This is a genomic window from Marinicrinis sediminis, from assembly GCF_042685085.1.
GTDB lineage: Bacteria > Bacillota > Bacilli > Paenibacillales > KCTC-33676 > Marinicrinis > Marinicrinis sediminis.
Genome location: NZ_JBHUMM010000011.1, coordinates 1 through 53,445, shown reverse-complemented (window position 1 = coordinate 53,445; position 53,445 = coordinate 1). Strand labels below are relative to the sequence as shown.

Annotated in this window: 44 protein-coding genes and 3 pseudogenes; 36 read left to right on the top strand and 11 right to left on the bottom strand. The window is 46.3% G+C overall.

The genetic code is table 11. The features are described 5' to 3' along the window. Positions 1-154: 154 nt before the first annotated feature. On the bottom strand, positions 155-523 hold the full coding sequence (locus tag ACFSUC_RS07780; protein WP_379928977.1) for a VOC family protein: 369 nt from the start codon (positions 521-523) through the stop codon (positions 155-157). An 85-nt stretch (positions 524-608) separates the two neighbouring features. Further along, positions 609-1,424, bottom strand: coding sequence for an AraC family transcriptional regulator (locus tag ACFSUC_RS07775; RefSeq protein ID WP_379928976.1), 816 nt, complete (start codon positions 1,422-1,424; stop codon positions 609-611). Positions 1,425-1,691: 267 nt separating this feature from the next. Between ACFSUC_RS07775 and ACFSUC_RS07770 the strand changes: the two genes are divergently transcribed. The 16 genes and pseudogenes from ACFSUC_RS07770 to ACFSUC_RS07695 all read left to right on the top strand — a co-directional run bounded on the left by ACFSUC_RS07770 (position 1,692) and on the right by ACFSUC_RS07695 (position 21,919). Continuing rightward, positions 1,692-2,420, top strand: coding sequence for an NAD(P)-binding oxidoreductase (locus ACFSUC_RS07770; protein WP_379928975.1), 729 nt, complete (start codon positions 1,692-1,694; stop codon positions 2,418-2,420). 215 nt (positions 2,421-2,635) lie between these two features. After that, positions 2,636-3,315: pseudogene (locus ACFSUC_RS07765) on the top strand (HAD family hydrolase). 286 nt (positions 3,316-3,601) lie between these two features. Further along, positions 3,602-4,075, top strand: coding sequence for a hypothetical protein (locus ACFSUC_RS07760; RefSeq protein WP_379928974.1), 474 nt, complete (start codon positions 3,602-3,604; stop codon positions 4,073-4,075). 237 nt (positions 4,076-4,312) lie between these two features. After that, positions 4,313-4,870, top strand: coding sequence for a cupin domain-containing protein (locus tag ACFSUC_RS07755; RefSeq protein ID WP_379928973.1), 558 nt, complete (start codon positions 4,313-4,315; stop codon positions 4,868-4,870). A gap of 159 nt (positions 4,871-5,029) precedes the next feature. Next, positions 5,030-6,823: a sensor histidine kinase gene (locus tag ACFSUC_RS07750; protein ID WP_379928972.1), complete on the top strand. Its 1,794-nt coding sequence runs from the start codon at positions 5,030-5,032 to the stop codon at positions 6,821-6,823. Further along, positions 6,816-7,925, top strand: coding sequence for a response regulator (locus tag ACFSUC_RS07745; protein WP_379928971.1), 1,110 nt, complete (start codon positions 6,816-6,818; stop codon positions 7,923-7,925). Before ACFSUC_RS07750 ends, ACFSUC_RS07745 begins: the two co-directional genes overlap by 8 nt. A gap of 164 nt (positions 7,926-8,089) precedes the next feature. Next, positions 8,090-9,412 (top strand): ABC transporter substrate-binding protein, encoded by a 1,323-nt coding sequence (locus tag ACFSUC_RS07740; protein ID WP_379928970.1) that lies wholly within the window; start codon positions 8,090-8,092, stop codon positions 9,410-9,412. A gap of 33 nt (positions 9,413-9,445) precedes the next feature. Further along, complete coding sequence (locus ACFSUC_RS07735; RefSeq protein ID WP_379928969.1) at positions 9,446-10,333, top strand: carbohydrate ABC transporter permease; 888 nt, start codon at positions 9,446-9,448, stop codon at positions 10,331-10,333. An 11-nt stretch (positions 10,334-10,344) separates the two neighbouring features. Beyond that, positions 10,345-11,181, top strand: coding sequence for a carbohydrate ABC transporter permease (locus ACFSUC_RS07730; RefSeq protein ID WP_379928978.1), 837 nt, complete (start codon positions 10,345-10,347; stop codon positions 11,179-11,181). A 5-nt stretch (positions 11,182-11,186) separates the two neighbouring features. Next, the gene (locus ACFSUC_RS07725) at positions 11,187-12,878 is read left to right on the top strand and encodes a glycoside hydrolase family 5 protein (RefSeq protein ID WP_379928967.1); all 1,692 of its coding nucleotides are present in this window, start codon (positions 11,187-11,189) and stop codon (positions 12,876-12,878) included. A gap of 121 nt (positions 12,879-12,999) precedes the next feature. Continuing rightward, a complete protein-coding gene (locus ACFSUC_RS07720) occupies positions 13,000-17,748 on the top strand; it encodes a glycoside hydrolase family 3 N-terminal domain-containing protein (protein ID WP_379928966.1) in 4,749 nt (1,582 codons plus the stop codon). A 607-nt stretch (positions 17,749-18,355) separates the two neighbouring features. Then, positions 18,356-19,582: a hypothetical protein gene (locus ACFSUC_RS07715; RefSeq protein ID WP_379928965.1), complete on the top strand. Its 1,227-nt coding sequence runs from the start codon at positions 18,356-18,358 to the stop codon at positions 19,580-19,582. A 341-nt stretch (positions 19,583-19,923) separates the two neighbouring features. Beyond that, positions 19,924-20,256 (top strand): ArsR/SmtB family transcription factor, encoded by a 333-nt coding sequence (locus tag ACFSUC_RS07710; RefSeq protein ID WP_379928964.1) that lies wholly within the window; start codon positions 19,924-19,926, stop codon positions 20,254-20,256. Between the two features lie 112 nt (positions 20,257-20,368). Next, positions 20,369-21,253 carry a permease gene (locus tag ACFSUC_RS07705; RefSeq protein WP_379928962.1) on the top strand — a complete coding sequence of 295 codons (885 nt, stop codon included), beginning with the start codon at positions 20,369-20,371 and terminating at the stop codon, positions 21,251-21,253. A 14-nt stretch (positions 21,254-21,267) separates the two neighbouring features. Beyond that, a complete protein-coding gene (locus ACFSUC_RS07700; protein ID WP_379928961.1) occupies positions 21,268-21,444 on the top strand; it encodes a hypothetical protein in 177 nt (58 codons plus the stop codon). Between the two features lie 259 nt (positions 21,445-21,703). Next, positions 21,704-21,919 carry a YwbE family protein gene (locus ACFSUC_RS07695; RefSeq protein WP_379928960.1) on the top strand — a complete coding sequence of 72 codons (216 nt, stop codon included), beginning with the start codon at positions 21,704-21,706 and terminating at the stop codon, positions 21,917-21,919. Here the strand turns inward: ACFSUC_RS07695 and ACFSUC_RS07690 are convergent. Then, a complete protein-coding gene (locus ACFSUC_RS07690; RefSeq protein ID WP_379928959.1) occupies positions 21,906-23,312 on the bottom strand; it encodes a HAMP domain-containing sensor histidine kinase in 1,407 nt (468 codons plus the stop codon). The two genes, ACFSUC_RS07695 and ACFSUC_RS07690, sit on opposite strands and share 14 nt — an antisense overlap. A gap of 27 nt (positions 23,313-23,339) precedes the next feature. Beyond that, positions 23,340-24,032 (bottom strand): response regulator transcription factor, encoded by a 693-nt coding sequence (locus ACFSUC_RS07685; protein ID WP_379928958.1) that lies wholly within the window; start codon positions 24,030-24,032, stop codon positions 23,340-23,342. A gap of 174 nt (positions 24,033-24,206) precedes the next feature. On the opposite strand from ACFSUC_RS07685, the gene ACFSUC_RS07680 reads away from it, so the two are divergent. The 3 genes from ACFSUC_RS07680 (at position 24,207) to ACFSUC_RS07670 (ending at position 27,116) form a co-directional block, all read left to right on the top strand. Further along, positions 24,207-25,157, top strand: a complete 951-nt coding sequence (locus ACFSUC_RS07680; protein ID WP_379928957.1) for an AraC family transcriptional regulator — start codon at positions 24,207-24,209, stop codon at positions 25,155-25,157. Positions 25,158-25,174: 17 nt separating this feature from the next. Beyond that, entirely contained in the window at positions 25,175-25,621 is a 447-nt protein-coding gene (locus tag ACFSUC_RS07675; RefSeq protein WP_379928956.1) for a DUF1761 domain-containing protein, read from the top strand. Between the two features lie 67 nt (positions 25,622-25,688). Beyond that, entirely contained in the window at positions 25,689-27,116 is a 1,428-nt protein-coding gene (locus tag ACFSUC_RS07670) for an NAD-dependent succinate-semialdehyde dehydrogenase (RefSeq protein WP_379928955.1), read from the top strand. Positions 27,117-27,186: 70 nt separating this feature from the next. Here the strand turns inward: ACFSUC_RS07670 and ACFSUC_RS07665 are convergent, their stop codons facing one another. Continuing rightward, entirely contained in the window at positions 27,187-27,939 is a 753-nt protein-coding gene (locus ACFSUC_RS07665; RefSeq protein ID WP_379928954.1) for a C40 family peptidase, read from the bottom strand. A 130-nt stretch (positions 27,940-28,069) separates the two neighbouring features. Between ACFSUC_RS07665 and ACFSUC_RS07660 the strand changes: the two genes are divergently transcribed. Continuing rightward, positions 28,070-28,621, top strand: coding sequence for a GNAT family N-acetyltransferase (locus ACFSUC_RS07660; RefSeq protein ID WP_379928953.1), 552 nt, complete (start codon positions 28,070-28,072; stop codon positions 28,619-28,621). A gap of 411 nt (positions 28,622-29,032) precedes the next feature. After that, a complete protein-coding gene (gene htpG / locus ACFSUC_RS07655; protein ID WP_379928952.1) occupies positions 29,033-30,913 on the top strand; it encodes a molecular chaperone HtpG in 1,881 nt (626 codons plus the stop codon). Positions 30,914-31,034: 121 nt separating this feature from the next. On the opposite strand, the gene ACFSUC_RS07650 is transcribed toward htpG, so the two are convergent. After that, entirely contained in the window at positions 31,035-32,672 is a 1,638-nt protein-coding gene (locus ACFSUC_RS07650) for a DUF4179 domain-containing protein (protein ID WP_379928951.1), read from the bottom strand. Then, the gene (locus ACFSUC_RS07645; RefSeq protein ID WP_379928950.1) at positions 32,669-33,229 is read right to left on the bottom strand and encodes an RNA polymerase sigma factor; all 561 of its coding nucleotides are present in this window, start codon (positions 33,227-33,229) and stop codon (positions 32,669-32,671) included. The genes ACFSUC_RS07650 and ACFSUC_RS07645 overlap by 4 nt, the downstream gene beginning before the upstream one ends. A 231-nt stretch (positions 33,230-33,460) precedes the next feature. Between ACFSUC_RS07645 and ACFSUC_RS07640 the strand changes: the two genes are divergently transcribed. Both ACFSUC_RS07640 and ilvA read left to right on the top strand, forming a co-directional pair. Next, on the top strand, positions 33,461-34,243 hold the full coding sequence (locus tag ACFSUC_RS07640; protein WP_379928949.1) for a hypothetical protein: 783 nt from the start codon (positions 33,461-33,463) through the stop codon (positions 34,241-34,243). A gap of 142 nt (positions 34,244-34,385) precedes the next feature. Then, positions 34,386-35,594, top strand: coding sequence for a threonine ammonia-lyase (gene ilvA, locus ACFSUC_RS07635; RefSeq protein WP_379928948.1), 1,209 nt, complete (start codon positions 34,386-34,388; stop codon positions 35,592-35,594). Between the two features lie 122 nt (positions 35,595-35,716). On the opposite strand, the pseudogene ACFSUC_RS07630 reads toward ilvA, so the two are convergent. Continuing rightward, a pseudogene (locus ACFSUC_RS07630) lies at positions 35,717-37,282 on the bottom strand (multicopper oxidase family protein). Between the two features lie 272 nt (positions 37,283-37,554). Between ACFSUC_RS07630 and speD the strand changes: the two are divergent. Further along, positions 37,555-38,364, top strand: a complete 810-nt coding sequence (speD, locus tag ACFSUC_RS07625) for an adenosylmethionine decarboxylase (RefSeq protein ID WP_379928947.1) — start codon at positions 37,555-37,557, stop codon at positions 38,362-38,364. Positions 38,365-38,488: 124 nt separating this feature from the next. Further along, the gene (locus tag ACFSUC_RS07620; RefSeq protein WP_379928946.1) at positions 38,489-39,151 is read left to right on the top strand and encodes a hypothetical protein; all 663 of its coding nucleotides are present in this window, start codon (positions 38,489-38,491) and stop codon (positions 39,149-39,151) included. Positions 39,152-39,313: 162 nt separating this feature from the next. Here the strand turns inward: ACFSUC_RS07620 and ACFSUC_RS07615 are convergent, their stop codons facing one another. Beyond that, positions 39,314-39,931, bottom strand: a complete 618-nt coding sequence (locus ACFSUC_RS07615) for a DM13 domain-containing protein (RefSeq protein WP_379928945.1) — start codon at positions 39,929-39,931, stop codon at positions 39,314-39,316. Positions 39,932-40,160: 229 nt separating this feature from the next. Here ACFSUC_RS07615 and ACFSUC_RS07610 point away from each other — a divergent pair, with 229 nt between their 5' ends. From ACFSUC_RS07610 to ACFSUC_RS07590, 5 genes are all read left to right on the top strand, one after another. Beyond that, positions 40,161-40,631 (top strand): DinB family protein, encoded by a 471-nt coding sequence (locus ACFSUC_RS07610; protein ID WP_379928944.1) that lies wholly within the window; start codon positions 40,161-40,163, stop codon positions 40,629-40,631. 104 nt (positions 40,632-40,735) lie between these two features. Continuing rightward, a complete protein-coding gene (locus ACFSUC_RS07605; RefSeq protein WP_379928943.1) occupies positions 40,736-41,029 on the top strand; it encodes an antibiotic biosynthesis monooxygenase family protein in 294 nt (97 codons plus the stop codon). 90 nt (positions 41,030-41,119) lie between these two features. Further along, positions 41,120-41,302, top strand: a complete 183-nt coding sequence (locus ACFSUC_RS07600; RefSeq protein ID WP_379928942.1) for a hypothetical protein — start codon at positions 41,120-41,122, stop codon at positions 41,300-41,302. Between the two features lie 154 nt (positions 41,303-41,456). Continuing rightward, entirely contained in the window at positions 41,457-42,035 is a 579-nt protein-coding gene (locus tag ACFSUC_RS07595; RefSeq protein WP_379928941.1) for a GNAT family N-acetyltransferase, read from the top strand. Positions 42,036-42,210: 175 nt separating this feature from the next. Beyond that, positions 42,211-42,777: a hypothetical protein gene (locus tag ACFSUC_RS07590; protein WP_379928940.1), complete on the top strand. Its 567-nt coding sequence runs from the start codon at positions 42,211-42,213 to the stop codon at positions 42,775-42,777. A gap of 77 nt (positions 42,778-42,854) precedes the next feature. Here the strand turns inward: ACFSUC_RS07590 and ACFSUC_RS07585 are convergent, their stop codons facing one another. Together ACFSUC_RS07585 and ACFSUC_RS07580 are read right to left on the bottom strand one after the other, a co-directional pair. Beyond that, positions 42,855-43,655, bottom strand: a complete 801-nt coding sequence (locus ACFSUC_RS07585; protein ID WP_379928939.1) for a WYL domain-containing protein — start codon at positions 43,653-43,655, stop codon at positions 42,855-42,857. Then, on the bottom strand, positions 43,573-45,030 hold the full coding sequence (locus tag ACFSUC_RS07580; protein ID WP_379928938.1) for a helix-turn-helix transcriptional regulator: 1,458 nt from the start codon (positions 45,028-45,030) through the stop codon (positions 43,573-43,575). Before ACFSUC_RS07580 ends, ACFSUC_RS07585 begins: the two co-directional genes overlap by 83 nt. Positions 45,031-45,183: 153 nt before the next feature. On the opposite strand from ACFSUC_RS07580, the gene ACFSUC_RS07575 reads away from it, so the two are divergent. The 6 genes and pseudogenes from ACFSUC_RS07575 to ACFSUC_RS07550 all read left to right on the top strand — a co-directional run bounded on the left by ACFSUC_RS07575 (position 45,184) and on the right by ACFSUC_RS07550 (position 53,290). Further along, positions 45,184-46,017, top strand: coding sequence for a nucleotidyltransferase domain-containing protein (locus ACFSUC_RS07575; protein ID WP_379928936.1), 834 nt, complete (start codon positions 45,184-45,186; stop codon positions 46,015-46,017). A gap of 84 nt (positions 46,018-46,101) precedes the next feature. Then, positions 46,102-47,475 carry a stalk domain-containing protein gene (locus ACFSUC_RS07570; protein WP_379928935.1) on the top strand — a complete coding sequence of 458 codons (1,374 nt, stop codon included), beginning with the start codon at positions 46,102-46,104 and terminating at the stop codon, positions 47,473-47,475. Positions 47,476-47,617: 142 nt separating this feature from the next. Then, positions 47,618-49,035, top strand: a pseudogene (locus ACFSUC_RS07565) (RtcB family protein). 466 nt (positions 49,036-49,501) lie between these two features. Next, positions 49,502-50,275, top strand: coding sequence for a hypothetical protein (locus ACFSUC_RS07560; protein ID WP_379928934.1), 774 nt, complete (start codon positions 49,502-49,504; stop codon positions 50,273-50,275). 85 nt (positions 50,276-50,360) lie between these two features. Then, entirely contained in the window at positions 50,361-52,184 is a 1,824-nt protein-coding gene (locus ACFSUC_RS07555; RefSeq protein WP_379928933.1) for a hypothetical protein, read from the top strand. A 149-nt stretch (positions 52,185-52,333) separates the two neighbouring features. Next, the gene (locus tag ACFSUC_RS07550) at positions 52,334-53,290 is read left to right on the top strand and encodes a S8 family serine peptidase (protein ID WP_379928931.1); all 957 of its coding nucleotides are present in this window, start codon (positions 52,334-52,336) and stop codon (positions 53,288-53,290) included. The last annotated feature ends 155 nt before the right edge of the window (positions 53,291-53,445 follow it).

Sequence of the window (53,445 nt, the reverse complement as noted above, 5' to 3'; positions counted from 1 at the left end):
TCCTTCTCCAGCTATCCGTTTTCTATCCAGAGCGTATTGGTCAGCATTTACCCTGAATCATCAGGTCAATCTCCCTTATGGGAGATTCCTTATAAATGAGTTTACACAAAATTATTGACAGACCCTGTTTTTGCGTTGGCAATCCAACTTAGAACTAATTAGGGGAATGCAATCCAAGTCTATTTCCTTCTGTATCAATAAATAGTGCAAAATATCCACTTTCATCAGCATGAGGGGTCTTAGGCATAACAATTTTTCCACCTTGTTTCTCGACCTTATCTAGTATGACCTGAAGATCATCTCCGCCATCAAGATAGATGGTTACACCATTTGCGGAAGGTGTATACCCCTCACTTTGCATGATGACTCCAAAAGTCATTTGCCCTTCAGTTGGGAATAATCCCATTTGAATTTCTGGAAATTCCATTTTCTCGATTTTAATATCTAGAATGGATTGATAGAACTCGATGGCTCGTGAAATTTCTGTTGCAGGGATTTCAAAAATTGGAACAAAGCTTTTCATATTGATTATCCTCCTTTAAATTAGATGCAATCCTATTATAAATCGTCTATCCAACATATAATTGTAAAAATGCGACATCACGAAATCATTTGTATAAAAGGGAAGAAAGCGCCATATTTTTGTTCCCTAAAAACTCTTTCGGACTCATTCCTGTAAACTTCTTAAAGTCTTTAACAAAGTGTGATTGGTCATAGTATTTACTTTTATAAGCAATGTTTGTTAGACTATCTGTCTCCTCGTTAAGCAATATTTTTAAGGCAGCTTGTAGACGAATTACTTTAGCTAATTGCTTTGGGCTAATCCCAATTTGTTCTGAAAATTTTCTTTCTAGCTGTCTTCTACTGCATAAATTTTGTTTTAAGATGTTGTTGATTTTTGCATCACCTTGTGTCGATAAAAGCGTATCAATTGTATTATTTACAATTTTATTAACGGTTATTTTGTCACTTAACTTATCGAAAAGAAATTTTTCAATAAATGCTATTCTTTCTTTTGTGTCGTTTGCCTTAATCATTTTTTGCTCTAATTCATTTGCAATAGCTTCTCCAAATACAAGATGTAAAGGTATTTCTTTGTTCACAAAATTTTGTAGAGACTCTGAAATGAAGCTTGCAAAACCATAGGGGTAAAATCTTATTGCAAATGTATTCACATATCCTGTTGGTTGAATATAAAAAGGTTCAATTGTTTGTCCAATAATCATCGCTCGAGGTTGTAGAGTAAATTCCTCCTCCGATGTATATCGTTTAATATCGTCACCCAAAATGAACGCCATTTCGATACAGCCGTCGGGTATGATACGTTGTTTTTGAGCATCATCTTCGGCAGGTACTTCTAAAGTCCAATAACAATGAACGAATGATTCTAAATAGGGATGAGGTTTAAAAGTTTGATAATTCATTAATGGCTCCTTTCTGTGAGTAATAGCAAACGATCATGATTTCCTTCATTTGATGAATGGCTAGCGCCAATAGCACTGCCATCCGACTCCCTGCACAACAATTTGGGTGGAAAACCTCCATTTCACACACAGGATAATGTTCTATGATTCACGAATTACATATGTATATATCATAGCATATTTTTTCCTGTTTCCATTTGGCTTTATTTATGGAGAAAACAGACTTTAACCTCGATAGAGAGTGAATACAGAAAGGGTGAATAGCACATGAAAGTTGTCGTGTTAGGAGCAAGCGGGGCGACCGGACAGCACGTGGTGAGGGAATTGATAAACCGAAGCATTCCAACTCGAATCCTGATCCGAGAAACAGCGGTTTTAGATCCTAGCTTGGAGAAGCGTGAACACCTGGAGATCGTGAAGGGAAATATGAGCGAGCTGGACCCATCCGAACTGAAGAGCTTGCTGCAAGATTGCACGGTTGTCATCTCTTGTCTGGGTCACACCCCTACGTTCAAGGGGATGTTCGGAAAGCCTCGTAAGTTGGTTTCAGACGCCATTCAAAAAGTATGCGAAACGGCAATCCGATCCGAGCAGCACATAAAGCTGATCCTGATGAGTACGACGGGCTATACGAATCGCGCCATCGGAGAGTTGCCCTCTCTTGGTCAGAGAATGGTCTTGTCTGCATTGACGTATTTGCTGCCTCCGCACCGCGACAATGTCATGGCGGCGGACTATTTGGTTGAACATGTGGGAGAAGAAAATGAGTATGTCCAATGGGTTGTGGTTAGACCAGACACGTTAATCAATGAGGATCAAGTCAGTGCCTATGAGCTAACGAGTTCTCCCGTCAGAAATCCATTATTCAATCCTGGCAAGACAAGCAGAATTAACGTGGGACACTTCATGACAGAACTTGCTACCGATCCAGCGCTTTGGAAACGGTGGGACTGTAAAACGCCCGTTATTTATAATGAACTGGATGTAGATGGATAAATCGTTCTTGCTTGTTATGGATCAGACTTTTTGTTGTATTTGGTGCAGGGTATATCTGCATGATTTTTTAATCATTCTCTCTTCCATGATGGTGATTGAATTTTAAGAATATTCACTTTTCAGTTGAAGCAGGAGCGTATGACATATGTGGAAAGCAGACATCATGAATCTGCTGGAATAGCTGGAACGAATCTTGCATATTCGGAGGAAGAGCTTTGATAAAGGGAGTTTTATTTGATTTGGATGGTACATTATTAAATCGGGATGCTTCTGTTCGAAGGTTTATTGCCAACCAGTATGACAGATTTTACGATCGTGTTTGTCATATTCCTAGAGAAAGCTACATTTCAAAGTTTATAGAGTTGGACTGTCGCGGATACGTATGGAAGGATCGGGTATACAGGCAGATGGTAAACGAATTGAACATAACGGGGATGCAGTGGGAGGAATGGCTCGAAGATTATATACTTGCTTCAAATTCCATTGTGTCCCTTTTCCCAATCTGATAGACATGCTGAATGAATTAAAGAGACGTGGAGTGGTGCTCGGGATCATTTCAAACGGGAAAGGTCCATTTCAAATGGATAATATTACGGCCCTCGGGATCAAGGAGTATTTTGATACCATTTTAATATCTGAGCTGGAAGGTTTGAAGAAACCCGATCCTCTCATTTTCAAACGGGCCCTGGATAAACTGGACCTCTCCCCAAATGAAAGTATATTCGTCGGAGACCATCCCCATCATGATGTACAGGCCGCACAGCAGGCCGGGATGATCGGTGTATGGAAGAGAGATGATCAGTGGGAGAGTGCCAAAAGCAACTATGTGATCGAAAACTTGGAAGAATTGCCTTCCCTCGTTGATCAATTACAGACGCTTCCTTCATTTCAATAGCCAGATTGGACGTTCAGCTCTTGGATATCGCTTTTATTTCCTGTTAGAAGAATCATACATACATCCATATCCAGGTTCTTGATAGAATGGCAGATAGAGAACAGACGAGAATCCATTTTCGAAATAATACAAAATGAGTCTCTTATTAATCGATGTTAAATTCAATGAACGGGGCGTGTATCAATTGCTCAGAGTCATCCTTTTTTCTTTCTTACTGTTTATGTTAGCGGGATGCGGGAATGGAGCAGTTTCGATAGTATCTTCAAATCATTTATGTCCTGAAGATATGACTGAAACTGAGTTTGCGGTTGAACTGGAGGAGGAATTGGACAAGCTCAATCAATGGATAGAAACAAAAACATTCAGACTGAAGCTGCCTGATGATTGGACATACGAATACAAAGAAGAAGAGATGACAGTTGACTTTTATACCGGTTCAGGCGTTCATACAGGAGAGCTATATCAAGCGGATTTTCAAAAAGACGAACCTGCTCCGATGTATATTCCTAATCATGCAACGATGGAATCGTGTGCCGTCATTCAAGCGGAACATCCGCAAATCAGATACGGGTTTTTATTTCATGAATCACCTGCGGGCGCTGTAGAACAAGTCAATCTCTATAACCACCAATTTGTCATCTATGATTACAGTCAGCCTGATTATAATTTCGCTTACATACTGACATTAAGTGATTCGCAGGTATCCTCGAAGCAGGCAAGAGCGATCATCGAAACGTTTGAACGGAAGGATGAACCATAAAGGGCACAGCACCCGCTGATGACAAGTGCACCTGGATAGGGTTGATCGATTTTTCAAGTACCGCACGAAACGAACAAGTCAATCGTTTGAATTAATGATATTGCAACAATAAATATCAAACCCATTTTAGTACATTCTCATGTATATCATGAATGACATTGCCCATTTTTCTCCCCCGTCACTAGGCTGCTGCATAGAATGAAGGATCACAGGAAAACGAATGAAAGGAGCAAGATTATGGTTCCTCATTTATGCAGCCATCACCATGCGTATCCGCCGATGCATCCCGGACATAGCGGGGGGCAGGGTAGGATCAGTTGGCCTTATCATCCTCAGTCTGCCTATCCGGCTTGGAATCCCCAGCACGGACATACGCCTGGCACCATTCCCTTGCAAGACTATGGCACGAGACCCTATGTTGTAAATATCGATCAGGCCACCAGGCAAAACCATAACTACCGCACCGCGCTATGGACGGGCAAGCATTTTCAGGTGACCCTCATGTGTATTGGCCCGGGGGATGATATTGGGCTGGAAGTCCACCCGACCACGGATCAGTTCATCCGGCTTGAAGAAGGCCAGGGACTGGTTCAGATGGGGGACAGCAAGGAGAAACTGGATTTTCAGGTCATGGCCTATGACGACTTTGCGATTATGGTTCCTGCAGGGAAATGGCACAATGTCACGAATACAGGAAATCGTCCCTTGAAAGTATATGTGATTTATGCCCCGCCTGAGCATCCCTATGGCACCGTTCAACCGGTGAAGCCGCTTGCGCAAGAGGCGGTTAAATAGATGATCATTCCGCAACACCGGCATCCTTCCGCAGGGGAGGATGCTTTTTTTTGTGACGTTTTCGATGGGATTATGATAGATTAATAGAATATCGAACATTTTGTCTGAATATGTCTAATATTCTGTTTGATTATGTCGAATTGACGAAAGGATATGCCTATGAAGCGAACCAGCATCCGTTATCGACTGATGATCCTCATGATCTGCCTTACGACCTTACCCGTTGTCATGATCACCTGGATCGCCACTCACAATACGCGTGATTCAGTGGAGAAGGAAATGATCGAAGCGAACCGATCCCGCATGCTGTGGGCTGATCAATATGTACAGGAGCTGATGGAGCAGGTAGAGAGTCTCTTCTACACGCTGCAGATTAATAGCCAGTTCATGAACGATCTGCAATTAATGGACAGCCCGGAGCTGAGTGTACAATATCGCACACAGAAATACATACAGGGCATGCTGCATTCTGCCTTTCATGCCAATTCCCGCAAAATCTCGAACCTGACGCTCTACATTCATTCCAACCAAAAAGCGTACACGGTCAGTCATACGAGCAGAGGAGCCATCACCTCCGTAGATATCCAGCAAACGGACTGGAGCCGGATGCTGCACAGTCCGGTCAATCTCTACTTCAAACCTTCGCAAACCCATACATATGCCTATCACAGTATTAATCGGTTTATCGATCAGTCCTTAATTGGTGGTTTTTCCGTTCGCATTAACCGGGACGTGTGGGAGGAAGTAGGCACGATCCTGGACTCCGGGGAATCCAACGCCATTTACGTCGTGAACGACGAAGGCCAGCTATTGTCTGGTTCCAGCACAAAGAAGCTGCCAGCAGAAATCCGTCACTTCATCAGTGAACTGGACCACAAGCATTCGGAACTTACTTTCAAGCAGACGGAAGAGAACTTTTATTTTCTGAAAAAGGTTGGGGACGGTCAAATCACCATCGTCAAAGCCATTCCCATTGAAACGGTGAACAAAACGGTGCGGCCTACGATTAAAGCGGCCATGATCACGAGCGGTCTGTTCGCGGCGGTGTCTGTCGTGCTGTCCATTTTGTTCTCGCTGCGCATTACGACACCGATCGTGAAGCTGGTCAAGACGATGCGCAAGGCACAGGTGCAGAATTTCCAGAAGACCAAGGTGCAGAGCCGGGACGAGATTGGACAACTGGAGAATGGCTATAATCTGATGATGGAGCGAATCAGGCAACTGATCGAAAATGAATATGAGCGGGAGATTGAAGTGAAGAATGCACAGATTATGGCGATGCAAGCCCAGATCAACCCGCATTTTCTGAACAACACCTTAAACCTCATTGGCGGGATGGCTCTTGCCAAGGATTCGCATGAGATTTATCAGATTACGAAAGTCGTGGGCGATTTACTTCGGTATTCGATCAGCATGGATGATAACCTGGTTCTGCTTGAGAAAGAACTGACGCATATGCGCAACTATCTGTTTATTCATGAACAGCGTTTTGCGGGACGTTGCAGCATTCATATCGATGTCGATGAGGCAGCCCTTACCAGCAGACTTCCGAAGTTCACCCTGCAACCGATTGTGGAGAATGCCTTTGAGCATGGCCTTCAGCGCAAGGAAGGGCGCTGGCAGATCCGGGTGCAGGTGAAGCAAGTGTCTGACCGCATCGCGGTCATCATCCAGGATGATGGCATCGGCATGTCGAGAGCGCGCCTCCATGAACTGCGACAAGAATTGAAAAAGGGCGATCGCGCTCAGGAATACAGGAAGAAGAAGCAGCATGAAAGCGAAGAAAAGCGTGCATCCCGTCAAAAAGGAATCGGGCTTCATAACGTACACCATCGATTGAGACTGCAATTTGGAGAGCGATACGGGCTGCGTCTGTTCAGTCAGGAAGGAAAGGGCACAATCGTGATCATCGTATTGCCACACACCATAGATGGAGGGGAAGGACATGTATAGAGCGGTCATTATTGATGATGAGCCTTGGGCGAGACAAGTGGTGAAATCTCTCGCTCACTGGGATCAACTACAGATCACTGTGGTAGGAGAGGCGGAGGATGGCAGTGTCGGGTTCAGACTGATCGAGCAGCTCGTACCGGATATTGTCATCACCGATATGCGCATGCCGGGCCTGGACGGGGTCGAACTGTTGCAGACGATCTATGCACAGTATCCGTCGATCAAGATCATCGTCATGAGCGGATATGATGACTTCGTCTACTTAAAACAGGCTGTCCGCAGCAGGGCAGTAGAATATCTGCTCAAACCGATTGATCCCGCTGACTTGAACGAGGCGCTGGCGTCGTGCACGAAGGAACTGGCACGACGGGAAGCGCAGGCGGCTGCGGTTCCTTCTCTCTTCACGACGACCGGTCTGGACCAGGCAGCCATACGGGAACCCTACATGGAATGTCGGGAACGGATCTATGGGTACCTGCTGGAGCTGAACCACGGCGGAGTGACGGCTTCTCTATTGAAGCTGGAAGCACTGCTGGGGAGTACGCATCCGTTTGCCGAGGACGAAGGGGTTATTCACAAGATGGGTCAGGACTTCTTGTCCATGCTGCAAGAATTTATGACCGAACACAAGCTGGAAGCAGAGAAAGTCTGGGGAGTGGAACGGCTGGAGCAGGTTGCGCAGATGTATGAGTGGCGAACCGTTCAGACGGCAGTCGCGCGTATTGGACGACTTTATGAGCAGGCGATTGATGTGGTGACCGAGCAGCACAAAAATCGTCATCGTCTGAATCTCGCGGAGGTCCAAGCCTATATCGACCGTCATTATCTCGACGCCATTACGCTGGAGAGCATCGCCAATCATTTTTTCATCAGCAAAGAATATTTAAGCCGCGCGTTCAAGTCGTTCACGGCAGAACGGGTCTCCGACTACATTCAACGCAAGCGAATGGAGAAAGCCCGAGAACTGATTGTGGAGCAGAAGCTGGCGATCAAGCATGCCGCCCACATGACCGGCTATGAGGACATTGCGTACTTCTACAGGGTGTTCAAGAAACACTACGGCATGACCCCGGGAGACCTGCGCAAGGATGATGAAGACTGACCAGCGACATCCAAATAACAGGCGACATCCAAATGACAGGGGATATCTAATTTCGACAAAAAGCGCGTCAATATTGTCCAATACCGAAAGCTAAAATACTGAAATGATGGGACAACCGTTCTCCTCTATACTAAACCTATAACGAAGCCAAGGGGGTAAACGATATGAAGAAAGCGCTTTATTTGTTGATGATTGTGGTATTGATGGTGACAGCTGCGGCAGGTTGCGGTTCGAACAATCAGGCCAACAACGAAACAAACCAGTCATCGCAAAACAACAATCAAACGGCGAATGAAAATGAGAAGGATGCACCACCACAAAAAGTAGAACTGAAAGTATTTATGAGCTTCCCGCGTTTTCAGGAGCAGTTCGAATCGTATTTTGAGCAATTTAAAGCCAAGCAATTGGCCGAGAAAAATATCGACGTGTCCATCAAGCTGGAAATGCCAAATTCGGAGCAGGCTGAACAAATCCTGCAAACGAGACTGGCCTCCAATGATGCACCGGATATCTTCACCCTGCATGCTATTGCAGACATTCCAACCTTCTATAAAGCCGGCTATCTGGAGGACCTGAGTGGTCAGCCTTTCACAGACAACGTGTATGAGAGTGTGCTGGAAACAGTCACCTACGATGGTCAGGTTGTGGCATTACCACTGGAGAGTCTTTCCTGGGGATACTTGTACAACAAGAAAATCTTCAATGATCTAGGGATTACGCCACCGCAAACGCTGACAGAAATGAACGCAGCGATTGAGAAGCTGAATGAGGCGAATATCGATCCGTTCCTGCTGGCCTTCCAGGAATCCTGGATTCCGCAATTGATGATGGCGCTCTCGCTTGGCGGTGTGGTCAACTCCGAACAACCAGATTTCATTGAGAATATGAATAGCGGACAAGGCTCCTATGCCGATGTGAAAAACGTATTCAATATTATTGATCTGATTATGGCCAATGGTACAGACAAACCGTTCGAAGTCGGAAGTGCAGCGGGTGCGGCTGATTTCGCTAATGGAAAAGCAGCGATGTGGGTACAAGGTCCATGGATGGCTGAATCCATTCTGACGGCAAATCCGGACATGGAAATCGGGGTGGCTCCGTTGCCAGTAAGTGAAGATCCGGCTGGTGCGATGATCAATCTGGCGACTTCCACTTCCCTGGCTGTCTCTCCGACGAGCGAAAATAAAGAAGTTGCGATGGATCTGATCAATTACATCCTGGATGAGCAAGATTCTTCCAAACTGTTCGAACAGCTGAAATTCAATCCGGTTGCGACTATGCATAACTATGAGACATTCCCGTGGGTAACCGAAGCAAGCGATTATGTGTCTCAAGGCAAAGCGTATCTCGATCTTTCCTTGCCAGGCGGTATTACGGATGAAACCGCCAAACTGCTGCAGAGCTATTATGCAGAGGATGTATCCAAAGAAGACATCATCAAGACACTGGACAAGGCATGGGCCAATGCAGTGAAATCCAATCAATAAAAGGCCAAGCGCAAGAACGGGGAGTGATTGATCATGAGTTTGACGAAAAAACAAAGACAAACCGTTGCCCTGCTAGCCTTCGTACTTCCAGCCTTGTTGTTCTATACCGTCTTTATGCTGGTCCCCGCATTCGGGGGGATCTGGTACAGCTTAACGGATTGGAACGGACTGAATCCCACCTACCAAATGGTGGGATTCGCCAACTATATCGAAGCGTTGACAGATGACATCTACTTTATGGATTCTATATTTTTCACTTTGAAATTTGTGGCATACATGCTAGTGCTGCAAAATGTACTGGCGATCCTGCTCGCGGTTTTTATCGAATCAAGAATTCGCACCAAGACGTGGTTTCGGACGATCTTCTTCCTGCCCAACATGATCAGCATGATTATTGGCGGCTTTATGTGGATGTTCATCTTCACCAAAGTGCTGCCGCATTTGGCGACATACAGCGGGCTTGGATTTCTGGATCAGTCGTGGATCGGGGACCCGGATATCTCGTTCTTCTCCATCCTGATTCTCTCACTCTGGGGAGGCGTGGGTTACCTGATGGTCATCTACATCGCGGCGCTGCAAGGAGTGCCCAAGCAGATGAAGGAAGCAGCGGCGATTGACGGAGCGAATGCCTTTAAGGTGTTCCGGCATGTCACCCTGCCGATGATTTATCCGGCGATTACCATTGGTATCTTTCTGACGCTGAACACCTCCTTCAAAGTGTTTGAAGCGGTATATGCGACCACCGGGGGCGGCCCGGGAAGAGCGACACAGGTGATGGCGCTGAACATTTTTGAAGAGGCATTCAGTCTGAATCACCGTTACGGCTATGCGAGCGCCAAGGCCATGATCTTGTTCCTGATCGTCTTCGTCATTACGCTGGTGCAGCTCTGGATCATGAAACGAAGAGAGGTGGAAGCGTGAAAAATCCGATCATGTACCGGATAAGTCGACATGCAGGATCTCTCGCTGTCCTGATCTTCCTGCTCTGTGCTTCTGTGATTGCCTTGCTGCCTATCCTGATGGGACTGATCAATTCGTTCAAGACGAACGGGGAGATTCTGAACAATATTCTGGCCATTCCTACCTCCTTTCAATTCGATAATTATCGGGAGGCGTTTCATAAGACCCACTATCTGCAAAGCCTGTGGAATACGGTCATTGTCACAGCGGTTGGACTGGTCGGCATCATCGTGTGTGCCTCGATGGCAGGCTACAAGCTGTCTCGTACACCTGGCAAACTGAGCGCCTTTTTCTTCACCTTGTTTGTGTTCTCGATGCTCATCCCGTTCCACTCCATCATGATTACTTTGACCAAGGTCGCGAAGGACTTGTCTGTGCAAGGTTCGCCACACGGACTGGGGATGATCTACATCGGGCTCGGTGTTTCGATGGCTATCTTCCTCTATCACGGCTTTGTCAAGTCCATTCCACGTGAACTGGATGAAGCGGCGGTCATGGACGGCTGCGGGGAACTATCCTTGTTCTTCGTTGTAATCTTTCCTCTGCTGCTGCCGGTTACAGCTACGATTGCCATCCTGAACGCACTTTGGATGTGGAATGACTTTCTGCTTCCACTGCTGATGCTGACAGATTCGGATGATTATACCTTGCTTTTGTCAACGAACATGTTATTCGGACGTTATGGAAACAACGATTGGTCGGCCATTCTGGCAGCCTTGATATTGGCCATGCTTCCAGTCGTCGCATTCTATTTGCTCCTGCAGAAATGGATTTTGAACGGAATCGCCGATGGAGCAGTAAAGGGGTAATGACGATGCAAAATGAAGTAAACGGTTTTTTACGCGCAGATGGCCAGAAACTGGTCAACGGCGAGGGGCAGGAGGTGTTGCTTCGCGGTGTCGGCTTTGGAAGCTGGATGCTTCCGGAGGGATACATGTGGCGCTTCCCAGCGGGAGGCGACCGTCCCCGCCGCATTGAGCGCATGATTGTAGAGCTCGTGGGCGAAGCGAAAGCCGACGAATTCTGGGACCTCTATTATGACCGGTACGTGACCGAAGCGGATATTCAACAAATTGCCGCAGACGGGTACAACTCTGTACGGGTACCGATCCATTACAGATTCTTGCTGGAAGAAGGCAGTCCGGTGAGATGCAAGGAAAAGCGATTGAAGCTGATCGATGAGGTGATCGCATGGTGTCGCACCCATCGCCTGTATGTCGTGCTTGACCTGCACGGTGCACCTGGCGGACAGACCGGTGCCAACATCGATGACTCTGAGCATGATCAGCCAGAGCTCTTCATGAAAGAAGAGCATCAACAGGCCACCATTGAGCTGTGGCGTATTCTCGCTGACAGGTACAAGGATGAATGGATTGTAGCTGGCTATGATCTATTGAATGAACCGTTGCCGGAATGGTTCTCCCAGTACAATCCGCTCGTGATGCCGCTCTATCGAGATATCATCGCCGCCATTCGGGAAGTCGATGATCGTCACATGATTATTCTCGAGGGTGCGCACTGGGCGACAGACTGGTCCATCTTCGATGTCCCGCCTGACGATAATCTCATGCTGCAATTCCACAAATACTGGAACAATCCGGATACAGAAAGCATTCAGAAGTTTCTCGACAAGCAGCAAGAGTGGCAGGTACCGATCTACATGGGGGAAGGCGGAGAGAACAACATCAACTGGTATGCCGGAGCCTTTCAACTCTATGAAGATCACAATATCTCCTGGAACTTCTGGACGTGGAAGAAGATGGACACAGACAACTCACCTTTCTCCATTGACAAGCCGGAGGGCTGGCACTTGCTGGTCGCTTATCTCGAAGGTGGCGCGAAGCCTGATCCTGAAACCGCGGAGCGTATTCTCTGGACCTATCTGGACCATATGAAAATCGAGAACTGCAAGGCCTATCCAGAAGTGACACGCTCGTTGCTAAGACGGGCACCGGTACGCATTCCAGCGATCTTCTATGGCTACAAAGGCCCGGGGATCAGCTACAAAGTGAACCATCCGGTGAACCGCAGTCAGGCGAATGATCTGGATATGCAAGACAAGGAAATGAGGCGTTGTCTTGGTTTTCGAGAAAATGACGGCACAGATATTCGGTTCATCACCGGTCAGCGTACAACGGCCAACTTTCAACATGGTGGCGGTGAACCTTGGCAAGATGATGAAAAGATGTGTGTACAGCTCGAAGTGGACGACTGGCTGGCGTATGACTTCACGACCGGACCAGATTCGGAGGCATCTTCCTTTTTCTTCCTCATCCGGGCGTTTGGCGTAGGTTCACCGGACCCGGCTATCGGAAAGCTACAGGTAGACCTGGACGGGAAGCATCTGAATCCTATATCCATCATTACAGAGCAATGGGCCGTATATCGGGTGTCAGATGAAAGAAGTGCTGTTTCACTTTCACCTGGCTCGCATCGTCTCGTTGTGACTGCGAAAGGGTGTCCGATTCGCATCGAATGGCTGGAAATCAAGTGCTCGAAACCTTGAATGAAAGCAACGTGATCCTGGCCCTTCTGCACCGCCTATGGTGCACAAGGGAGCCGGGAAAACGGAGCGGGGTTTCTCACTATACAAAATGTAAGCGCAAACATATTGAAGGAGGAATTTGATGACGAATCTTTTCAAGTTTTCCGGGTTTTCCAAACTGCTAGCCAAGTGTGTGCCGTTAGGGTTGTGCTTGGCCATGGTTGTACAACTGACTGTCGTTTCACTGCCGCCGTCCAATGTGGCGGAAGCGGCAATGACCTCGGCAGATTTCCTGAAAACAGATGGTACGGTCATTCGCAATCAATCCGGTACAGGTGAGATTGTCACATTAAGAGGTACGAATTTTGGTGGATGGCTTGTACAGGAAGGCTGGATGTCTCCGAACGGTTACGGCGCGCTAGACCGCACCGGCTGGAGCATCTCAGCTTCTTCTACCGATGTGAACGAGAGCGTGGCCAATGCCATTGATGGAAATATCAATACGAGATGGAGCAATGGCGCCGCTCAAACGAATGGCCAGTGGTTCCAGGTAGATCTGGGGGCGCAGACGACCTTCGACCAGATTTCCATTGACGCAGGTCCCAATACGGGAGATTATCCGGCAGGCTACCTCGTGCAGGTATCTGCGGATGGCGTCAATTGGACAGATATCGCGAGCGGCACAGGAAGTGGACAAGAAACACTGCTGACCTTTGACGTGCAGGTAGCGCGATATATTCTGGTGTATCAAACCGGCAGCTCACCAAACTGGTGGTCGATTGCCGAGTTTAATGTCCATATGGGTGATGATTACAGTGTAAGGCAGGCGCTTTATGCGAGATTTGGTGAAGCAGCCGCTGATGCACTTATTGATGACTATCAGAATGCATGGATTCAAACCAGTGATATCGATCAGGTACAGGCGATGGGCATGAATGTCATTCGTGTGCCATTTGGCTGGCTGGAGCTTATCGATGAGAATGGCAACTGGAAAACAGGGGCCTGGGATCAACTGGACTGGGTAGTTCAACAAGCGGAACAGAGAGGACTGTATGTGATCCTGGATCTGCATGCTGCACCGGGCGGAGCAAGCCCATGGGCAAGCAGTGGACAGGCAGGTCCGAATCCGAATCGACTGTGGACCACACCGGCTTATCAGGATCTGGCTGTTGAAGTGTGGAAGGGAGTTGCGACCCACTTCAAAAACAATCCGACGATTGCCGCCTATGAGCTCATTAACGAGCCTGTGCTCGGTTTTCCTGAAACCCCGGCCCAACAGCAACAGAAAAATGCATTGCTCGATCGTTTGTATGATGAAGTCAGAGCGATCGACCCGGATCATATGATTATTCTCGGTTCCCTGGGGAATCTGGATGCAACCGCAGCACCGTGGGAGTATGGCTGGGAGAATGTCATGTATACCGCTCATCCGTATGCGATGAGTGAGCCGAAAAACTGGCATGCCCAGAATGATCTGATCGATACGAAAATACGCATGGTGGCGGACACGCAGCGAGAGTGGCAAGTACCGGTACTCATGGGTGAATATAGCTTGTACTTCTTCGAAGACTTGTGGGCGAAATGGATGTCCGCGATGAATGAAATGAACGTGTCCTGGACGAACTGGACGTATAAAGTACGGGGAACGATGCAAGATGGCGGTGGTGGAAACTGGGGCATTTACAATACCAACAACAATCCAATCCCGGACATTAACCGCGACAGTATGGCCACAATTTCATCCAAATGGCAAAAATATGCCACAAGCTTTTTCCAGGAAAACACGAATTTCAAAAACGTACTGACTCAATTTGCGACTGGTGATGTGCTGCCAGCGAAATTCCCGCTTCCAAAAGACGGCTGGGTGGCTACTGCTTCTGTCACGGAACAGGGAGGCTCTGCGGCCAACGCACTGGATGACAATGAAAATACGCGATGGAGCACAGGGGCCGATCAGGCAAATGGACAATGGTTCCAGGTAGATATGGGTGGAGTGAAGACCTTTAACCAGGTGTCCATTGAGACGCCTGCCTCTGCGGATACCGATTTTCCGGTAGGATTTGAGCTTCAGGTGTCCAATAATGGGTCCACCTGGACGACACTGCGAAGCGGGGATGGCTTCGGCAACAAGATGGTGCTCCCTGTTCCTCAGCAGAGCGCACGGTACATTCGTTTCGTTCAAACCGGCAGCAGTACAACCAAATGGTGGTCGATTGCTGAATTTAACGTATATTCGGATCAACCGACTCCGATCGTGGCTTCCGGTCTGCCTTATCTGAATCCATCGCTCAGTGTTGATGCACGGGTCAACGACCTCATGTCTCGCATGACACTGAAAGAGAAGATAGGTCAGATGCTTCAGGTAGAAAGAGTGAATACAAGCCCGACCGATGTCAAGTTGAACAGTATTGGCTCTGTACTGAGCGGAGGCGGATCTGCGCCTGTGCCAAACACCGCCAATGCCTGGGCAAACACAGTAGATCAATTTCAAAATGCGGCCTTGCAGACCAGACTGCAAATCCCGATCCTGTACGGGGTGGATGCTGTTCACGGACACAATAACGTCTATGGCGCTACGATCTTCCCTCATAATATCGGACTGGGTGCGACACGCGATACCAATCTGGTGAAACAGATTGCATCTGCTACAGCCAAAGAAGTAAGAACGACCGGAATTAACTGGGACTTCGCGCCATGTTTATGCGCCCCGCAGGATGATCGTTGGGGAAGAACCTATGAAGGGTTCTCTGAGAGTCCGCAGCTCGTCAGTGAAATGGGTGTGGCTTATACCGAAGGACTGCAAGGACTTCCTTCAGATCCTGACTTCATGAAGGGTGAGCACCTTGTTGCGACTGCCAAGCACTGGGTGGGTGACGGCAACACGAACAATGGAGACGATCAGGGAGAAACCCCGATGACGGATTCCGAGCTCCAACCGTTTATCCGTCCATATGAGAAGGCGATTGAAGCAGGCGTTCGATCTATCATGATTCATTTGGGAACCATTTTCGGACAGCCTACGCATGGCAATACGCATCTGATTACCGACGTGCTGAAGGGAGACTTGGGCTTTACCGGGATTGTGGTATCCGACTGGAATGGAGCCAATCGTGTGAACACGTCGGATTATACAACAGCCGTCAAAACAGCCGTCAATGCCGGTATCGATATGTTCATGGAGCCGGATTACTGGAAGAGCAAGGATTTCATTGGCACGCTTGAAAATTTGGTCAACTCAGGTCAAGTGAGTCAAGCTCGCATTGATGATGCGGTCAGCCGCATTCTGCGCGTTAAATTTGAAGCGGGGGTATTTGAAAACCCGTATACAGATCGCACCTTGCTGAGCGGCAACACATTTGGAGGCACGACGCACCGCGAGATTGCAAGAGAAGCGGTTCGAAAGTCGGCCACGTTGCTCAAAAATGAAGATCATCTGCTGCCACTATCCAAAGATGCAAAAGTTTTCGTTGCAGGTGTGAAAGCCGATGATATCGGATACCAAGCTGGTGGATGGACCATTGGCTGGCAAGGGGCAACCGGGTATGTGACCCCAGGTACAACCATTCTGGAGGGGATACAAAGCACAGTGACGAACCCGTCCAATGTGACATACTCCTTAACCGGTCAGGGAGCGACGGGTCATGATGTGGCGATCGTCGTGGTCGGGGAAAATCCGTATGCAGAGATGAATGGTGACGTTGGAACCGGACAGCCACTTGCTAATCTGGATCTAAGCAGCGGCTGGTCCATGGCGGATCAGAACATTCTGCAAGAAGTGAAAAACTCGGGTATTCCAACGGTAGTCGTCATGTTGTCCGGTCGTCCGATGAACATTGCCAGTCAATTGGCGGATTGGGATGCTTTCGTGGCAGCCTGGTTGCCTGGTACGCAAGGAGAAGGTTTGGCTGATGTGCTGTTCGGAGATTATGGCTTTACCGGAAAACTGCCGGTGACATGGCCATCAAGCTTTAACGGCAATGCGATCAAGTCCAACGCAGGCGATACAAATTATACACCGCTCTTCCCGTTTGGATACGGATTGAATACCGATCCTCTTCATACGAAAGAGCTTCCGGGTCACTTCGAAGCGGAAAACAACAACGCTTCTTCCGGCATGCTGGTTGAACCGACCTCCGATATCAATGGCGGCTTCAATCTGGGCTATATTGATGCCGGAGACTGGGCAGATTACCGAGTCAATGTTCCGTATGCTGGGACGTACAAGGTTCGCTTGCGTGTAGCGAGTGCAACGGGTGCGACAGGTGCGATTCAACTGAAAAATGGTACATCGACCCTTGCTACTTATGATGTGCCGAATACAGGAGGCTGGCAATCCTGGCAGACCATCTCCAAGGATGTGACCTTAAGTGCAGGCGTCACCACCCTGAGGGTACAGGCAGCTGCCAGCGGTTGGAACCTGAACAGGCTGGAGTTTATCCCTCAACCTGCTCCGAACAATGGCAATCTGTTGGCTAACGCCGGGTTTGAAACAGGAAACCTGACCAGCTGGACCACCTGGAACAATGGTATTTCTGCGGTAGCGGTCGATACGGATCAGCCGTATAATGGCACTCACAAGCTGACTTACTGGGCAGCATCGGATTACAAGCAACTGCTTAGCCAGAACGTGACGCTGGCAAATGGTACGTATCGCTTCAGTGCATGGGTGCGTTCCGGCGGCGGTCAACGCTCGATTCATCTGTATGCCAGCGGGTATGGAGGTTCTGAGAGAATTGCAGAGATCAAATCGGATGCCTCTGGCATATGGACGAAATATACGATTGATAATATCCAAGTTACAAATGGACAGATCGAAGTAGGCGTCTGGGCGGATGCGCTCGCAGGCAACTGGGCAGCCTTCGACAATTTCGAACTGATCCCGCAACCATAATCTACCTCACCACAAGCTGTCAGCAGGATCTTCATATGATCCTGTCTGGCAGCTTTTTTACGTTTGTAAATTAAATCACTAAAGGTAGGAATGATAATTTTATAGCATACTACAGGAACTAAATTGTGTATTTAATCCTATATAAGGATAATTAGCTAGTTAGATCTCTTATATTAGTTCTAAAATACTATTTTGGATAAAAAGGGAGGATCTTAGGTTTTTTTCTATAAGTTATAGATTGATGGGGGTGAAATAATAAACGCTGCCTAAATCCATGTTTGGTTATCCCGTTTATATTTTTCAGTATTGGAGGAGCGGATAAGATTAACTTACTATAGAAAACCATCATCATTATGTGTAATTAAAGTTTGACTTAAGTCAAGTATAGTTGGCCAAAGCATAAATAGGATTCAGTTGTAATCGTTTTGGGAAGCCAAAGTGACTTGCATTCATCATGGATACTCTTAACTGGTGGCTTGATTTTTGTAGTAATAAAAGGCGCTTACTTTGAATGAAATGAGCCATTTATATGCAATGTGAATTTGAGAAATCACTAATTATGAAGTATATGCGAGGAAATCATTAATCTAAGAGGGAGTGTTTTTAGTTGATAAAGAAAAAAATATCTAACTTTACTTTTGCAATGTTAATAATGACCATGTTAGCAATACCCATTAACATTAGTCCTTCATATGGATCTGATCCAATTGAAATTAGTGTGATTGATAGTAAAATGACACAAAATAATACCTTGGGAGTAAAAGAAAAAATTGAATCATTAAAAGGAAAATCAATGGATAAAAATATAATATTACATGAGATCACGAAAGTTGATGACATAAATAATATGGATGACGTGATTATAATCAATAAATATGATGCATTGAATCAGCGTAATATATTGTCTGAAAAGGCCAACTCCGGTAAAGCGGTATATGTGTATGGTGGAGTGTCTAGATCTGAAGCAAACGAGATTTTTGGAATTGAGATCTTTCCAACACCAGAAAAGGATAAGATAGTAAAAGCTTTAAGAACAAAAAAATTATCTGAGAGAGATTTGGAGCATGCAGTAAATGAAGAGTTAAGAAAAACAGTCCACAGAAAATTTGATGTGGTAGGTGTGTACACGGACTCTAATGGGAAAACAATTCCCTATTTGTCTGATCTGTTTGTTGAAGAAGGAAGTAAAACAACTGCTAAATTTGCTGCTTCAATAGTTAACCATATTAATAAAAAGATACAAAAAAAGAACTCGTTTATATCTAAAAATGTTGCGTCAGCAGATACAAGAGTAGATCATCAACTTGATATAGGTGGTTCTTATTTTATCGGAAGTAAAGAGATTGCTACCATGGAGATGGATTATTATTTAGTTCAAGATCAAGATGAAACTACATCCGATGATTACTTCGCTATAGAAGATCATATGGAAGTGGAAACTTTTCATGGTGCAGATCCGGTTATGATGAAAGCTAAACACTCATTGCCATACTCAGTAGATGATTTACAAGATTGGTCTCCTGGAGATACTTCTGACAAACAGAATTTTTCTGTTAATCTACCTTGGGGAATATCATGGAACTTTTCAACGAATGATGATGTGGATGTAGATGCATCAGGAAGTCAGAGTAGTGATACAGTTAGTTGGGAGTTTACAGAGGCTCGGTTTTGGAGTAGTTATCTCCACAATCCGGAAAGAGTAAAACCTGGAAGCGCATGGGTTTCGGCTGGTGAATCCCTCGCTGCTGTAGACATTGTAAATACATTGCATTTTGACTATCAAAGTCAAATTCGCACTTGGAATTATAGTTACGACTACCGATATTATTATTAATATCGTTTAAGCCTAAATTTCACATATTGAGTCATGCTGGGTACAGAAAAATAAGAGAGGAGTTACACATTCTCCTCTCTTAATCAATTATTAAAAAAGCAGATCGAGGAAGGTGATAAAAGTGTCAAATCGACAAATGATAGTTGTGGGTGTGATATGTATGGTTACAATCACAATATGTATGATAGTTATCGCGATGACGTTGAGCGAAATAAAAGATTCTCTTATTGAATTGAATCAACTAATCTCAAACAGATGATTAATTCAAAGGATTGCATTCCTGCCCGATAGGTGTATAATAATTATATATCAAAAAAAATTGATGTAAGGAGCGTGAGCGGATGACGAAGCTTCAAGCTGACCGTACAACCGTTATTCCACAACAAGAGATGTTCATCGCTTACGAGGCCAAGTTCAAAGCATTGGCTGACCAGCTTCGGCTGAAAATCATGTATGAACTCAACCAGAGAGGGCAGGTATGTGTCTGTGATTTAACCGAGATTACGGGCTTGCCACAATCCAAATTGTCCTATCATCTGAAAATATTATTAGATGTGAATATGATAGAGAGAGAAAAAATTGGCACGTGGCATTATTACCGTTTAAACAAGGACGAAGTCAGAGGTCTGATATCCGAGCAATTGTGCTGCATCTTTTATCCGCCAAAAGAATAATTTTTTTGTGTGTACCATCAATTTTTTTTGATATAAATATCAATTTTATTTGATGTTTAGATCCGCATCATACATATTTGAACGACCTAAACGGCAAAGGAGTAGAGTCTATATGCAACGGGTGTTGGATTTTCTGATGAGCTTTTTGATTTTGTTCATAGAGTTGTCGGCGCTGTTTATTTTGATCAGTTTTTTGGTGAGCTGGCTGCAGCAAAAGGTGCCAGAGGAACGGATTACCCGTATTTTGCATCGACCGAACAAGTGGCTCGGTTATCTGTATGGCACCGGATTGGGCGCTCTCACCCCGTTTTGCTCCTGTTCCACGATCCCGATATTGGCTGGCTTACTGTCGTCGAACGCACCATTTGGTCCGTCCATGTCCTTTCTGATTGCTTCTCCGCTTATGAATCCCGTCGTGGTCGCGTTATTAGGGTCGCTACTCGGCTGGAAGCTAACCTTGATGTATGTGCTGATGATTACCTTTTTTTCCATTCTGGTCGGTGTGGTGTGGGACCGGCTGGGCTTCCGGCATGCGGTTAAGTCGGTCAGAGTCAGACGAAGCGTACATTCAGAAGAGGGTGCTTCGCTATCTGGATGGAGAAGAGCGCTTCAAGATGCCTGGGCCTTTTTTTATCCCCTGCTACCGTTTTTGCTGGTCGGCGTCGTCATCGGGGCGCTCATTCATAATTTTATTCCGGCAGATTTTGTCATGACCTATGCGGGCAGCGACAAGCTGTGGACGATTCCAATCGCCTCCATCATCGGCATTCCGATGTATATTCGTGCGGAAGCCATACTGCCTATCGGGGATGCTTTGGTGGGCAAGGGGATGGGCGTCGGTGCGGTTATGGCCTTGTTGATCGGCGGTGCAGGAGCAAGTATTCCCGAAGTTGTGCTGCTCAGCAAGCTGTTTCACAAAAAATTAGTGATCGCCTTTGTGGTATCGATTTTGTTCGTAGCTACGAGTACAGGCCTGATCATGCAAATGATCCTGTGAAGGAGGTGAATGATATGTCTGAATCATCCTCTCGTCTGAAAAAGTGGTTCTCGAAACCTTCCAAGAATAAGAAGGCATGCTGTAGCGTCGAATTTGAAGAAGTAGACCCGAACGTGTCCCAAGATCGGAACCAGGACAAGGGAAAAGTCAACAAGGGGAAAAACATCGACAAAGAGATCAGCGAAAACTAAGCCTCAAACCAGAGAGAGTTAGCAGGAATCGCATCAAAGCAGAGTATAATCAGATAACAAAACAGAGCACCCAGTGTCGTACACAAAGAGTACCCAAGCGTACCGAACATTGTACACACAGAGAGCACAAAAGGGGAACATGCCAAGAAAGACCGCAGAGATGATCAAACAAAAGAAACACCTGCCTATTTGCAGATGTTTCTTTTTTCATGCTATAAATAGGGAAACTGATTAGGGAAACGGAACAGGAGGAAAATTGATGACGACAGAAGGAAAACAGTCCGGTACCATTCGGGAACAGATTCAGCCAAGATTGAAAGTGAGAGTGGTACAGAAACAAGATCAGCGATCAGGTGCTTTGACAGAAGGCACTGTGCAGAACATATTAACGAAATCTCCTCAGCACCCTCACGGCATTAAAGTCAGATTGACCAGCGGAGTGGTGGGCAGGGTAAAGGAGATCATTCCGACTTAGGCAAAATCAAGGTGAATCGGGTTTCCTGATGAGGGATGCTGGTGACGGTCACTTCTCCTTCGTGAGCGGATACGATTTCCTTGACGATGGAGAGCCCAAGGCCAAAGTTCTGACTTTTCCGATTTTGGCTGCCCTGATAAAATCGGTCAAACAAGTAGGGCAAGTGTTCCGCTGCAATACCTTTGCCACGATCTGCAATGGAGATTTCCACATGTGTCTGTGCTTCCTGGTAGGCCACTTCGAGATACTTTCCACTGGCTCCATAGGACAGAACATTGTCCAGCAGGTTGCGCAGCGCTCTTTCGATTAAGTGCGGGTCCACCACGAGCGGGGTGGAGATATCCGGTATGTATAGGTTCGTCTCGAACTGGTGCAACTCCAGTAAAGGCAAATACTCCGCTAACGTTTTACGGAGAATTTTGGGTAATGCAGTAGGCTGTTTTTTCAGCTCAATGCCATGCAAATCGAGCTTGGACACTTCAAACAGGGTGTGAATCAGCTTCTCCATGTACTGCGACCGAAGCACGATGACCTCCGCGTGAGCCTGCAACTCGCCCTCATTGCGATACAGCCCTTTGCTGATGGTGTCCGCATAGCCGAGAATATGGGTCAATGGTGTCCGCAAATCATGCGACAGATTCGAAATCAACGTCTTGCGCTTGTTCTCCTGCTGTTGAATAAGGGCTACCTGCTCCTGAATGCGCTTGGACATGGCATTGAAGTGCCGGGCAAGCTGTCCGATCTCATCTTTGGACGTATCTTCAATCTCGATTTGTTGAACCAGCGTCGTATTGGACAATCCTTCGTTTAACCGATGTAGTCGTTTCCTTAATGAACGGAAAAAGAAATAAGTGAAAAAATAGGGCGTGATGATAAAAACAAGAAACGGGACCATCAGGGTCAGAATCGTAAGGAGAGACCATTCTCGGATATAGATATGAACCTGCCTTTCCTGCATGGCTTCATTGGGGACGTGCATCAGCAGGTAATACACCTGTTCGCGGCTCTTGGCTGAATAGATCAGATGAATAGGCTGCTCCGGTGACCACAGGTTGAAAGGAGCCCCGACAAACAGCTCGCTGAATTCAGTAAACGGGTAGGGGTGGCTGCGACTATTGGATGAATACAGGATTTGTCTCGAGGTATTCAGCCACTCAAATTCCAGGGCAGGATGCTTGGCCTGATGCTTCTCCATCAAGGCTGCCAGACTGGATGGCTCGGCACCGGCAACCTCCAGTTCTTCGATGATGTCAGCAGCAAGAGAGGCGAGTGTCTCATCCGTGTATCCCGTTGAAGATAGCTTGCCGAGTGTAAGGACCAGACTGAAAAACAACAGAACCGCCACCAGGCTGCTCATAATAAAATAAAGCCATAATTTCAGAGAAAGCTTCATATCAGACCTCCAGAAGACGGCTTCATATCAGACCTCCAGAAGACGATAGCCAATCCCCCATATGGTTTGAATATATTGCGGAGATTTGGGATCGTCCTCTATTTTTTTGCGCAAGTAGTTAATATACACGCTTAAATTGTTCGCATCAAAGTGATCATGCTTCCAGACTGCTTCATATATTTCTTCCTTGGTGAAGGTATGCCCCGGTTGTTGCAGAAATACAGACAACAGATCACATTCGGTTTGGGACAGAGCATGCGCGACCCCATGAATTTCAACCGTCAGAGATCTTTTGTTGAGCCGGATGGGACCGTATTGAATGCAATGCATGCTGGTCGAGGAGAAGGGATGGCGACTGCGGCGAATGTTGGCGATCACACGAGCAGTCAGTTCACTCGGGATGAAAGGCTTGGTCACATAATCATCTGCTCCAAGGCCCAGGGTCTCGATCTTCTTCTCAATTTCCGTGATGGCACTGAGTACAATGAGGGGCGTATGCATTTGTCTGGCGTGCAATTCTTTTAGCACCTGTAATCCATCCGTGTCATCCATCATCAGGTCGAGAATGACCAGATCAAAAAAATCTTCCTCCAGGAAGGAAAGGGCTTCACGTCCGCTCGCGGCTTCTGTATATTGCATGCCTGCTTCACGCATATGTATAGCAATAAGCCGACGGGTGTGCGGTTCATCATCGACAATGAGAATATGGGCCTGATGCATGATCTGAATCTCCTCCTTCGCGAATGGCTCCCCTGTAAATTGTACTACAATCTGGCTCGCAGAAAATGGAATAGGCAGTCCATTAAGCCGTATTTTAAGAATTCTTTAAGAAACAAGCCGTGTATGGGACGGGTTTATTTGTTCGAACTTCATGTTAGAGAGAGGGGTGAATGCATGGCAGGTCAGGATGCACTCAAACAGGTCAACAAGGTATTAAGGTATATCGAACACCATTTGAATGAACCGCTGTCTCTGGAAATGCTCGCGAAGATCTCCACGTATTCGGCCTATCATTTTCAGCGTACGTTCAAAGCGATTGTTGGCGAAACACCAGCCGCCTATATGAAACGGCTGCGTCTGGAAAATGCGGCGCACCTGCTTATATATGAGCCGGACATTCCTGTAACGGAGGTCGCACTCATGAGTGGCTTCTCTTCGCTGTCTTACTTTACATACTCATTTCAGGCCTACTTCCGTACAAGTCCCAGCAAGTGGCGGGAAGGAGCCTATCTGGAGCGTTTCCCGAGGGAATATGCGTCTCAGGATAATCGCAAGAAATCTAAACAGCTTCGCAAGAATGAGCAAGAAGACGGCTCACCCCGCGGGTATAATGAATTCAGATGGCTCGATCTGAACAGGGTGAACATCATGGAGATGCCTGCTTGTCAGGCAATAAGTCGAACCAAGATTGGACCGTACACAGCAGGAATTCCACAGGCTTGGGAAGACCTCTATCACTGGTGTACCTCAAGAGATTTCATCAAGCAGGATACGTTCATGTTCGGAATACCAAGAAGTAATCCGTACATTACCCCTCCGGAGAAAAGTCGCTATGATTGCCGTGTGGAGATTTCCGAAGAAGCGCTGCGCCATATGGATCAAGACGATATCGTTTGGTTCCAGGGAGGCAAGCATGTGGTCTATGTATTTGAAGACAAAGTGGACTACAGGGAACGAAGCAGGCTGATCGAGTGCTATTCGGAATTGTACAGCTACTGGCTGCCCAAAAGCGGCTATCGGTATTTAAGTAATCCGATCGAATGGATTGAACTGCAACAGGTGGAAGGTTCACTATCTACTCGATGCCTGATCAAAGCGATTGGACTTGCCATCGAACCCAAATAAGAAGGAGCCTGACAGGTATGCTAATTGACTGGAACCATATTCACTATTTGCCCATCTTGATCGGTGGATTCGTCTATATGTTGTATGGGGGAATCTATTACTCCATCGTGGTACCGAATAAACAAGGCCGTAACCGTGCCATGACAAGGAATCCGAACGAGGGTTCGGAGGGAACTCAGGGTTCAGAGGGAACTCAGATACCCAAAGGATCCCTAAAGTATGTGTATGCGGTACTTACGGCCTTTGTCAGTTCGTTTATCGTCGGCATCATTACCCAGTCGATGGGGACAGAAGAACTATGGACGGGGATTGGGGTCGGGTTCATGATCGGACTTGTGATTGCCATGGTGTATGTGAAGAACTGGATGTTTGGACTACTATCTACGAAAACCCTTCGCATTGCCATTGGGGTTCATTTGGTCATCTTTACAATACTGGGACTGATCAATGCCTGGCTAGCTTAAAGAGAAGCATGCAGTACGATTACAACCTCCTGAATTGGTTTAAATCCATATGAAGGAGGTTGAAGGCATGTTACATGGACAAATGTATGTCAACGGACATTGGATGGATACGGAAAAAAAGAAAAAAGTGCTGAATCCAGCGACATTGGAGGTACTGGGCACGGTGCCTTCAGGAGGCGGGGAGGAAGCCAAGCAGGCAGTGGACGGGGCAGCTGAGGCGTTCCCGGAGTGGGCTGCACGCACAGTCTATGACCGACATGAATATCTGATGAAATGGCATCATTTGATCAGAGCGCATATCGACGAATTAGCCAAGCTCATCACCCTGGAGTCAGGCAAGCCCCTCCAGGAAGCACGTGGTGAAGTGCAATATGCCAATGACTATATCGCTTGGTATGCGGAGGAAGCCAAGCGTATTTACGGAGAGACGATTCCTCCTTCCAGCAGTGGCAAGACACTCATGGTCAGAAAAGAACCGGTGGGTGTCGTAGCGGCGATTACGCCGTGGAATTTTCCGGCAGCCATGATCACCCGCAAGATAGCGCCTGCATTGGCAGCGGGCTGTACCGTTGTGCTGAAGCCAGCCGAACAGACCCCTTTCACCGCACTTAAGCTCATTCAGTTGGCTGAGCAGGCCGGGATACCGCAGGGAGTTGTCAATGTGCTGACCGGTGAAGCCAAGGACATTGCGAAAGTCTGGCAGCAAGATGCACGCGTACGCAAAGTAACCTTTACAGGCTCCATTGAGGTAGGCAAACAACTGATGAAAGACGCTGCCGATACGATGAAGAAACTGTCGCTTGAACTGGGCGGTCAGGCCCCGTTTATTGTAAGCAAGCATGCCGATATCGACAAGGCGGTGGAAGGGGCTATCCAGTCCAAATTCCGCAACGGTGGTCAGGTCTGTATCGCAGCCAACCGATTTTACGTGCAGGAAGAGAGGATGGAAGCCTTTACCGAAGCCTTGTTGTCGAAGGTATCTGAGCTAACTTGCGGGAATGGCATGGAAGAGGGGGTAGACATTGGCCCACTCATTAACGAGCAAATTTATGAGAAAGTCATGAATCACATTGCCGATGCCAAGGAAAAAGGCGCCACCATTCTGACAGGCGGCACGACACAGGAGGACGGTCCGGGCTACATGGTGAAGCCAACGGTACTGACGAATGCGACGGATGACATGCTATGCATGCAGGAGGAGACATTTGGACCGGTCATCGCCATGACCAGCTTTCAGACATTGGAGGAAGCGGTTCGAAGAGCGAACAACACCAGCTATGGCCTCGCTGCGTATGCCTTTACCGAACAGCTGGATGAAGCCTTTTATCTAGCCGAAAATCTGGAATATGGCATCGTCGGCTTGAATGACGGCAGACCCTCTGCTGCCCAAGTCCCATTTGGTGGATACAAGGAAAGTGGCATCGGTCGCGAGGGCGGTCATTATGGCATTCAGGACTTTCTGGAAATCAAATATATTTCCTTTGCAACGTCATGAATGGATCATGATGTTCACACTATGAAAATCCCGGTTTCATTATGAAACCGGGATGTTTGCCTGTCTGCTGCTAGGGCAGCACGCGTCCTCCACGTACAAAACGCCACTCCAGATGAGAATCTGCTACTTCATCAATGCGAACTCCGCCTGTTTTTTTGCTGGCGGTATGGACCATTTTGCCATCTCCCATATAGATGCCGACATGCGAAATGCGCTCAGACATCGGATTGATCCCATCATAATCCTCTTCCCGCCATCCTTCATAGCTCATAAAGAACAACAGATCTCCTGGACGAGCCTGAGACAGATCGGTATACGTATCCGTCCCGACAGCCTGCACATAACGGGCCTGACTTCGACTGTCCATGGGCAGTTCCAATCCCAAGGCGCCGAGATACGCATAACGGGTAAAATCTGAACAGTCAAACGTACGCGGGTCATCGCGATCAGACCCGTATTCGTACGGAGTTTCTAAAAAATGCAAGCCAAAAGAAATGACATTGTTGGCGTAATTCCCGTTTTTCGGCTTGATAGCCGGATTCACTTGTGGCTGATGAAGCTCATTGGATCGAGTAGACAGGAACAGGTTCTGTGATGTGCCAGGCGGAGGAGCTGTTTCCGTGTGGGAGGAAGAGTTGATGTTGGATGGAAGAACCTTCTCTACGTCCAGATCCCCTTTTCGAAGCTCTGCATCTTCGGCTAGAATCACGGGGTTATCCATTTTGTTATCGGTCGCGTGCATGATGTGTTCAGCGTCGTCTGACTGACAGCCCGAAAGGTACAACGCGCCTAACAGGATGAACAGGCCAAGTTTCTTGCTCATTTCCGAACCCTCCATTTCAATTGACATCGGAAAAACATGTCCGTATGATACCCTGAAGAGCGTGGAACCATGCGCCTGCAAACAAGCAGCCCGCTATCCATCGACCTCATTAATCGGAGGAGGAAGTCATATGCTAGATCGAAATGTAGATCAAGGCGTACGCTTGATCAGGCCGAATCGGATGTACAAGGACGCTTATCTTTCCTTTTATAACGAGTGGAAGGCAAGTGGAGAAAAGATGGTACCCTGGGTAATCGAACGGGACCCGTCGAACTTTGAGGACATGCTGCTCAGGTTGGAGGATGACGAAGATCCGGAGAAGTTGCCGGAAGGATGGGTGACGAATTCCACCTACTGGCTTGTGGATGACACGAATGTGGTGAAAATAGTAGGCGTTGTCAACATCCGTCATGCCCTCACCCCAGTGCTGAGGAAGAATGGGGGACATATCGGTTATGGCATTAGACCCGGAGAGCGGCGCAAAGGATACGCTACCATCTTGCTTGCTAAAGCCTTGGAGATCGCAAAAAACAGGGGAATTTCAGACATATTGCTGGTTTGTCACGCGCATAACGTGGCCTCTGAACGTACCATACGTCGCCATGGTGGAATGGAGGACGAAGGGTATGTGGATGAAGCGGGCGAGTCGTTCAAACGCTTCTGGATCCATCCCGGCCATTGAACGGAAGCAAGCAATAAAAGAGCGTCTCCTCCTATTGCAGAGGAAACGCTCTTTCGTCATTTCAGTCCTTGCTTACAGCTTACAGTTCTCCGATTACAGTTCTCCGATGATTTTCAGGAAATGATACACCAGTGCAGCTGCTTCGCCTTTCGAAGTATCTTCTGTAGGCGTCATTTTTCAGTCAAAATACCTCTTATCCCTTGACATCAAAAAATGGAATATGTTATATAAAAGTAGGGGTTAGCACTCTGGATCAATGAGTGCTAAAATTACATAGAGACTGCAAGGATGATCCGGGAAGATGGCAAGCAGTCCATACGAAGCTTTATTTTCCAATGCAGGCAGTTGGGCTGTACATAGCCCGTGAAGTTGAACAATCACTTTATGAACATAACGGAGGGAGAACCATTTATGGCGAAGAAGCAGTTTAAAGCAGAATCCAAGCGTTTATTGGAAATGATGATTAACTCCATTTATACGCAGAAAGAAATTTTCCTGAGAGAATTGATTTCCAATTCCAGTGACGCGATTGATAAAATCTATTATCGCGCTCTGACCGACGATGCGATCCAGTTTAACAAGGAAGATTACTATATCAAGATCGAGGCGGACAAGGACAACCGCATTCTCAAGATTACGGATACCGGTATCGGCATGAACAAGGAAGAGTTGGAGAATAACCTCGGGGTTATTGCCCAGAGCGGATCGTTTGCGTTCAAGAAGGAGACCGAGCAAAAGGATGGTCACAACATCATCGGTCAATTCGGTGTAGGCTTCTACTCTGCCTTCATGGTCGCAGATGAAGTCACCGTCGTCAGTAAGGCACTGGACAGCGATGAAGCATATACATGGCACTCCAAGGGTGCAGACGGCTATAGCATCAAACCGGCTGAGAGAGAGGCTGTCGGGACTGAGATTACGCTCAAGATCAAGGAAAATACCGAGGACGAGCAGTATGATGAATTTCTGGACGAATACCGCTTGAAGACCGTGATCAAGAAATATTCCGATTTCATTCGCTATCCGATCAAGATGGATGTCACAACTCGTGCGCCCAAGGAAGACAATGAAGAAGAATTTGATGAGTTTACCGAAGAGCAAACGGTCAACAGCATGGTGCCGATCTGGCGCAAGAACAAGAGTGAGCTGACGGATGAGGACTACGCAGCGTTTTATGCAGAGAAACGCTATGGCTTTGACAAGCCGCTCAAGCACATTCACATCAGTGCAGACGGGGCAGCCGTCTATCAGGCGATCTTGTTCATCCCGGAGAGCACCCCGTTCGATTATTATACGAAGGAATACGAGAAAGGGCTGGAGCTGTATTCCAATGGCGTCCTGATCATGAACAAGTGCGCCGATCTGCTCCCGGACTATTTCAGTTTCGTGAAGGGAATGGTCGATTCCGAGGATCTGTCCCTGAACATTTCCAGAGAGATGTTGCAGCATGATCGTCAGTTGAAGCTGATCGCCAAAAATATCAAGAACAAAATCAAGAGCCAGCTCGTCAGCATGCTGAAGGACGAAAGAGAGCAATATGAGAAGTTCTACGAATCGTTTGGCAGACAACTGAAATTCGGTGTCTACAATGACTACGGCATGCAGAAGGAAGAACTGCAGGACCTGCTTCTGTTCACTTCGTCCAATGAGAAAAAGCTTGTTTCACTGGATGAGTATGTGTCCAACATGCCGGAAGAGCAAAAATATATTTACTACGCAGTCGGGGAATCGGTGGATCGTATTGAGAAGATGCCGCAAACCGAGCTCGTCAGAGATAAAGGTTTCGAAATTCTTTACTTCACGGATGATGTGGATGAGTTCGCGATCAAAATGCTGATGAAGTACAAAGAGAAGGAATTCAAATCCGTATCCAGCGGAGACCTGGGCATTGAAGCAGATGAACAGGATCAGCAGGCTGAAGAGAAAGGCAAGGAACACAAGGAATTGTTCGAAGCCATGAAGGAAATTCTCGAAGGCAAGGTCAAGGACGTCAAGGCGTCCAAGCGCCTCAAGTCTCATCCGGTCTGCTTGACAGCCGAAGGAGATGTATCCATTGAGATGGAGAAGATCCTGAATGCGATGCCGAACAACCAAGAAGTTCAAGCCAATAAAGTGCTGGAGATTAACGTCAACCATGATGTCTTCAACACCCTCAAATCTGCGCACACAGGGGATGAAGAAAAGCTGAAGCTGTATACGCACCTGCTGTACAATCAGGCTTTGCTAATCGAAGGTTTGCCGATTCAAGACCCTGTCCAGTTTACAAACGATATTTGCAAAGTAATGGCTTAAGGGAATGGCTTAAGGCGTCTGCACGGCCATCTGCGATGCAAATTCAAAGACCTGCCCCGAACGAACAGGAGGGCAGGTCTTTGTTTGTCTTTTGTTTGTCAATGAATGAATCTTGCCTCGACTATTTAATTGTAAGGCTGACCTCCTGATCCGGTTTCGCTACCGCATACTTCCAGATATAAATCTCCGCTTCTGTGCCAGAGAATCCCTCGTAACGGTCCATCCCAAATGCGTCCCCGTCACCCTGAATGGATGCATGCATCGGTTTTCCGTATATACGTTTGCCATCATGTAATTGATAGGTTTGCCAGATACCCGAAAATTCGTTATTTTCGCTGTCACTTTGAACGATTAAATTGCCCTGCTCCATATAGTACGTCCATGTGATTGGATAGCCGTCCAGATCAGCCTGCAAAGATTGTTTCTCCTGACCGATGTTCCGTAGCAGGAACGATTGAGCAGGAGCATCCACGACAATTTGACGGTGTCTGGCATGAAAGGATATCGGGGTTTCAGGCAATATGGACAGAGAAGCATCTGCCTCAAATCGGAATGCTACGAGATTGTCCGTTTCATTCGATCCGGTATGTTTTCCTTCATAAATCCCTTCTATCCGACGCTCCCCGATTTGTAGCCAATATTCGATATAGGGCGGGGTCATCAGGGTATGATCAGTCTCCGCCAGCACGACGAGCTCAGTCGGAGAAATCACAAGCTCCTTGAGATGCAAGCCAGATTCAGCATCCAGCGGTTTATGGATGACGATTTTCTGTGTGTTTTTTTGCATTTGCTCTTGATCCAGCGTCAGCTGGAAGTTCCAGTCTTCAGACCATTCCTTCTCGATGCGAGCGTAGGTGAGTTGAAAGGCAGTCTCTGGATCTAGCAAAATCTGGTTTTCATACGTGCTCTGGTTTTGAAAACTTTTCTCTCCTGCCGGTGTTCCCATGATATTGGCACCGAGGACTGGCTGTGCCTTTCCGTTCCGGACTACCTGTACATACGGTTGGCTTTTGTCCGTTGTGGAAGTTATATACGTATACGTGGTTTTCAATAAACGGTTCGTGTCTCCAACAGATCTGGTCTCGAGCTGGACGGATTGCAGTCCATCCCTGTTTATGGGAAAGGATTGGACAGCTCCGTCATGTGGCTCATAATCCAGCTTGCTCTCTACTATAGAATAGGCCTGCAAATCTTCGGCAATAAATTGAACGGATTCATGCTGGTCCGGCGACCATTGCGTTTCAAAATAACCGGATATTTTGCCATTTGGCATGTATTTATGGCTTGATTGTCCCGGATGTTTGTTGCCTTTCTCGTCTACCAGATACATCTGATCGAACTGCCAAAGCTGATAAGGAAAATTTCTGGTGTCCAGTGTGTAGAGCAGCAGGGTGCGATCATGATCGGTCACAGCCGTTTCAAGGGTTAACGTGATGCCCTCCCTGACTACAGATGTATCTATGTTCTGGCCCAGCCCTTTTGACATGGCAGATTCAATGCCGGGTTTGCCAAACAACCAAAACCCTTGGTTTTGCGCAGTCAGAATGGCCGGTGTTCCAAATACCACAATCCCAAGCAAGGTCAGCACAGCCCATTGTGCAGCAGTTTGCGGCAAGAACTGGCGTCTTTGTTGAATCGTTTTTTGTTTGTTACGGTCATTTGCCTGGTGTCCCGCTTGTTCAATTTTAGCCCACATTTGATCAAAGTTCGGGTAAGCAGAGTCGGTTTCATTTTTCAATTCTCTCAGTCGTGTTTTCATGCTTTGGCCTCCTTTTGCTGGTGATGCGAAGAAGATGGTCGGTCCTCTCTAGTGCAGCGTGCATGTTTGCCGTCCTCTTTCTTCATCTCTTTGTAAAGCAGCTTCAGCCCTTTGTGCAATCTGGATTTCACAGTCCCGACTGGAATATTCAGAACTTCAGCTGCTTCTGACAAACTCAGGTCGTTCAGATAGCGCAATGTGATTGCTGCACGCATTTTGACAGGCAGCTTTTGCAGGAGCTGGGTGAATTCTGTCTTCGTTTCATCATCCTCAATCATTTTGGAAACGGGACTGGATGTCTCTTTTTGATAAAAAGCTTCCAGCATGCGCTGCTTGGTCTGGGAAAATTGTTTTTTACGCAAAAAGCTGTTAGCCTGATTAACCGCAATCTTCAAAAGCCAGCTTCTCACATACTCGATTTTCTGCCAGTCCTGTCGAAAAGCTCGAATAAAAACCTCCTGACAGATATCTTCTGCGTCCATGGGATTGCCCAGCATATACAAGCAAGTTCGATATACCTCTTTATTGTACGTGTTGAAAAGCTCCCGATCTGTCAACATATAGCCTCCTTCTGTTTAGATATATTTTAAACAACATGAGTGAACAAAAGGTTCATTTTTTTCGGACTCATTTTCTCCTACTTGTGTTGAAAGCGGTATCATGCTAAAGTAGAAGAAACGAAAGGCCATGCAACTTTAGGGTTCAACCTCGCAAGCGACAGGGGTTGAGCCCTTTTTTGCGTGATCATGCCGTTAATCTATTCAATCATTATTCAGGAGGCGAATGGGATGGATCATGTTCAGGCATTACTGCAACGATTAGATGGCATTGGCGTAACGTTGTCCCGCAAGGGTCATGCCCTGATGCTGCTGGCACTGGGATCAGTCGGGAAGGAGACGGAAAGGGCAGATGCCTATTCCGATTTGGACTTTTTTGTGATCGTGGAGCCTGGCTACAAGGCCAGATTCATCGATCAGCTGGATTGGTTAAGCGATACGTATCCACTTGCGTATTCGTTTCAGAATACACGAGATGGACATAAGGTGATGTTTGAGGATGGCATCTACGGGGAATTTGCCGTGTTTGAGGAACAGGAATTGGAGCAGGCGGCCTATGATGAAGGAAGAATGGTCTGGAAGGCGGATACGTTTCACAATGAGCAGCTGGTCAAACCCCATGCACCGTTTCCTCAGGTAAGGGGAACGTCTCTGGATTTTGCCATGAATGAAGCGCTCACAAATCTGTATGTAGGTCTGGGTCGTTATGCGCGAGGGGAGAAGCTGTCAGGCTCCCGTTTTGTACAGGAGCATGCCCTCCATTCCATTCTGTCTGTTCTGCATTTGCTGGAAGAGGAGACGAATTTTTTCCCGGACAAATTCGGCATGGATCGCAGATTGGAGGCACGTTTTCCGGCGTTTGCCAAGCTGCTTCCAGATATGTTGCAGGGTTATGAGCGCGTGCCGGAATCCGCGCTGCACGTCTTGAGTTATATAGAGAGCCGATATGCGGCCAATCCGAAACTGGCTGCAGAAATCCGCCAATTGGCTTCCCTTTGCCTGACAGCAGAGTAATAGAAGATTGACGAGTATGATGGAAGTTACATGATCAGGAAGTTACGTGACTAGTATGATATTCATGAAATGTGATATTCCTTAAAGTAGTGGGTCTGGAAGATGGGTACAATGACAGAAACGAAAGGAGCGTTTGTACCCCATGATTTCAATTGAGGATGTCAGAATTGCCGAGCAGCGGTTAAAGGGCATTATTCATACTACCCCTCTTGATCATTCCAGCACCTTCAGCGAATTTGCAGGGCAGCAGGTGTATTTGAAGCTGGAGAATTTGCAGAAGACAGGCTCTTTCAAGGTAAGGGGCTCGTACAACAAGATGGTGTCACTCGGCCGTGATGAAGTAGATAAGGGTGTGATTGCCGCCTCGGCAGGCAATCATGCACAGGGGGTTGCCTATTCCAGCCGCATGCTGGAGGTGCCTTGCACGGTGGTGATGCCCAAGGATGCGCCCATCAGTAAAATTCAGGCGACCAAGCGTTACGGAGCCAAGGTAGAACTCCATGGGGCTGTATTCGACGAAGCGCTGGCCTATGCGCTGGAACTGCAGGAGCAGAGGGGCGCTACTTTTGTTCATCCTTTTGATGATGAAGCGGTCATCGCGGGTCAAGGCACGATTGGGCTGGAAATCTTGGAGCAGCTCGATGATGTAGACGCGATTGTATGCCCGGTCGGGGGTGGAGGACTGATCGCGGGTCTGGCGCTGGCGGTCAAGGAGCGAAATCCGGCTATTCAGGTGTACGGGGTTCAGGCCGTCGCCTGTTCGAGCATGAAGCAATCACTGGAGCAGAAGAAAAGAGTAACCGTTGAGAGCTATCCAACGATGGCAGACGGAATTGCGGTGAAGACACCCGGCGCCCTGAACTTTGAGCTCATTCAGAAATATGTGGACGACCTGTACTGTGTCGACGAAATGGAAATTGCCCGTACGATGCTGATGCTGCTAGAACGCAATAAATTGCTGGTAGAAGGAGCCGGCGCCAGCGGACTGGCTTCCCTGTTGTATCAGAAGATTCCGCTTAAGGGCAAAAAGGTGGTCACGGTTCTGAGCGGAGGCAATGTAGATGTGAATTTTCTGTCCCGGATTATTGAGCACGGCATGGTCGAGGCTGGTCGCTACTGCAAGTTTACGACGGTCATTCAAGACAAGCCGGGTAAACTGAAGCGTATCCTGGATATTATCTATGAGCAGCAGGGAAATGTCCAGAATGTCTCTCATGAGCATTTCGGCAAAAATATCTTGCCGGGAGATGTGCAGCTGCGGATTTCACTAGAGGCCAGAGATCAGGGGCATATTGACCAGATCATGACGGTCCTGATGGAGCGCGGCTATGAGATTGACCTGTTGAAATAGCAGCTTCACGCTTTAGGCAGGGAGACAGAGAGGCAGGTAAGGTAATGGATCAGGAACAAGATAGGGAACAGGACCAGGAACAGGAATAACATGGGACCAGGGTAAGGAGCAGCTCGCCCGTTTCAGAGAATCGGTTTATCGGCCTCATTGTAATCAAGGACACAATAGGGGCGCATCATCTCATAATCCTCATGCTCCAGAATATGACAATGCCACACAAACAATCCGGCGTAAGGCTGAAACGGGATGATGATACGGGTCAGTTCCCCGGGATGAGCGCAGACGGTATCCTTCCATCCGCGTTCATTTTACGGCGGGCGTTGTCTGGGCCCCGTCAAGATCATACTTCCGGTGCGCACATAGTTTTCCCGGTCAAACGGCTGACGATCCAGTACCTGGAACCGTACCAGATGCAGATGGATGGGATGGGTGGCTCTGGAGACATTGATGAGCGTCCAAATCTCGGTCGTACCAAGTGCCGGCTTTTCCGTTATCGGATCCACCCACAGCTTCCCGTCCAGCAAATGAATGTTTCGCCCGTATTTGTCTGGCACCATATTGAGCAGGAGTGAACGGGTGGGCATCGACTCATGAGGCAGAAGCTTGGGCACATGGCCAAGGAAAGGCAGCACAGAAGGGGAGGAGACAGGGCCGGATGATTGTATCCGAAATTGCATGATGGTTCCCGTTGTTTCAATGGGAGGAAGCTCCCCGTGCGGATAGGGAGAAGGGGCATGATTTAACAGCTCTATCTGGACAGGGGAGGTGCTCGTCATACTGAAATCAATGAGAATATCCGCCCGTTCTGCCGGCGCCAGCAACAGTCGATGGAGTTGAACAGGGGTGCGCAGCAGCCCTTGATCAGAGCCGATTTGCCACATCGGTTGCCCATTGGAGAGAGACAGCTCGTAGAAGCGGGAATTGGAGCCGTTCAGAATTCGAAACCGATACTGGCGTGGCGCGACGTTGAGATAGGGCCATACTTTGCCATTGACGAGTATCGTATCCCCGAAGAAATTCGCCACGACAGAAGGGTCCACACCCTTGACGGGTTTCTTGGGCTCGCTGGGGTAATAGAGTGAGCCGTCCGGCTGAAAAGATCGGTCTTGCAGGAGGAGTGGAATTTCATCGTCTCCCCGGGGGAGTTGCAAGGCCTCTTCGTGCGCGTCACGGATGACATACAAACCCGCTAGTCCCGCATATATATTTAGTCGGGTAATGCCCATGGCATGGTCGTGGTACCACAGCATGGCCGAGGGTTGGACATTGGGATACGTGTATACACGCTGCTTGAAGTACGGCCCGACCTCTGCGAACTGATTCGTAAACCAGGCTTCGGGATACCCGTCACTGTCTGAAGGGGTGGTTCCGCCATGAAGATGAACAACGGTTCGCACTTCCGGCTGTGTCGCCTCAGCGCCGTGTACGGTCTTGTCAACAGGCAGGAAATGTTTGTGCGGGAGTTCATTTTTCCACAGCACTTGAATGGGCTGATCTTTCTTTACCTCCAGAGTCGGCCCCGGATACTGTCCATCGTATCCCCACACCTTTGTCGGGGGCAAATCCCGGTGCAGCTGCTGCCAGACTTCTCGCATACCGATTTCATAATACGGCATGCCGTCTATTTCCTTTATCGGTTTCATAACCGGGATACGCGGTAGTGGATCAACATATTTGCGAAGAACCATCGACTTCACCCTTTCCCTTGCTTTACATACGCCATATTGGAGGTATATGAGCGAAAGGATCATTTCATCCATTTCCGATCCGCAATACGCATGTGGCAAGTGAAGAATCGCTGGGTCATGGTTCCAGTCGGGCGAATCGGGTTAAAGACAGAGAGAGGCTCGAAGAGTAGAGCCAGAGAAAGGCCCAAGACCGCTTGTAGACCGTAGTCGTACATGGATTTAGCCAGGATGGGGATAATGAACGTAAATGGATGTAAAAGGGGAAATGCGAGATGGGAATAACGCCTGAGGAGCGAGTGACGCTGCATGGGTTCAACAACTTGACCAAAACGCTCAGCTTCAATATGTATGATATGTGTTATACGAAAACCAGAGAGGAACGAGAAGCGTATATTGAATACATTGACGAGCAGTATAACGCGGATCGACTCACGCATATATTGAATCAAGTATCTGAAATTATTGGTGCGCATATTCTAAATGTAGCCAAGCAGGATTATGTGCCTCAAGGGGCGAGTGTGATCCTGCTCGTATCGGAAGGGCCGGTGGTCGAAGTACCAACCGAATCGTATGAGGAATCTCCGGGTCCTTTGCCGGACTCTGTCGTGTGTCAGCTGGATAAGAGCCATATTACCGTTCACACGTATCCGGAATATCATCCGCATGAAGGCATCAGCACCTTCCGCGCGGATATCGACGTCTCCACCTGTGGTGAAATTTCTCCGCTCAAAGCGTTGAATTATTTGATCAATTCGTTTGACACGGACATTATGAATATTGATTATCGGGTGAGAGGCTTTACGCGGGATATTGGGGGACGGAAGCTGTTTATCGATCATGAGATCAGTTCCATTCAGAATTATATTCCCGATGAGGTTCGCGATCAGTTCGATATGATTGATGTCAACGTGTATCAGGAGCATATTTTCCACACGAAGTGCAAGCTGCGTAAATTTGATCTGGACAATTATTTGTTCGGCTATACGAAGAGCACATTGAGTGAGGAAGAACAGGACAAGATCACACGGCTGCTCAGCAAGGAAATGGATGAAATCTATTACGGCAAAAATATAAATGACTAGACTGAATCGACCGATCATCAGCGGATTTTTGTGAAGTGATGGTTTGGAGCTTAGAGTGATGCCTCCGCAGCGTGCATCACTCTTTTTTGCATGAAAAAAGCAGAATATGCTAGGATAATGTCAGATGAAGCAACAGATAGAAATGTCGAGGGAAGAGGCGAATATAATGCGGCTGTTCATGTTCATCATTTGGATCCTATTTATCGGTTATGCATGGTTGATGGCTCCGGGGCATCGGGGAGGAGAGGACGAGATCATGCAGAAATTGCTGACTTTGCAGCATGACGAGCCGTCTTTGCTGGCGATGTTTTCCTTGCTCGGGCTTTATCCGATGGCCTTTGCTTTTCTGCTGTTGCGAAATGATCGGGCGGACAAGCCGGCATGGCCATTTTCGCTGGGTGCGTTTGTCCTGGGTGCTTTTGCGCTGATTCCCTATTATTTTATGAACGATTTCCGCCGAATGGGTCATAGAAACAGACTGCCGCATAAACATACCCTGCTGTTGAAGCATCCCTTTCTGTTACTGATTCTGATGATAGGGACCATGGGCGTATTCATTTATGGGTTTGCTGCGGGCAATCTGGCAGTCTATCAAGAGGCCTTTCAGCAATCGCAATTCGTTCATGTCATGACGGTCGACTTTGCCGTGCTCACGCTGTTGTCGATGTATGCCATTCATGTGGATCAACGCTTGAGAGCGACACGTTCCCGGTTGTGGTGGCTTGGGCTTTTCCCGATCATCGGGCTTTTGCTGTACTTGTGGCAGACCGCTGAGGATGTTTACTAGAATCAAATGGGCCATTTCTGTCATAGACAGGCGGTGCTTTTCTCCGTTCATCGCGTCTGGTGATGTATCGGAAGTATGGTTCGAATCGCTTCTGTTTCACCAGACGATACGGAAAGGGAAGTAGTGTCTCTTCATTTTCAGCTTTGTGTAAGTTCCTTTCCTCTATGATTGCGGTACAAGCTCTGCATACCCGAAATCTACATCGAAAGCCTTGCACCAGATGACCACCTTGGCATACTCACTCACATCTACATCACCCGGAATCTCGTAATTCTGGTTGCCGATATTGCCCTTCAGGCTTCCCAATCGCAATCCTTCCGAGGTGGATTGTCCCTCCTTGACCAGGTACACAAACAGATCAGGACCGTTGGTCGTCTCAAAATCCTCGAATCTGATATATACCGTTTCTTCAGACTGCAACGTATAAGCACGGCCGGAAGCTGAATGTTGGCTGTCCCCGTCCTGGAAGCTTCCCTCATGCTTCACAAAAGCCGCCGTTTCGGCATCCATTTCCACTTCATTCGCGGTTTCAGCAGAGGGGTCAGACTGTCCATTATCTGCTACCTCATTACCTGCCATTGCGCTACTTGTTCCCTCGCCAGTTGTCATACCACTCTCTGATTCCTCATCTGTTTGTATGCTGGATTCCTTCTCAGTTGGCACAGGCAAAGCTTCATTGACCACATCATCATGCAGCAACGGTGAGAGCAGCCACCATCCACCCGCTCCTGCGGCCACCAGCAAGATGAAGGCACCCGATAGAAGCCATTTCTTTTTCATCCATTCACACACTCCTCATATTCATTTCCATGCTTATGGTGATTCTTATCATACTTCATGAATGTTACGAAAAGCTTAAGTAAACATAAAAATTTCGTGTAATGGCAGTTAGGTCGAGAGATAAGGATAGGGAGTCGAATCTAGCAGTCATAAAATAACGGATTACATAACCTAGATGATAATGGTATTATAAGGAATAAATTAGTAGATCGATGAGGGGATCATGAACATGATAGAGATGATGAGGTATAACTGGCGCATACGGGAGTCATATTTTGAGCTTTGCAGCAGTCTTCCTCGGGAGGAACTCGTGAAGGAGCGCAACGGAGGAGCGGGTTCCATATTGAAGACATTTTTTCATATCGTTGAAATGGAACATAGCTGGATGCAGGAATTGCTAGGCAGACCGGATCGACCGCTTTGTTATGAAGATAATCAGACGCTGGAGAACATCATGGAGATGTCCAGAGAGAGCCGGATAGGATCAGAATGGATCTTCCAACATTCGAATTCATACCTCGATGGAAAGCTCGTTGATGTATCCTGGTTAGATGAAAAGATATATTACGGGGAAATTCTCAGGCATGTGATCGTTCATGAAATTCATCATATGGGTCAGCTTTCTGTGTGGGTAAGAGAAATGGGCCTGAAACCGGTCTGTGCCAACTTCATTCAGAAAGGGTTGATGGAGATCGTATGAGTAAACTGGAAAAGGTTAAAGCTGAATCTCTCTATGAGGAAGACATTTTGAGTATAAATAAGAAGCATCGATGCTGAAGCGATGTTTTACAAAGGAGCATGTTCATGATACTTGAAGCCGTTACGCTGTATATAAAGCCTGGGTGTTCACCTGCATTCGAAGTCAGCTTTCACGAAGCCCAGAATATCTTGATGGAGATGAAAGGTTATAGGGGACATGAGCTTCAGAAATGTATCAAGCTGGAAGACACTTATTTGCTGCTAATTAGATGGGAGACCCTTGAAGATCATACGATTGGCTTCAGACAGTCCCCTCAGTATGAACGCTGGAAACAATTGCTGCATCACTTCTATGATCCATTTCCTGAAGTCATGCACTATACGTTAACATCAACGTGAAGTGACTCGATGGTCAGGCGTTTTTTTCATTGGAAATCATGATATACAGGATGTGAACATGGAATAAAGTCGTGGAGGAACCGATAGAAGATGAACAGAATATTAGAAAAATCAATTATGGTAGAGAAAAAACAGGCATTCTTTATCCTCCTAATTTTCATTGCAATTATAGCAGGTGGGGGTGTAGCGGTATTCCTCGGTTACTTTGAAGGGGGCGGAAGTAGAGTTCTGTCTATTCCAGTCCGGACACTGGCGATTGAAGCAGAGAGTTAATGAACATCATCCATTGTACTTGGAAAGAGAGCAGAAATCAGAGCAACACACTGAACAAAAATGAGAGCAACAAACAGAGAATTTGTGAATGAGAATGTCGAGTTTGTAACCATGTTCGTAATACGAACGCTAGGGAAAGAGGAGAGATCAGGAGATGGAGCATGCAGATATTTATAAACAGATGCCCGTGCTGCACACAAGCAGACTAACATTGCGGCCTTTAAAATCGTCTGATGCCACCGATATATTTGCCTATTGCTCAGACCGGGAAATGACGAGATATACCATATGGGAAACTCATCAGACAATAGCAGACACCGAAGCCTTTTTGAATGGAACCTTTGCCCAGTATGAACGGGGAGAGGTTAGTCCGTGGGGGATGGTAGAGAAGCAGTCTGGCCAGATTATCGGCACTGTTGGTTTTATATCGTGGGATACAGTGAACGATCGGGCTGAATTGGGCTATGCGCTGTCCAGAAGCTGCTGGGGAAAGGGATATATGTCTGAGGCGGTGCAGGAGCTTGTGAAATTTGGCTTTGAGCGAATGGAACTGGTTCGCATTGAGGCTCGTTGTCATCCCAACAACATCGGCTCCGAGCGTGTCATGCAAAAAAGCGGCATGCAGTTCGAAGGGATTTTGCGCAAGCATATTCGGGCGAAAGGGCGGTACGAAGACGTCAAAATGTATGCCATCATTAACGCAGACAAACTGGATATGGCATCTTTGAAATAGATCTTCATAAATAGATGTTCACAAATAGATCGCCATGTATCGTGATGATCATCTCCAGAAAATTTTCGAGTGAGAAGACTGCTCAATAGGGGGAAAGTGAAGATGTACACGACGATTTACCTCGTCCGGCATGCACGGACATAAAGGAATTACAAGTTTGAAAAGGGGGATGAACATGAAATTAGGGTTTGTGATGGTGATGCTGTTTCTGCTGATCGGGTGTCAGTCCACCTCCATTTCCGATGAGGGTGTGACTTTTTATGATACAGAAGAAGAGGCGCTCACGGATTATTTCCAGGATCGTGCCCCCCTCAATGTGAAGCCAATCTCTGTGAAAATAAATCTGACGGGCGGAGAGATTGTCCTGTTAGAGGAAATGGAAGAAGAGGTGTACAGCATTGCCGAACTGGTAGAGAGAGAGAATCAATATGCGGTCATTCGGTTATCGGCTGGCATGTACCTGGGCAATGTAACAGGAGCGCAGTGGGTTTTCTCGACCAGTCATGACCAAGCCTACCAGATCAGTCTGAGAAAAGACGAAGAAGCATTTCCAGAGACAAGGGCCATAGCGGTAAAGCTGCCGATGCTGGCTATGGACATGTCCATCACAAAGGCACGGCAGGAGGACGAACGAAATGCTGAAATCGGGCAGGTCACCAACGATATTTCTTCCTTTGAAATCAGAAGGTATCGCGAAGATGGTGTGATCGAAATGCTGCAGCAAGGCGGAGAGGGATTATGAACAGTCAGAGCGTGTTCGCTGGTTTGGTGCAAATGGGAGACGGACAACAAGTGCAGTTAGACTAATTGGAGATCGATTCATTCCGTGCGATCATAGACATGCAGCGCCTTGGTACACGTTTGCAGCATGCGGGCTTGCAGCCGCGCTCCCTCCACGACCCGAATCCGTACGCCCAAAAAACGAATCTTGGACAGCAGATATTCCTCTTCATCGGGCAGATAAGTCAGCTGTATGCGGTAGGTTTCCTGATCTAATGCGACCTCCACTTTTTTATCAAAGCAAGAGAAGGCGTACAGAATACGAGACAGCTCGGTTTTATACCGTGGCAGCAATTCGATGACGGCTTTCTTTTGCTGTGTTTCCATATAAGCGTGACAACGACCCCGCAAATGGGCAATAAGCCTGTCACTTAACGGATAGGAATGAACCTCCTTGATCTTGTTCAGCTTCGTCGCCATCATGCCCTTGCCCTTCAAGGGAATCCACAGCAAATACCACTCTTTCTTCACCAGTGAAAACTCCAGCTTGTAAGGGAGTCCCCTGCGATGATGCCATTGCTTCGTTTTGGGGTTTCCGAGCACCAGTTCCATGCCTGCTTCGTTCATGATCATTCTGCGCAGCTTTGGCAGCATGGGATGATGAAGCGGCTGGGCCGAACTTTGCCCTTTCTGTGTCAGATGAGTCGTATCGAGGACAGATTCCTCCTGCAGCAATGTATTCAATTTGCTGAACAATTCAGGCGAGAGTGCTCCCTGTGCCGCCGGATGGGTGAGCATCGTCTTCAGCCAGGCCCGTTCATGCGTGGTGACTGCTTGCGTGCCCGTCTCCGTCAGCCTGTTCATCATCTGGTAATTGAAGATTTTCTCGAACAGATGCATAGTAGTCGTACATCTCCTTCCATTCCGCTATCAGTTCCTCTCTCAATGCCTGAGGCTCGAGCACTTCACAGCTGGAACCGAAGCTGCGCAGCCAGGGCTTGATCTCATGCATGCCGTTTACGGTAATCTCATAAATAAACCCCTCTGCATCTTCTTCCACAATCTGTCCCCACTGTCCCTGGAGCTGAACGCGTGTCCGGATAAAATGATCCCCGCCGCGACTATGGACAGAAGATTCCTCACTATCCCCGCCGGATACAAGCAATTGTACTGCCAGGTCCCGTTGAGACAACGCAAAGGGATGAAAGAATTTCGCCCGTATCTGAACAGCCGGTCCCGTGTCGATCACCCAACTGAACGCGAGCTTTTCCTCGAGTGCTTGCTGAAGCTGGGCGTAAGCTTGTGTGTCGGTGGCCTTCAGCCATTGCAGTTCGGTGATTCCATCCAGCCGAAATTTCCTCCAGCCGTGCTTGCCTTGATGCCCGATTAAGTACCAGCGTCCATACTGATGATCATAGACCACCTTGAGAGGAAGCACACGCTGCTCACTTGCGGTCGCCTCCCGTTCATAACGCGGGTTCGTGTTTTGCGAGCTGTAGCTCATATCTTTGCTCGCGGTAAAATAGCGAAACTGCAACTTCCTGCGTTCGTGGATGGCTTGTAGAATCGTATGCAAGTGCGCTTCATCCAGAATGCGCGAGTAATAATGGTATTTGAAAAGAAAGACGTCCAACTGCTGCTTGGCAATTCCTCTGCTCAGCATCGCCCTCTTTATATTGTCTCTCAGCAAATATCCCTGGACTGCCGGGATCTGGGTATTGGCCATGTGCTCCACAAAATCATAGACATCCAGCAGTTCCTCCGTGGTGAGGGTGTCAAGCAGCGCATTGTGCAACGTATACCGATACGGTCTGCGCGCATCCTGCTTGCGGATGACCCCGATTTGCTCCAAATATTTCAGATCGGCCCGAATTGTTTTCTCATCCGGTGTTGGCAGATGATCAGGTAGGCTGCTGCTGCACAGATCGAGCAATTCGCTGACGGTGAGATCCTGCTTCTGCAAGGCGCTCATCATGAAGGGAAGACGGTGGCTTTCCGATTCCTTCACGGACTTGGCGCGAAACAGGAAGAGCAGGGTCGGGTCTGTCGTATCATAGTAGCGGACATGGAGCAATTGATTCAGGTCTTGTTCGGTTGTCTCTGCTTCCGGTTCGAGGGAAGCCTGAATCATATCCTTGAGCCTGCGGATGGTTTTGTCGAGGGTATGCACCGAGATGCCAAGACGTTTAGACAGCTGCTCCCGATTATAGGCGCCACTGGCTACCGCGAGCATGCGCAGGCATTGAATTTCCTTGTCAAAGCTTTCTCTGGCCATAGGCTCTCTCCTTGATCGCAAATGTTCTGCTTCTATTGTAACAGGCCGGAAATAAAGGTACAGGCATAATTTTTGAAGTTGCCATACTTTCGCCCTGTTGGATTCGAGGAGAATTTGTAACAATAAGGATGCAACAGAAGGAGGAGAACCAGTATGAAACATAAGCATTCACAGACAAATGAAGAGGCGGCAGTCGTTTCCTCATCCATTCGCGCAGAGATCAATCAGCAGTTAAGGCAGATCGAGCAGGAGGAGCAGATTCGCATTCTGTATGCGTGTGAATCCGGCAGCCGGGCCTGGGGCTTCCCTTCTCAGGACAGTGATTATGATGTTCGTTTTCTGTATATTCGTCCAGAGGATTGGTATCTGTCGATTTTCGAGAAGCGGGATGTGATCGAACGACCGATCAGCAGTCAGCTGGATATAAGCGGCTGGGATTTGAAGAAGGCGCTCTACCTGTTTCACAAGTCCAATCCGCCGCTCATGGAATGGCTGATGTCTCCAATTTGTTATATCGAAACAACCTCGGCTGCCGAGCGAATTCGGGAGCTGTCACCGTTTACGTTTTCACCAAAGGCGTGCCTGTACCATTATCTGAACATGGCGAAGGGCAATTTTCGCACCTATCTGCAAGGCGAGCAAGTAAAGATCAAAAAATATTTCTATGTTCTGCGTCCGATGCTGGCGTGTGCCTGGATACAGCGCTATGATACCATGCCGCCGATGGCTTTCCGTACGTTGGTAGATACGCTTGTCCCCGCAGATAGTGCGCTATATGAGGCAATTCAGGCGCTGCTGGGTCGTAAAATGGCGGGAGAGGAACTGGATCTGGAACCACGGATAGAGCCGATTCATCAGTATCTGACCCAGGCGTTCGAAACGATCCAGCAGGAGGCCGCGAATATCCGCACGAGCGAAGGAGCGAGCAGAGAGGAACTGGACGACCTGTTTCGGGCGATGGTGTCGGAGGGTTGGAGTACCGGGTAAGAAATTGGCATGCAACTATTTGAGAGGCTCCCTAGTCTAAATAGGTAGAAGAACACCGTTGGAAACAGAAGGGAGACAGCGAGAATGAAGGTACACCTGTCAACAAGATATACATGGATGAACAAATGGATGGTGCTCGTTTTGATCCTGGCGATAGGGTTGACGACACCTGTATCCGATATTTTGGCGGCAAACAAAGCTACAGCGAACGAAAAACCTGTTCCTGCTCATATGACGGTATTACTCAATGACGAAATCCTCCAGTTTGATGTGCAGCCCGTGATTGTGAAAGGCTCTACCCTGGTTCCGCTTCGCAAGATCTTCGAATCACTGGATGCGAGTGTGTACTGGAAGAATGATACGAAAACGGTCACCGCGACAAAAGGTCAGATGACCTTTACCTATACCATCGGGGACATGCATGCCTGGCGCAATGACTGGAAGCTGCCCGTGGCGACCATTCCGGGCATGATTGTAGAGGGAAATACGATGGTGCCCTTGCGATTTGTGAGTGAATCACTGGGTGTACAGGTGCACTATGTGGCCGAGACCCGTACCATTCACATGGTAAAGCCAGAGAAGACCTGGAGCGATGCCGAGCTGACAGCGGAACTGGACCGCTATCGACTGCCCTTGCCTTACAAGACCATTCTGAACCAGGCACCGGAATGGATCGCCTATATGCAATCCAGAGTAAACGCGGACAGTGTGTTGTTCTTCGGTGATTCCACGACATGGGGCTCGTATTTGGGAAGCAAAGAAACCCTGCCCTATCTCGCAGGACAAGAGCTTGGGACATCTGCTTATAACCTGGGTGTGCCGGGTTTCAGTCCGACTCAGATGATGCCCTTTATCGATCATGTGTTGACCGCGCTGGATGAACAGAAGCCAGCTGTGGTGATTCAACTGCAATATTTCTGGGATCAGCCCACCACCTACACCGGATTTACCGACATGCTCCAGCGGACGATTCCTCCAATCGAGGATGCACGACAAGCCTTGACCCGCACCCTTCCTGCAGATGAGGAGAAGGTAGAACCAGCTTATGCGGATTACGCCCAGCAATCTGCAGAGAAGAAATCGGCTATGGTTGCACGCGGCAAGCAGATTTTTGTGAAGAAGCATCAGCTCTCTTCGGAAATGAACAGTCGGTTGCAGTCGCTGCGCGCACTCATTCAGGCCCGCCCGCAACAGCAATTTTACGTCTATCTGCCTCCTTATTTGATGGGTGAAGTAACGACGCATACCGAATTGAAGACATCAGATGTTCAACAGTACGTGAACCTGATCGAGCGTCAGTTTGAAGGCCTGCCCAACGTGTATGTTCGAAACTTTAACGACGGCAATGAAGAATGGACAGCGACAGACTTTATAGACTGGCTGCATCGTTCCAAGCAGGGCGAGAAGCGCTTTGCTGCAGTCCTCACGGACTGGATACAACAGGAGCAAGCCAATTAATCCTCGCAATATCTTAGGAAGAATAGAGATAGAAAAACAGAGCAAGAGATCAAGAGTAAGAAAACAAGAGATACAGAGATAGATAGAGAGAGATAGATAGAGCAGCACAAGGAATGAAAAGGGGAAAAGGCAAATGAACGAAATGAAGAACATCGTATCACATGGAAACAATCATTATGAAGCACATCTGCCGCATGGAAATCTCCATCTGTTTGCGAACGAAAATGTGTTTCAGAGCTTCGAGGCGAACGTATATGAGATGGCAGACAACAATCTTCGTATTCCCCGCCACGTATACATGAGCTATACACCGGATGCTCATGTTGGCATCGGGACGTGCATTGGGACGACGGCGGTATGGAGGCAACGGGACGGTTTTGTTTCTCCCTCCATTGTCGGCGTCGATATTGGCTGCGGAATGCGGGTCCATCTCACCAGTCTTCACAAGGAAGATATACAGGACCCGCAGGTTCGGCGCGAGATGATCGCAGCGATTGAGCGTTATGTGCCGACTCATGAACGCACCCATTCCCATTACACGGATATTGACCTGACGGAAGTCGTAAAGCACGGACTTCACGGATTGCCGGATTCGTATGTGCCGGATGACAGCTCTGGATCCGTCATGTGGAGCAAGCGACCTTTCAATTTGATCATGACAATCTGAATGAGCTACGCCGCCGTCTGTTCAAACGGGCCCATGGCCAGCTGGGAACGCTGGGTGGAGGCAATCATTTTTGCGAGATTCAGTATGTGGAGCTGGATGAGCGTCAGTCCGAACTGGCAGAACGGTGGGGACTGTTTGACGGGCAAGTGATCATCATGATCCACTCCGGCTCGCGTGCCTGGGGAGCGATGCTGGGGGGAGATTATACGAAGCTGATCAAGCAGGCTATGGCGGATTGGGGCGTATCCAATCCAGATCCCAACTTGATCTATGCCCCGGTTTCCAGCAGGGAAGGGCAGACCTACCTTAATCTGATGTATTCGGCGCTGAACTTTGCAGTAGCCAATCGTCACATGATCGCTTATGGCGTACGTCAGGGCTTGCGGGATTATTTCGGAGAGAACTTTGAGATGCCGGTTTTGTATGATCTGATGCACAACTATGCATTGAAGGAATTTCACCGAAATGAAGGCTTCATCGTGCATCGAAAAGGGGCCACGCGCGCGCTCCCTCCAGGGCACTACATGAATGCGCCAGCGTACAAGGAAACCGGGCATCCCGCTCTGATCCCGGGCTCCATGGGTACAGCCTCATATATTATGGTGGGGCGGGAGGAAGGCAAAAAAAACTTCTATTCCATCTGCCACGGCGCAGGACGGATACGATCTCGCAGAGCGACCAAGGAAGCCGTCAGCGTGAATGAATTCGAACAATCGCTCCAGGTCGGAACGGATGATGAAATCGTCGTTAATCATGCCTCCCTTGCCGCCATTCTGGATGAATGTCCGCAAGCGTACAAGGACGTTGATCAGGTGATTGACAGTATCGCAGGTGCGAAGCTTGCCGATATTGTAGCCAAATGCAAACCGATGGCCGTAATCAAAGGATTATAACGTTAACCAGTAGGCCCCTCGCTGTCGGATCTCGGCGAGGGGCATTTGTATGTGGATGAAATTTTATGCGGTTACCCTGATAGGATAAGATTCAGGTGGAAAGTGGTGTATTGTGTCTATATATTCAAATAAAATATAACACATCTATATCTATTCTAAAGAACATGGAACAATTGGCTTTACATAAGAGGATTATTATGGTAATATATTTAAAGTTAAATACATATATGACAAAAAATTACTATTTATCTCATATTAGAATTTGTGATTGGTTATAAAGTTATCCATAAGTACAAGCCTAGTAATTTTAAGAATATAAAGACGATGGTGATAAGAAGAAAAAAAAACAAGAATTTTTTCATCTAAATCCTCCTATTTTTAATCAACTATAACATGTTAGTTGTTTTTTCTCTACAGTTTTTAATTTTTTTGCGGCCGCAAAAATATAACAATATAGGAAGTAGGAATGAAATTGAAGAAGAAACTTGTTGCTATTTTGTTAGGTTTGATCCTGTCATTTTCCAGTGTGATTGCTTTAGCTGAAGAAACCGCAGAAGATCCAGGTGTGCAAGAATTTAAATTGGAAGTTGAAAAACAGAGAGCTAAGATGATCAAAAAAATTAAGAATATCAAAGCTGACTCTGATTTTAAAATTGTAGAACAACAAGGACCCTCTACTTTTTCTTTCACATACTCAGATGAAATTAAAACTGAAGCAGATAAGGAAAGATATAAACAAAAAGTAGAAGGTTTTGAAGGATTAGCGACACAAACAGACTTTGGTTTTGACGCAAAATGGCCTAATGGAAGTTCAATGGGTGTATTAAATAATGGATTTGAAGATACAGTTATTGATTCTAATCCTTGGTTTTCTGATGAAGAACTTTGGGCCAATGGTGATGGTTACTATGGCCATTTCAAACAATCTTCTAGCACAACCCAATGGTCATCACTTTATAACATTAAGGATACATTTAAAATTGGTGGAACAAATATGACTTCAGCAACTGTCCAATTCCCTTCATTAACTACTTCCGTTCAGAGAACTTCTACATCAGTTGACGGAACAGTAGAATGGAATAGTAGACAAGCAGGGTCTAGATGGGACAGAATTTATGGTGAAATTTATGTAGAGAGTCAGAATATTAAGAGTTATTATCATTCTTCATCTGCGAATGCTGACTACGGCAGCAGTTATTCAGTTTACACACAAGCAAATTTAAATTTGGATATTGATTAAATAGAACTGAGAGAGTTTATCAAATTCCTTTGATAAACTCTCTTCTAAGTTTTACTTCTAGAGTTTCCGATTCAAGGAGGTTTCAATGCGAAAGTTAATTTTTTTTTCTGTCCCCATTTTTGTTATAGGTTTATTTTTTTATTTGTATAATTATAAAGAAGATTCTAGTGTTATTAATCAAACTGCTCTAATTTCCCTATCTGAGATAGATAATTCTTATGTTACTGTTGAGATGATTGAAAGAGCCTTAGACAAAAGTTACTATCACGAACAATCAGTCCCTGTTTTTTCATCTATTGGATTATCTTATCCAAATCCAGACCCTTATAAAACATACTGGATGTTGAGGCTTTGTAATGCTATTGATATGCCCGAGAAAGTAGAATGTTTTTCAAAAGTCGAAACGATTTCAGATATGATAATACAAGGAGTCCATCATGATATTCTTTACATACGATATCAATCAGGCATACAGAAAATATTAGGAAATACAATGATGACAAATATATGGATCAACACTTTAAATGAGTATTTTGATAATGAAGATTCTTTGTATTATTCTCAATCTAAGTCAGATAACATTAATAAAAAAATAAATACAACTTTGATAGTTTTAGATGCAATTAAAGATATGGGAGAAGTATCTACTAAAAAAAATGAAATTACTGAAAAGGCGATTCAACTATTTAATGACGACACCTTTTTCAATTTAGAGTCTGTCGATAACGCTGTACTATTTAATGGTGGAAGTATTGTTGTTTTATTGAAAAAGTTGGGTTATGAAGAAATGGACTTAGAGGGGAAAATTCCAGATCGATCTGAGTGGCTAAATAATATTAATCGTGATGCAACAGAATTTTTAACTAAAGACAACATTAACTCGTTTTTCTTTTTGAGAACATTAATTGATATTAATGATTTTTTTGGTAAAAAAACATCTATTAGCCCTGATATTGTTCGAGCAATGAATGATCAATATAGAGATTTCCTGCTTAATGAATTTCAAATATTTGAGCCTCAATTTGAAACAATTATTGCTGAGGTAAATAATTATTTTAATATTTCGGATCACAATCAGACAAATCAGGATATCATAAGATATTCCATACCAAATGGACTTAACAAAGTAGGGACAACCCAGTTGAATTTTAAAGACAACTATTATGGTATATTACTTGCTAATTTAATTGGGTATGAGTTTCATAGAGATAGACTATCGAAACATTATACAGAAGTGTATGAACAATATTTTTTAGAAGACAGTAATATTGGTGATAAAAATAAACTATATAAGTTGTACTATATGTTATTAACATCAAAGGAGTTATCCATAGATGTATCTAATACAAAGAAAATAATTAATAGTGTTAATAGGTACATAGTAGAATACACTGAAGAGAATGGTCCTGATTCACTTGGCGTATATAGTGTATGTATGAAAATTTTAGAAGAAATTAACGGTGATCTTACTCAAGAGGCAAAAAGAAAAATTCAAAAATTACTGTATCGATTAGATGAAGAAGGGAATGTGTATAAAAGCAATTTAGTTACACAATATCAATATCTTGTCGATTTAATTTCTACTGAAAATGAAAAAATAATAAACGAAAAGATAAACAGTGCGATTCAGGATTTAAAAGACAAATCGGGACTATACAAAAAAAATGTTTTTTCAAATCAACTAGATATTGCTACAACATATGAAATTGTTTTGAAAAAATCAACAACAAATGAATTAACACTAGAAGAATGTGAAAAAATACTAAGAAGTTTGCGGAATATAATAAAATATGATGCATTAACTGGTGTGAATTTAAAAGAATACTTTGTTGATTTGGAAACAATTTATTACTCAGTCATGTTATGTGAACTATTAAAGGATCAGTCAATAATGTTAACTGAAGATTGACATTAGTTTTCAAATATCTGATATTGATATAAAATAATTGTGAGATAATTTTACTTTATTTATTAAATAACCAGTATTTCATACCTCATGAATAGGAACGAAAGTAATATAAATTGTTAATCTATCATATATAGCGAGGAATCATCTTCATGTTGAAAAGTATAGTGTTTTTATGTATCTTAGCGACAATTTACTTCTGCTATATACTGACGATAAGTAGTGATAACGAATATACAAATAAACTAGAGGTTCAACAGCTAAATTTAAAAGAGTACTTAAATTTAGCTGAATATAATGTTTATTCAGGGAAAGGAACAACTATTGCTATACTTGACTCAGGTATTTCCAATCATTCAGACCTGAATATGAATAATCTAATTAGTTTCGTTGATTTTACCCACGACAATAAAGAGATGTATGATGATAACGGTCATGGTACAGCTATTACTGGAATAATAGCTGGAGATGGGGAATACCAGGGAATTGCACCGGATACAAAATATATTATTATTAAAGTATTAGACGAAGAAAATCAAGCAGATTATAATTCTCTTATGCAGAGCATAAACTGGATTTTGTTAAATCATGAAAAGTATGAAATAGATATTATTAACATATCTCTTGGTATACAGTCATATATCTCACACGAAAATATTTCTTTAGAAAGAAAAATACAAGAAATGCTAGATCATGGTTTAATAGTAGTGGCAGCCGCTGGAAATTCTGGGCCCTACGAAGATACAATAACGTTTCCTGGATCAATTCCTGGAATAATATCTGTGGAATATTTAAACACGCATCATTCTTATGATTATAATGATGCTACAGTAGCTATTTCATCTAGCAGAGGAAATAATATAAACTGTAAACCTGAAATTTATATTCCAGCGATTGATATGAAAGTTCTAAGAAAAAATAGTGGATATACTATTAAATCAGGTTCTTCCTTTGCAACAGCTGTAGTAGCTGGTGTCTTGTCTTTGTTGCTGGAGAAATTTCCTGAATTTTCACCTGATCAAATAAGGAAGGAATTACTGGATAATACAGTGGAGATTGATGATAAAAGTGTAAATTGTATTCCTAAGGTATTATTTGTTAAAAGTTAGTTAGTTCAGTTTGCGTTGATCGAGGATCTAGAGTCTGTAAACTAGATTGTGTAAACTCCTAAATCTATTAAAATAGAGGTAGGAGAAAGGTTGGGATCTACACATGGGATTATGGACGAAAGAGCAGCTTCGCGCATTCATCAAAGAAAATAAGT

What these genes read in the sequence shown, in the direction of transcription:
- ACFSUC_RS07580 (WP_379928938.1), bottom strand. Translation starts at nt 45,030, where the DNA reads ATGGCCAGAGAAAGCTTTGACAAGGAAATTCAATGCCTGCGCATGCTC.
- ACFSUC_RS07585 (WP_379928939.1), bottom strand. Translation starts at nt 43,655, where the DNA reads ATGCATCTGTTCGAGAAAATCTTCAATTACCAGATGATGAACAGGCTG.
- ACFSUC_RS07780 (WP_379928977.1), bottom strand. Translation starts at nt 523, where the DNA reads ATGAAAAGCTTTGTTCCAATTTTTGAAATCCCTGCAACAGAAATTTCA.
- ACFSUC_RS07735 (WP_379928969.1), top strand. Translation starts at nt 9,446, where the DNA reads ATGAGTTTGACGAAAAAACAAAGACAAACCGTTGCCCTGCTAGCCTTC.
- ACFSUC_RS07720 (WP_379928966.1), top strand. Translation starts at nt 13,000, where the DNA reads ATGACGAATCTTTTCAAGTTTTCCGGGTTTTCCAAACTGCTAGCCAAG.
- ACFSUC_RS07600 (WP_379928942.1), top strand. Translation starts at nt 41,120, where the DNA reads ATGAACAGAATATTAGAAAAATCAATTATGGTAGAGAAAAAACAGGCA.
- ACFSUC_RS07555 (WP_379928933.1), top strand. Translation starts at nt 50,361, where the DNA reads ATGCGAAAGTTAATTTTTTTTTCTGTCCCCATTTTTGTTATAGGTTTA.
- ACFSUC_RS07680 (WP_379928957.1), top strand. Translation starts at nt 24,207, where the DNA reads ATGGCAGGTCAGGATGCACTCAAACAGGTCAACAAGGTATTAAGGTAT.
- ACFSUC_RS07610 (WP_379928944.1), top strand. Translation starts at nt 40,161, where the DNA reads ATGATAGAGATGATGAGGTATAACTGGCGCATACGGGAGTCATATTTT.
- ACFSUC_RS07760 (WP_379928974.1), top strand. Translation starts at nt 3,602, where the DNA reads ATGACTGAAACTGAGTTTGCGGTTGAACTGGAGGAGGAATTGGACAAG.
- ACFSUC_RS07575 (WP_379928936.1), top strand. Translation starts at nt 45,184, where the DNA reads ATGAAACATAAGCATTCACAGACAAATGAAGAGGCGGCAGTCGTTTCC.
- ACFSUC_RS07620 (WP_379928946.1), top strand. Translation starts at nt 38,489, where the DNA reads ATGAAGCAACAGATAGAAATGTCGAGGGAAGAGGCGAATATAATGCGG.
- ACFSUC_RS07615 (WP_379928945.1), bottom strand. Translation starts at nt 39,931, where the DNA reads ATGAAAAAGAAATGGCTTCTATCGGGTGCCTTCATCTTGCTGGTGGCC.
- ACFSUC_RS07710 (WP_379928964.1), top strand. Translation starts at nt 19,924, where the DNA reads ATGACGAAGCTTCAAGCTGACCGTACAACCGTTATTCCACAACAAGAG.
- ACFSUC_RS07590 (WP_379928940.1), top strand. Translation starts at nt 42,211, where the DNA reads ATGAAATTAGGGTTTGTGATGGTGATGCTGTTTCTGCTGATCGGGTGT.
- ACFSUC_RS07750 (WP_379928972.1), top strand. Translation starts at nt 5,030, where the DNA reads ATGAAGCGAACCAGCATCCGTTATCGACTGATGATCCTCATGATCTGC.
- ACFSUC_RS07725 (WP_379928967.1), top strand. Translation starts at nt 11,187, where the DNA reads ATGCAAAATGAAGTAAACGGTTTTTTACGCGCAGATGGCCAGAAACTG.
- ACFSUC_RS07705 (WP_379928962.1), top strand. Translation starts at nt 20,369, where the DNA reads ATGCAACGGGTGTTGGATTTTCTGATGAGCTTTTTGATTTTGTTCATA.
- ACFSUC_RS07550 (WP_379928931.1), top strand. Translation starts at nt 52,334, where the DNA reads ATGTTGAAAAGTATAGTGTTTTTATGTATCTTAGCGACAATTTACTTC.
- ACFSUC_RS07640 (WP_379928949.1), top strand. Translation starts at nt 33,461, where the DNA reads ATGGATCATGTTCAGGCATTACTGCAACGATTAGATGGCATTGGCGTA.
- ACFSUC_RS07745 (WP_379928971.1), top strand. Translation starts at nt 6,816, where the DNA reads ATGTATAGAGCGGTCATTATTGATGATGAGCCTTGGGCGAGACAAGTG.
- ACFSUC_RS07685 (WP_379928958.1), bottom strand. Translation starts at nt 24,032, where the DNA reads ATGCATCAGGCCCATATTCTCATTGTCGATGATGAACCGCACACCCGT.
- ACFSUC_RS07690 (WP_379928959.1), bottom strand. Translation starts at nt 23,312, where the DNA reads ATGAAGCTTTCTCTGAAATTATGGCTTTATTTTATTATGAGCAGCCTG.
- ACFSUC_RS07755 (WP_379928973.1), top strand. Translation starts at nt 4,313, where the DNA reads ATGGTTCCTCATTTATGCAGCCATCACCATGCGTATCCGCCGATGCAT.
- ACFSUC_RS07650 (WP_379928951.1), bottom strand. Translation starts at nt 32,672, where the DNA reads ATGAAAACACGACTGAGAGAATTGAAAAATGAAACCGACTCTGCTTAC.
- ACFSUC_RS07770 (WP_379928975.1), top strand. Translation starts at nt 1,692, where the DNA reads ATGAAAGTTGTCGTGTTAGGAGCAAGCGGGGCGACCGGACAGCACGTG.
- ACFSUC_RS07605 (WP_379928943.1), top strand. Translation starts at nt 40,736, where the DNA reads ATGATACTTGAAGCCGTTACGCTGTATATAAAGCCTGGGTGTTCACCT.
- ACFSUC_RS07595 (WP_379928941.1), top strand. Translation starts at nt 41,457, where the DNA reads ATGGAGCATGCAGATATTTATAAACAGATGCCCGTGCTGCACACAAGC.
- htpG (WP_379928952.1), top strand. Translation starts at nt 29,033, where the DNA reads ATGGCGAAGAAGCAGTTTAAAGCAGAATCCAAGCGTTTATTGGAAATG.
- ACFSUC_RS07665 (WP_379928954.1), bottom strand. Translation starts at nt 27,939, where the DNA reads ATGAGCAAGAAACTTGGCCTGTTCATCCTGTTAGGCGCGTTGTACCTT.
- ACFSUC_RS07675 (WP_379928956.1), top strand. Translation starts at nt 25,175, where the DNA reads ATGCTAATTGACTGGAACCATATTCACTATTTGCCCATCTTGATCGGT.
- ilvA (WP_379928948.1), top strand. Translation starts at nt 34,386, where the DNA reads ATGATTTCAATTGAGGATGTCAGAATTGCCGAGCAGCGGTTAAAGGGC.
- ACFSUC_RS07695 (WP_379928960.1), top strand. Translation starts at nt 21,704, where the DNA reads ATGACGACAGAAGGAAAACAGTCCGGTACCATTCGGGAACAGATTCAG.
- ACFSUC_RS07775 (WP_379928976.1), bottom strand. Translation starts at nt 1,424, where the DNA reads ATGAATTATCAAACTTTTAAACCTCATCCCTATTTAGAATCATTCGTT.
- ACFSUC_RS07700 (WP_379928961.1), top strand. Translation starts at nt 21,268, where the DNA reads ATGTCTGAATCATCCTCTCGTCTGAAAAAGTGGTTCTCGAAACCTTCC.
- ACFSUC_RS07560 (WP_379928934.1), top strand. Translation starts at nt 49,502, where the DNA reads ATGAAATTGAAGAAGAAACTTGTTGCTATTTTGTTAGGTTTGATCCTG.
- ACFSUC_RS07740 (WP_379928970.1), top strand. Translation starts at nt 8,090, where the DNA reads ATGAAGAAAGCGCTTTATTTGTTGATGATTGTGGTATTGATGGTGACA.
- speD (WP_379928947.1), top strand. Translation starts at nt 37,555, where the DNA reads ATGGGAATAACGCCTGAGGAGCGAGTGACGCTGCATGGGTTCAACAAC.
- ACFSUC_RS07660 (WP_379928953.1), top strand. Translation starts at nt 28,070, where the DNA reads ATGCTAGATCGAAATGTAGATCAAGGCGTACGCTTGATCAGGCCGAAT.
- ACFSUC_RS07670 (WP_379928955.1), top strand. Translation starts at nt 25,689, where the DNA reads ATGTTACATGGACAAATGTATGTCAACGGACATTGGATGGATACGGAA.
- ACFSUC_RS07730 (WP_379928978.1), top strand. Translation starts at nt 10,345, where the DNA reads ATGTACCGGATAAGTCGACATGCAGGATCTCTCGCTGTCCTGATCTTC.
- ACFSUC_RS07570 (WP_379928935.1), top strand. Translation starts at nt 46,102, where the DNA reads ATGAAGGTACACCTGTCAACAAGATATACATGGATGAACAAATGGATG.